This is a genomic window from Caulobacter radicis (assembly GCF_003094615.1).
GTDB classification, from domain to species: domain Bacteria; phylum Pseudomonadota; class Alphaproteobacteria; order Caulobacterales; family Caulobacteraceae; genus Caulobacter; species Caulobacter radicis.
On the sequence record NZ_QDKO01000003.1, the window covers coordinates 53941 to 109802 of the forward strand.

Below are 55862 nucleotides of genomic sequence, written 5' to 3' on the forward strand. Positions count from 1 at the left end.
AAGAACCTCCTCGGAGGCAAGGGCGCCAATCTCGCCGAGATGTCGTCGCTGGGTCTGCCGGTTCCGCCCGGCTTTACGATCACCACCGAGGCTTGCGTCCACTACTACGCCAACGGCAAGCAGTACCCCGCCGAGCTGGCCGGGCAGGTCGCCGCCGGTCTCGCCAAGATCGAGGCCATCACCGGCAAGCGCTTCGGCGATGTCGCCAACCCGCTGCTGGTGTCGGTGCGCTCGGGCGCCCGCGCCTCGATGCCGGGCATGATGGACACCGTCCTGAATCTCGGCCTCAACGACGAGACCGTCGAGGGCCTGGCCGTCCTGTCTGGCGACCGCCGCTTCGCCTACGACAGCTACCGCCGCTTCATCCAGATGTATTCGAACGTCGTGCTCGACCTGGAGCACCACATGTTCGAGGAGATCCTCGACGATCATAAAGACCGTCTAGACGTCCACGTCGACACCGGCCTCACCGCCGACGACTGGGCCGGGGTCATCAAGGACTACAAGGCCGCCGTGCTCAACGAGCTGGGCAAGCCGTTCCCGCAGGACGCCCAGGAGCAACTGTGGGGCGCCGTCGGGGCCGTGTTCGCCAGCTGGATGAACGACCGCGCCAAGTTCTATCGCCGCATGCACGACATCCCCGAAAGCTGGGGCACCGCCGTCAACATCCAGTCGATGGTGTTCGGCAACATGGGCGACACCTCGGCCACCGGCGTGGCCTTCACGCGCAACCCGTCGAACGGCGACAACCGCCTGTACGGCGAGTTCCTGATCAACGCCCAGGGCGAGGACGTCGTCGCCGGCATCCGCACGCCGCAGTCGCTGACCAAGGCCGCCCGCGAAGAGATGGGCGACACTTCGCCGTCGATGGAAGAGGCGATGCCGGAGGTGTTCGGCCAGTTCAAGACCGTGGTCGAGACGCTGGAACGCCACTACCGCGACATGCAGGACATCGAGTTCACGGTGGAGCAGGGCGTGCTCTACATGCTGCAGACCCGCAACGGCAAGCGCACCGCCAAGGCCGCGCTGAAGATCGCCGTCGACATGGCCGCCGAGGGCGTGATCAGCAAGGAGGAGGGCGTCTCGCGCGTCGAGCCGGCCTCGCTGGACCAACTGCTGCACCCGACCATCGACCCGACCGCCCATCGTGACGTCGTCACCGTCGGCCTGCCGGCTTCGCCGGGCGCGGCCACCGGCAAGATCGTCTTCGACAGCGACGAGGCCGAGAAGGCCGCCGCCAACGGCGAGGCCGTGATCCTGGTGCGCGAGGAGACCTCGCCCGAGGACATCCACGGCATGCACGCCGCCCGCGGCATCATCACCGCCCGCGGCGGCATGACCAGCCACGCCGCCGTCGTGGCGCGCGGCATGGGCCGTCCCTGCGTCTCGGGCGCCGGCGACGTGTCGATCTTCGCCAAGGAAGGCCTGTTCCGGGCCAAGGGCCGCGAGTTCAAGGCCGGCGAGGTGATCACCATCGACGGCTCCACCGGCGAGATCCTGGCTGGTGCGCCCAAGATGATCGAGCCGGAGCTGACCGGCGACTTCGCCACCCTGATGGGCTGGGCCGACCAGGTCCGTCGCCTGAAGGTGCGGGCCAACGCCGAGACCCCGCTCGACGCCAAGACCGCCCGCCAGTTCGGCGCCGAAGGCATCGGCCTGTGCCGCACCGAGCACATGTTCTTCGACGACACCCGCATCGCCGCGGTGCGCGAGATGATCCTGGCCGACGACGAGGCCGGCCGTCGCACGGCCCTGGCCAAGATCGCGCCCTTCCAGAAGGCCGACTTCGTCGAGCTCTTCACGATCATGGAAGGCCTGCCAGTCACCATCCGTCTGCTCGACCCGCCGCTGCACGAGTTCCTTCCGCATACGGAAGAAGACGTGCAGGCCGTGGCCGTGGCCACCGGCCTCGACGCCGCCAAGCTGCTGCGCCGAGCCAAGGAGCTGCACGAGACCAACCCCATGCTCGGCCACCGCGGCTGCCGCTTGGGCGTCTCTTATCCCGAGATCTACGAGATGCAGGTCCGGGCCATCCTCGAGGCGGCGTGCGAGATCGCCAAGTCGGGCAAGGCCGCGCCGGTGCCTGAGATCATGCACCCGCTGGTCGCCAAGGGCGAGGAGATGAAGTACCTGCGCGACCTGACCGACCGCGTCGCCAAGGCGGTGCTGGCCGAGCAGGGCGTTGATCTGAAATACACCGTCGGCACCATGGTCGAGCTGCCCCGCGCCGCCCTGCGCGCCGGCGACCTGGCGGCCAACGCCGAGTTCTTCAGCTTCGGCACCAACGACCTGACCCAGACGACGTTCGGCATCAGCCGCGACGACGCCGGCAAGTTCCTGGGCGCCTATATCGACAAGGGCATCTTCGAGAAGGACCCCTTCGTCAGCCTCGACCAGGACGGCGTGGGCGACCTGATCCGCATCGCCGCCGAGCGGGGCAGGGCGGCGCGTCCCGACGTCAAGCTCGGCATCTGCGGCGAGCACGGCGGTGACCCGGCCTCGATCGCGTTCTGCGAGAAGGTCGGCCTCGACTACGTCTCCTGCTCGCCCTACCGCGTGCCGATCGCCCGCCTCGCCGCGGCGCAGGCGGCCCTGGCCGGGAAGTAGGCCAAGATCCTCCCCCTGAAGGGGGAGGTGGCCCGAAAGGCCGGAGGGGGAAGTTCCTCCCGAAACCGACGAACGGCCCCGCTCCCGCGAGCGGGGCCGTTTTTCTTTTCGCGCCGGCTTGCATCGATATCGATAGGAAGCTATCTAAATGGATAGCAAGCTACCTATCGTTCTTCGAGCATCGTTACATGACGTCCCGCATTCCCAGCGAACGCACCTTCACCGGCGCGGTGCTGCGCCTGGCGCGCATCTACCGCCGCGAGGTCAATCGCGCCCTGGCCGAGCACGGCCTTTCCGACGCCCGCGCCTTGCCGGTGCTGCACATCGCCCGCGCCGGCGGCGGCATGAGGCAAGGCGTGCTGGCCGAGGAGCTGGGCGTCGAAGGTCCGTCCCTGGTCCGCGTGCTCGACCAGCTGTGCGCCGCCGGCCTGGTGGAGCGCCGCGACGACCCCGCCGACGGCCGCGCCAAGACCCTGCACCTGACCAGCGACGGCGCGGCCCTGGCCGTGATCGCCGAGGACACCGTCCAGGCCGTCCGCTCGCGCCTGCTGGTCGGTGTCAGCGACGAGGACCTGGCCGCGACCTTGCGCACCTTCGCCGCCTTCGAAGCGGCCCTGGAAGCGGCCAACGGGCAGGGGGCGTAAGGCTTCCATGCCCAAGTTCGACCGGTGGACGCTGCTGTTCTCGCTGAACAGCTTCGTCGCCGCCATGCTCGCCCTGTGGATCGGTTTCGCCGTCGGCCTGCCGCGTCCGTACTGGGCCATGACCACGGCCTATATCGTCAGCCAGCCCCTGGCCGGCGCCGTGCGCTCCAAGGCGCTGTACCGCGTGCTCGGCACCGTGCTGGGCGGCGCGGCCGCCGTGGCCATGGTGCCCAACCTCGTCAACGCGCCCGTGCTGCTGTGCCTGGCGCTGGCGCTGTGGGTCGGCGCCTGCCTGACCATCTCGCTGCTCGACCGCACGCCGCGCAGCTATGTCCTGATGCTGGCCGGCTACACCGCCGCCATCATCGGCTTCCCGGCCGTCAGCCAGCCCGGCGCCATCTTCGACCTGGCCGTCTGGCGCGTGGTCGAGATCGGCCTTGGCATCATCTGCGCCACCCTGGTCCACAGCCTCGTCTTCCCGCGCCCCGTCGGGACCGTCCTGCGCGCCCGCCTGGGCGCCTGGCTGGGCGAGGCCGACCGCTGGGCGCTGGACGTGCTGAAGGGCGCCGACGAGCAGGCCTTCGCCCGCGATCGCCAGCATCTGGCCGCCGCCGCCAGCGAGATCCAGATGCTGGCCACGCACCTGCCGTTCGACACCACCCGCCTGCGCGAAACCACCGGTGTGGTGCGGGCCCTGCACGAGCGCCTGCTGATCCTCATCCCGCTACTGTCGGGGCTTGCCGACCGCATGCTGGCGCTCAAGGACGTCCAGGACCCCGCCGCCCGTCGGGCGCTGGACGCCGTCATCGCCTGGATCGAGGCCGGCGCCGACCGCGGCCCCGGTCTCGAGCTGATCGACCACCTCAAGGCCGAGGCCGCCACGCGGCGCGGCGGCGACTGGAACGCCCTGCTGGTCGAGAGCCTGCTGGTGCGCCTGGCCGAGACCGTCCAGGCCCTGGGCGAGGGCCATGCGCTCATGACCCGCCTTGCGAACCCCGACGCCCCGCTGTCGCCGAACCTTGCGGCCGCCACCGCCAACGCCGCCCGCCGCCGCATGCACAGCGACCTGCCGCTGGCCCTGCTTTCGGGCGCGGCCGCCGCGATCGCGGTGCTGCTGTCCTGCGGCATCTGGATCGTGTCCGGCTGGGGCGACGGCGCCTCGGCGCCGGTCATGGCGGCGGTGTTCTGCTGCTTCTTCGCGGCCATGGACGACCCCGTTCCGGCCATCCGCAGCTTCGGGATCTTCACCCTGGTCTCGCTGCCGCTGTCGGCGCTCTACATGTTCGCCGTGCTGCCGGCCATCGACGGCTATCCGCTGCTGGTCCTGACCCTGGCCCCGCCGCTGCTGTTCATCGGCCTGTTCATTCCCAATCCCAAGACCATGGGGGCGGCTCTGGCCACGCTGATGGGGTTCTGCAACGCCCTGGCTTTGCAGGAGACCTTCAGCGCCGACTTCGCCAGCTTCCTGAACGTCAATCTGGGCCAGTTCGTCGGCCTGGGGGCGGCGATCTTCGTCACCGCCGCCATGCGCTCGATGAGCATCGACGCCGGCGCCCGGCGCCTGCTGTCGCGCACCTGGAAGAACCTGGCCCGCCTGGCCCGGTCCAGCCGCGCGCCCGAGCCGGCCGCCTTCGCCGCCGCCCTGGTCGACCGCCTGGGCCTGCTGACGCCCAAGCTCGCCGCCGTGGGGCCGCGCCACGACCTCGTCGGCGTCGACGTGCTGCGCGACCTGCGGGTGGGCATGAACCTGGTCACCGTCCAGACCGCTCGCGGCGATCTGTCGGGACCGGCCCGCGCCAGCCTCGACGCCGTGCTCGACGGGGTGGGCGACCACTACGCGGCCCTGTCGGCCGGGCGCCGCGCCCCGCCGCACGCCGAGCTGCTGGCAAAGGTCGATCAGGCCCTTAGCCGCCTTGGCGAGACCGCCTTCGTTCCCAATGGCGCACTGGGCGGCGTCACCGGCCTCGTCGGCCTGCGCCGCAACCTCTTCCCCGACGCCCCCGCCTTCAATCCGGAGCCCGCCGCATGACCGGCGAATACAATATCGACGGCGTCTTCCTGTCGTCCGTCCTCGTCTCGGCCGTCGCGGCCCTCGTCGCCGCCTTCGTGCTCCGGCGCGTGCTGTCCTGGGCCGGCGCCTACCGCTTCGTCTGGCACCCGGCGCTGTTCGACACCGCGCTCTTCGTCATCCTCTGGGCCGCCGTCGTGGCCTTCGTCCGTCCGTAAGAAAAACATGCCCCAGCTGAAAACTCTCCTCCCGCAAGCCGGCCGCGTCGCGGTCACCCTGGCCGTCGTCGCCGTCGCCGTGGTCGGGGGCAAGCGCCTCTGGGACCACTACCAGGTCGATCCCTGGACCCGTGACGGCCGCGTCCGCGCCGACATCGTCCAGGTCGCCCCGGACGTCTCGGGCCTGGTCACCGCCGTCCAGGTGGTCAACGACCAGACGGTCAAGGCCGGCCAGCCGCTGTTCTATGTCGACCGCGACCGCTACGCCCTGGCGCTGCGGCAGGCCGACGCCGCCGTCGCCGCCCAGAAGGCCCAGCTGGCCCAGGCGCGGCGCGAACTGGCGCGCAACCGCGTGCTGGGCGACCTCGTGGCCGGCGAGATCACCGAGCAGAGCCTGGCCAAGGTCGAGCAGGGCCAGGCCGCCCTGGCCCAGGCCGTCGCCGCCCGCGACCTGGCCGCGCTGAACCTCGAGCGCACCCTGGTCGTCGCCCCCACCGACGGCTTCCTGTCGGACCTGACGCTGCGCACCGGCGACTACGTCACCGCCGGCAAGCCGGTGCTGGCCTTGATCGACAGCCGCTCCTACCGGGTCGAAGGCTATTTCGAGGAAACCAAGCTCAAGGGCCTGCACGTCGGCCAGAAGGTCAGCGTTACGGTGATGGGCGAGGACAGGCCGCTGCATGGCCACATCCAGTCGATCGCCGCCGGCATCGAGGATCGCGACCGCGCCGCCGGCGCCAGCCTGCTGCCCAACGTCAACCCCACCTTCAGCTGGGTGCGCCTGGCCCAGCGCGTGCCCGTCCGCGTCGCCCTGGACGAGACGCCCAAGGACCTGCGCCTGATCGCCGGCCGCACGGCCACGGTCGCGGTGTTGGGGCAGGGGACGGCCAAGGTCGCCGGCAAGGGGGCCGTCTCGTGAGTACGATCCGCACCCTGGCGGCCGCCGGCTCGCTGCTGGCGCTGGCCGCCTGCACCACCGTCGGTCCGAATTACAAGCGGCCCGACGTCGCCAAGATCAACGAGCCCGCAGCGCAGGCCCCGTTCATGGGCGCGGCCAGCGCCGTCGTCAGCCAGGACCCGGTCCCCGACGGCTGGTGGAAGCTCTATGACGACGAGACTCTGAACGGTCTCGTCCAGGAGGCTCTGAGCGCCAATACCGACCTGCGGGTCGCCGCCGCCAACCTGGCCCGCGCCCGCGCCGTGGCCGGCGAGGCCGACGACGCTGGCGGCTTCTCGGTCGGCGCGTCGGGGGCCGCCATGCATGCCCGCGAGTCCGGCGAGCAGTACCTGATGACCGAGCCGCTGCCGGTCGAGAATCTGGCCGATGCAGGTGTGAAGGTCTCCTACCAGGTCGACCTGGTGGGCCGCCTCAAGCGCGCCGCCGAGGCCGCCCATGCCGACGCCGACGCCAGCCAGGCCGCGCTGGATCTCGCCCGTGTCAGCGTCGCCGCCGACGTCGCGCGGGCCTATGTCGAGGCCTGCTCGGCCGGTCACGAGATCCATGTCGCCGAGCACAGCCTGGAGCTCCAGCAGAAGAGCCTGGAGGTCACCAATCGGTTGATCGCCGCCGGCCGCGGCACGGCGCTGGACGCCACCCGGGCCCGGGCTCAGGTGGATTTGCAGCGCGCGGCGATCCCCAGCTTCGAGGCCCATCGCAAGGCCGCGCTCTACAAGCTGGCGGTGCTGACCGGCAAGCCGCCGGCCCAGTTTCCCGGGGCCGTCGAGGACTGCGCCGCGCCGCCGAAGCTGTCGCAGCCCCTGCCGGTCGGCGACGGCGCGGCCCTGCTCAAGCGCCGTCCCGATGTTCGGCAGGCCGAGCGTACCCTGGCCGGCGCCACGGCCCGCATCGGCGTGGCGCGTGGCGCGCTCTATCCGAACATCAGCTTCGGCATGGGCGCGGGCTCGACGGGCCTGCTCGCCGACATCGGACAGCCCGCCGCCAACCGCTGGAGCCTGTCGGGCCTGGTCTCCTGGACCCTGCCGGGCGAGGGCGAGCGCGCCCGCATTCGCGGGGCCGAGGCCGGCGCCGACGGAGCCTTGGCCCGCTTCGACGGCGTGGTGCTGAACGCCCTGCGCGAGACCGAGACCAGCCTGACCGCCTACGCCCACGAACTGGACCGCAACGCCGCCCTGCGCGCCGCCCGGGACGAGGCCGTCAAGGCCGAGCGCCAGGCCGCCACGCTCTACAAGGCCGGCCGCGCGCCGTACCTTCAGGGCCTGGACGCCCAGCGCACCCTGGCCGGCGCCGAAGCCTCCCTCGCGGCCTCGGACGCGGCCGTGGCAGCCGACCAGGTCAACCTCTTCCTGGCGCTGGGCGGCGGCTGGGAAACCGCGCCGGCGGTGAAGACGATCCAGGCCCAACGGTAGGCGCCAAAAGATCCTCCCCCTCTGGGGGAGGTGGCCCAAAGGGCCGGAGGGGGGCCGTTTTCAGCTTGCGCTGTGTTTACTCAGTACCCCACCCGTCCAATCCCCGCGAAAGCGGGGACCCAGGCTTTTTCTGAAACGCGGGGCGCTCGACGATAAAACACCTGGGTCCCCGCTTTCGCGGGGATTGGACGGATTTGTGGGCCGGACGGGGATAGACCCAGCTCCATCCCCGGTGAGTTCGCCAAAGAACCGAACGAACTCAATCCCTTGCAACTTTCTCACTCAAACTTATCAGACGCGCCCAAACCCGCCGCATAATCAAACCCGTCCCCGCCATGGGGAGGGCTCTTGGTACCGGCCCAAGCGTGGCGAGGACCGCATCGAGCGGGGCCGCTCGGAGCGTCGTGGGAAAAGGCGGGTTTGCAGGAGCGCTCACAAGGCGTGAATGGGCCGCCAAGCCGTCCATGGCGTAACGAGCGGGTCGACAGGGTCGGGATCGTTCAAACCGGCCTAACAGGATCAGCCGAGGCCGCCGCCGGATTACCGCGGGGCTATTGGTCCTGCCCGTCCGTGGGACAGCCGGGTCCAGGGTTGAAACAGCACCCGCGCCTCCGGCCCTTCGGAATAACGACGCGGCGGAGCGGTCGACGAAGCCGAAACGCTAAACAAACCCACGGTCCCCGGGCTCCGCCCGGCCGCTCCGCGCCTCCCCGACCTCACGCGTGCAAACGCGGGAGCTAGCGAAGCCGTGTCTTGAGGAACCTCCCCCCGTGGGGGAGGTGATCGCGCAGCGATCGGTGGGGGGAGTGACTACGAACTCACCCACCACCCCGAAAGCTGAAACCGCCCCCCCACCGGCCTTCGGCCGCCTCCCCCAGAGGGGGAGGTTCCTCGCCAAAGATCCTCCCCCTGAAGGGGGAGGTGGCCCGGAGGGCCGGAGGGGGAAGGTCCTGATGAGGTCAGCACATCCCCAACGTCAGCACTCCCTTCCCCCTCAGTCGGCGGAGTTTATCCTCGGGCCGGCCTTTGGCCGGACCCGGGGGCGACAGCTCCCCCTTCAGGGGGAGCATCTATCCCGGCGCCCGCTCGCTCCAGAGGTCGAGATCCGGCTCATGCCCGATCAGGGCCAGGCCCGAGGCGATCGACTCGAATTCGCCGCCGCTCTCGATCCGTTCGGCGCCGAAGCGGCGCAGGAAGATGTCGCGCACGGCCGGCACGAACGAGGAGCCGCCCGTCAGGAACACCCGGTCCACGCCCTCGGCGGCCAGGCCCGAGCGCTCCAGCGCCTGGTCCACGGCCGTCTCGATGGCCTTCAGTTCCGGCGCGATCCAGCCTTCGAATTCGCTACGCGCCACGTCGCGCTCGATGACCACGGAGCCGGCCTTGAATGAGAACAGCGCGCTTTCCTGGCTCGACAGCGCCTCCTTCAGGCCCGAGACCGAGCGGTAGAGGGCGTAGCCGTGGTTGTCGTCGAGCACCTCGATCAGGCGGGCGATCTTCTCCGGCTCGACCGCCGTGCGCTCCAGGGCGCGGATGTCGCGCATGTCCTTGGACGCGCGCAGCATGGCCAGCTGGTCCCAGCGGGCGAAGGCGGTGTAGTAGCGCTGCGGGATCGGCAGGCGGCTGGACATGGCCTTGTAGAGGCTGCCCTTGCCCAGTTCCGGCGAGACGACGTTGTCGATGATCCGATAGTCGAAGGCGTCGCCGGCCACGCCGACGCCCGAGCGGGCCAGCGGAACCGAGCGCAGCTGGCCGCCGTGGCGCTCGAACCGCACGATCGAGAAGTCGCTGGTGCCGCCGCCGAAGTCGGCCACCAGCACCGTGGCGTCCTCCTTCAGCTGGCGGGCGAAGAAGAAGGCCGCCCCGACCGGCTCGTGGGCGTAGCGGATATCCGAGAAGCCCAGGCGCTCGAACGCGGCCTCGTAGCGCCTCAGGGCAAGGCTCTCGTCGGGATTGCCGCCGGCGAAGGTCACCGGGCGGCCGACGATCACCCGCGGCGGCAGGTTGGCCATCTGGCCGCCGGCATGGTCGCGCAGCTTGAACAGGAAGGCCGCCAGCAGGTCCTCGAACAGGTAGCGCCTGTCGAGGATCTTGGTCTCGGTGAAGGCCGCGCTCGCCGCGAAGGTCTTGAACGACTGGACGAAGCGCGTTTCCAGCGGATCCTCGACATAGGCCTCGATGGCCCAGGGGCCGGCCTCGATGACGCGCTCGGTCGGACGGCCGTCCGGGCCGGCCATCGAGTGGAAGCTCAGCGCCGAGCGGAAAGCGAAGATGTCCTTCTCGCCGACGGGAAAGCGCACCAGGCGCGCGGGACCGGATCCGTCGGCGATGGCGACGACGGTGTTGGTGGTGCCGAAATCGATGCCGATCGTCGGCTGGACGGCGGACGTCATGAAACTAGCTCGGGCCGGGGAGGGGCCGTGCGTCCTACAGCCATGAGCGCGGGGGTCAAGCGACTTAACGGGGTTTTTACGCCGCAACCGAAAAACTGCGTTCGACTACCGCGATCCGGCGCGGAAAAGACAAGCATCCGGGGGGAAACGAACATGAAGCTCGACGATCTGAAGATCGCGTCGAAGGTCGCCCTGCCGGCCGTGGTGCTGGGCGCGGCCGTGCTCGCCTGCACGGGCCTGGGCGTCTGGCAGCAGAAGAGCCTGGACGCCGCCACCAGCCGCCTCGTCGAGCATCGGGCCCCCGCCGAGGTGCAGTCGGCCCGCTTCAGCCGCCGCCTGGCCATGATGGGCCATGCCGCCCACCGCACCGTCACCTACGACGCCGCTTCGTCGGAAGCCCAGGCCGCCTCCAAGGAGCTCGACAAGGTCTATGCCGAGGGCAAGGACAGCCTCGACAAGATGACCGGCTTCGATCCGGCGATCGCCGAGCGGGCCGAGGGCTTCCGCGCCCGGATCGACGCGCTCTACGCCGAGGCGCGCGGCGCGGCGGACAAAGGTTTGGCCAATGATGACACCGGTGCCATGGTGCATCTGGCCGTCATGGATCCCGCGATCGACGGCCTCGCCAAGGACGTGAAGGCCTGGGGCGACGACTATCACGAGGAGACCGACGCCATGGTCACGGCGGCCCGCGCCGAGGCCGGGCGGGGCGTGCTGCTGACCCTGCTGTTCGGCGTGGCCGCGGCCCTGGGCGGCGTGGCCTTCGCCCTCTGGATCGGCGCGGTGAAGATCTCGCGGCCGGTGGCCGGGCTGTCGCGCGCCATGAACGATCTGGCCGAGGGCCGCCTGGAGACGGCCGTGACCGGCGCCGGTCGCCGCGACGAGGTCGGGCTGATGGCCAAGGCCGTGCAGGTCTTCAAGGACAACGCCCTGGCCCTGAAGAGCGCCCAGGCCGAACAGGCCCGCTCCCGCGCCGCCGGCGACGAGGAACGAGGCCGTAACGAAGCCGCGCGCGAGGCCGCCGCGCGCGAGCAGGCCTTCGTCATGGAGGCGATCGCGCAGGGCCTGTCGCGCTTGTCTCGCGGCGACCTGACCGTGCGGGTCACCGAGGCCTTCCCTGACGGCTATCGCCAGCTGCGCGACGACTTCAACGCCGCCATGGGCCACCTGGACGAGGCCATGGGCCAGATCCTGGCCGCCGTCGACGGCATCGGCCGGGGCTCGGACGAGATCGCGGCCGCCGCCGACCAGACCGCCCGCCGCAGCGAGCAGCAGGCCGCCGGCCTGGAAGAGACCGCCGCCGCCCTCGACGAGATCACCGCCACCGTCCGGCGGGCGTCGCACGGCGCCGGCGAGGCCGCCCGCGTGGTCGGCTCGGCCCGCGGCGACGCCGAGCGCTCCGGCCAGGTGGTGCGCGGCGCCGTCGAGGCCATGACCGGCATCGAAAGCTCCTCGCGCCAGATCGGCCAGATCATCGGCGTCATCGACGAGATCGCCTTCCAGACCAACCTCTTGGCCCTCAACGCCGGTGTTGAGGCCGCCCGGGCTGGAGACGCGGGACGCGGCTTCGCCGTCGTCGCCCAGGAGGTCCGCGCCCTGGCCCAACGTTCGGCTGATGCGGCCAAGGAGATCAAGACCCTGATCTCGACCTCGGCCCGCCAGGTCGACGAGGGGGTCAAGCTGGTCGGCCAGACCGGCGAGGCGCTGGAAGGCATCGTCTTCAAGGTGGGCGAGATCGACGCCCTGGTGCGCGAACTGGCCGCCTCGGCCGGCGAGCAGGCCGTCAGCCTCAACGAGGTCAATTCGGCCGTGAACCAGATGGACCAGGGCGTGCAGCAGAACGCCGCCATGGTCGAGGAAGCCAACGCCGTCGCCCACGCCCTCAAGAGCGAGATCGTCGGCCTTGTGGAGATGACGGGCCGCTTCCGCGTGTCGGCCGCGAGGGAGGCGCGGGGCTACCGGATGGCGGGGTAGGGCTCAGCGCTCGCTGGCGTGCTTGATCCGGGTCACGGCGACGTCGAGAGCTCGGATGCGATACCGGATGACGTATCCGGAGGGCGTCAACGTGCGGTTCGCATTGACATTTCCGCCGCGCACCCGTCCTTGGCGCGCTCAATTGAAAGGGCCGGGTCTTGGAACAGTTCGACGTCGTGGTGCTGGGAGCTGGCGCGGCCGGCATGATGTGCGCCATCGAGGCCGGCAAGCGCGGTCGCAAGGTGCTGATCGTCGACCACGCCAAGGCGGCCGGCGAGAAGATCCGCATCAGCGGCGGCGGCCGCTGCAACTTCACCAATGTCGGCGCCGCGCCGGCCAACTTCCTGTCGGCCAATCCGAAGTTCTGCGTCTCGGCCCTGCGCCGCTATCGCCCGGCCAACTTCATCGATCTGGTGAAGAAGCACGGCATCGCCTTCCACGAGAAGACGCTGGGCCAGCTGTTCTGCGACGGCTCCTCCAAGGAGATCATCGCCATGCTGCTGGACGAGATGGCCGACGCCGGCGTCGTGCTGCGCCTGGAAACGGCCATCCAGGGCGTCGACAAGTCCGGCGAGGGTTTCGTCGTCGAGCTGTCGAGCGGCCCCGTGGCCTGCGCCTCGCTGGTCGTCGCCACCGGCGGCAAGTCGATCCCGAAGATGGGTGCGACCGGCGTCGGCTACGACGTCGCCCGCCAGTTCGGCCTGGCTATCATCGAACCGCGCCCGGCCCTGGTGCCCCTGACCTTCGAGGCCCGCACCCTGGAGCGCCTGTCGCCGCTGTCGGGCGTGTCGGTCGACGCCGTCGTGGCCAGCGGCAAGACCAAGTTTCGTGAAGGCATGCTCTTCACCCATCGGGGCCTGTCGGGACCGTCGATCCTGCAGATCTCGTCCTACTGGCGCGAGGGAGGCGAGATCACCGTCGACATGGCGCCGGGCGTCGACGTGTTCGCGACCCTGAAGGCCGAGCGCGCCGCCAACGGCCGCCGCGCGCTGCACACGGTGCTCGGCGAGATCGTGCCCAAGCGGCTGGCGCAGAAGATCGTCGAGGACGAGGCCATCACCGGCAATATCGCCGACTGTTCGGACAAGGTGCTGGCCCGCGTGGCCAGCGTCGTCAACGCCTGGACCTTCAAGCCGGTCGGCTCGGAGGGCTATCGCACGGCCGAGGTGACGCTGGGCGGGGTCGATACCGACGGCCTGGATTCGCGCTCGATGGAGACCAAGACCGTGCCTGGCCTCTACTTTATCGGCGAGGTCGTTGACGTCACCGGCTGGCTCGGCGGCTACAATTTCCAGTGGGCCTGGGCGTCGGGCTGGTGCGCGGGGCAGGCTGTCTAGGAGGACCCGCTCCCTTTGGGAGAGGTGTCGCCGAAGGCATCGAATCGAGGATTGCCCGCCCCAATAAACGTTGGGCCGCCTCTCGGAGGAGAGGCGGCCCACGCGCTTACTTCTTCTTGAACGGCTTGCCGCCGAACTCGCCCTTGGCCTTGAAGGGCTTGGGGCCCTTGAACGGCTTGTCGCCGAAGGCTGGCTTGCCCTTGAAGGGCTTGGCCGGGGCGTCGCCGAACGCCTTGGGCGCACGCGGCTTGTATCCGCGCGGACCGTCGGCGTTGTCGCGGTTTTCGGCGCGGGGCTTGTAGGCCCGCTTCGGAGCGCCGTCGTTGTCGACCGGCGAATACGGACGCGGGGCCTCGTCGCGATCGCGGGGCTTGAAGTCGCGCGGCTTGGCGTCGCGAGGCGGACGGGCCTTGTAGTCGCCCTTCGGCTCCTCGCCGCGTCCGTACGGCTTGGCGCCGCTCACGCCGTCGCGGTCGTAGCCGCCCGGACGCGGGGTGTGATCGCGCGAGCCCGGGGCGTTGGCGCGCGGACCGCGCGGCGCGTCGTCGTAGCTGCGGGGCGGACGCGGCGCGCGCGGACCGTCGCCGCGCGGAGCCGGAGCCGTGGTCGGGGTGATCGAGACGTCCTCGCGCACGGTAGCCTGCACCGCCGCGCCGAACTTCACCGCCGCTTCGGCCGAGATCTCGAACTTCGTGTCGTAGTCGAAGATCCGGATCGAGCCGATGTCCTTCTTGGTGATGTGGCCTTGGCGGCAGATCAGCGGGATCAGCCACTTGGGATCGGCGTTGCCGCGACGGCCGACGCTGATGCGGAACCACTCCGAGCCGTCCATGCTGACGCGCGGTTCGCGCTCGGGACGGTCGCCGAAGTCACGCGGGGCGAAGTCGCGGTCGCCGCGCGGCTCGCGCGAGCGCGGACCCGGATCGGCGCCGTGGCGCGGGTCGTCGTAGATTTCTTCCGGAGCCGGCAGCTTGGCGCGACGGGTGCGGATCAGGGCGGCGGCGATCTCGGTCGGGGTGCGCTTGGCCAGCATGGCTTCGGCCAGGGCCAGGTCTTCCTCGTTCGAGGCCTCGGCGAAGATCGGATCGTCGAGCAGGCGCTCGGTGTCCTTGGCGCGGATCTCGTCGGCGCTCGGGGCGCCGCCCCAGACGCCTTCGACGCCGGCGGCGAACAGCAGCTGTTCGGCCTTGCGGCGGCGGGTATAGGGCACGACGAGCGCCGAGACGCCCTTCTTGCCGGCCCGGCCGGTGCGGCCCGAACGGTGCAGCAGGGTCGCCTTGTTGACCGGCAGTTCGGCGTGGATGACCAGGCCAAGGTCCGGCAGGTCGAGACCGCGGGCGGCGACGTCGGTGGCGACGCAGACGCGGGCGTGACCGTCGCGCAGGGCTTGCAGCGCGTCGGCGCGCTCGCGCTGGCTCAGTTCGCCGGAAAGGCCGACGACGTCGAAGCCGCGCTCGCGCAGCTTGCTGTGCAGAGAGCGGACGCTTTCGCGGGTGTTGGCGAACACCAGGGCGCCCGGGCTTTCGAAGTAGCGCAGCAGGTTGACGACCGCATGCTCGGTCTCGTTCGGCGCCACGCGCACGGCGCGGTACTCGATGTCGCGGTGCGGCTCGTTGCGGTCGATGGTGTCGATGCGCAGGGCGTCGTTCTGATAGTTCTTGGCCAGGGCGATGATGTCGCGCGCCAGGGTGGCCGAGAACAGCAGCGTGCGGCGATCGGCCGGGGCGGCGTCGAGAATGAATTCGAGATCTTCGCGGAAGCCCATGTCGAGCATCTCGTCGGCCTCGTCGAGAACGGCGACCTTCAGCTCGGAGAGGTCGAGGTGGCCGCGCTCGATGTGGTCGCGCAGGCGGCCCGGGGTGCCGACCACGATGTGGGCGCCGAAGTTCAGCGCGCGCTGCTCGCGGCGGGCGTCCATGCCGCCGACACAGTTGACGACCGTAGCGCCGGCTTGGGCGTAGAGCCACTCCAGTTCGCGATTGACCTGCATGGCCAGTTCGCGGGTCGGGGCGATGACAAGGCACATCGGCAGGCCGGCCTTGGGCAGGCGCTCGGCCTCGCCCAGCAGGGTCGGGGCGGCGGCGAGGCCGAAAGCCACGGTCTTGCCCGAGCCGGTCTGGGCGCTGACCAGCAGGTCGCGGCCTTCGGCGTCGGCTTCAAGCACGGCGGCCTGGACGGGGGTGGGCTCGGCGTAACCCTGAGCAGCGAGGGCCCGCTCAAGAGCGGGGTGGGAGGCGGGGAAGGGCATCTTGGTCCAGTTCGATTCTGCAGGCGGCGCGCACACAAAAACGCCCGCGGCCTGCGCCACGACCAAATTACGACCCCGTTGTCCCGGACCCGTCTGATTGGTCACTTGTCATGAAAATAAACCTCTCCGGCCGCCAAAACGAGGCGTTTGAGCCAGCGAGGACATTTGCAAGGGCGCGTTAAGACGCCAAACCGCCGAGAAAGGCAAGGGGCGGCCGACGATTAGCGCCGACTGCGGCGCTTTGGCCGCAGGGGTTGTCAAAGGAAAACGCCCCGCCCGGAGGTCCGGACGGGGCGTCTTTCAAGGTCTTGATCGAGCTTATCAGGCCTTCGGCGGAGCCATCAGGGTCAGCTTGCCGGCGGCGGCCTTGGCGGCTTCGTGCTGGGCCGGCGGCAGCGGGATCAGGCCGCGGCCCTGGAGGTAGCCGCCGCGACCGGTCGCGGCGTCGGAGACGAACTCGCTCAGGAATTCCTTCAGGCCCGGCGTCACGCCGACCTGGCCCTTCTTCACGTAGATGAAGAGCGAGCGCGAGACGGGGTAGGTGCCGTTGGCGATCGTCTGCGGGGTGGGCTTCACGCCGTTGACGGCCGCGCCCTTGATGACGTTGGCGTTCTCTTCGAGGAACGAGAAGCCGAACACGCCCAGCGCGCCGGGGGTCTTGGTCAGGGTGCCGACGATGGCGTTGTCGTTCTCGCCGGCGTCGATCCAGGCGCCGTCCTTGCGCATCGGGTCGACCTTGGCCTTGAAGCCCTTCTCGTCGCTGTCGTGCAGCTTCTTGGCGGTCGGGAACTTCTTGGCGCCGCCTTCGATGGCCAGTTCGACCCAGGCGTCACGGGTGCCCGAGGTGGGCGGGGGGCCGTAGACCAGGATGCGGTTGGCCGGCAGGCCGGCGCCCACGTCCTTCCAGGTCTTGTAGGGGTTGTTCACGAACTGGCCGCCACGCAGGGCGTTCTGGGCCAGGCCGAGGTACAGGTGCTCGAGCTTGAAGTTGTAGTCGGGCGACTTCTTGTCCATCGCGATGACGATGCCGTCGAAGCCGATCTTGATCTCGATGATGTCCTTGACACCCTTGGCCTTGCAGGCCTCGTACTCGGACTTCTTCATCGGACGCGAGGCGTTGGCGATGTCGGGGAAGCCTTCGCCCATGCCGCCGCAGAACATCTTGATGCCGCCGCCGGTGCCGAGGCTCTCGACCTTGGGCGACTTCTTGCCGGTCTTCTTGGCGAAGTTTTCGGCGACGCGGGTGCTGAACGGGAAGACGGTCGAGGAGCCGGCGGCCCAGACGTAGTCGCGGGCGGCGTGGGCGCTGGGAGCCAGGGCCAGCAGGCCGAGCGCGGCGGCGGCTCCGAGGAAGGCTTTCATGGACGACATCCTGATGGTCGGCTTGGGGCCATTGGAATCTTGGACGTGTCGGGCGGACCCTTCGGGGGAACGGTCTCCGACCTCGTCACCGCAGATTAGCGGTGGCGAAGCCGGCTATTTGTCACAGTTCGGCGACAGATTTGCGACAGGCGACAGCTAAACGTCCGACCACGGATCAGGATGCATCCGCCGGCGGGTGGCGGTCGAGGATCTCGAGCACCTTCTCCTTGGGCCGCGCCAGCACCGCGCCCTTGGGCGTGACGACGATGGGACGCTCGACCAGGATCGGGTTCTCGACCATGGCCGTCAGGATCGCATCGTCGGTGGTCGCCGGATCGGTCAGGCCCAGTTCCTGGGCCGGCGTGCCCTTGACGCGCAGCAGGCCGCGGGCGCCGAGGCCGGTGCGGGCGGCCAGGTCCTTCAGCTGTTCCAGCGTCCAGCCTGCCTTGAGGTACTCGACGACGGTCGGCGCGTAGCCAGCGGCCTCGATGATGGCCAGGGTGTTGCGCGAGGTTCCGCACTTGGGATTGTGGAAGATGGTGACGGGAAAATCGGTCATGGCGGCCTCTCGACAGGGTGTGAGGCTGATAGCAGGCGCCGGACGGACCGGCCATGTCGCGTTCGTCGCTTCAGAATAGTAGTTGCGATTCACTCTCAACGATGCGACTGGGACGCCCCGCCCGCAGAGGAGCGCCCCCATGCGCGACGACCGGGGTCTGGACGACCCGCCCCCCACGCTCGACGAGCTGCTTTCCGAGCCGATCGTCCGTCTTCTGATGCGCCGCGACGGCGTGGAGGAGGGCGAGGTGCGCAGGCTGATCGCGCGGGTCGCCCTCCGCCGGAAGCGCTAGAGTCCTTTCAGGATCAGGTTGGGCAGGATGCTGTTGTCCCACTCGGGCGACTTGGGCGGATTGTCTCCGACCCGCAGGACGATCAGCCGCTTGGACGGCACGATGTAGACCACCTGGTTGGAGTTGCCGCAGAAGAGATAGAGGTCGTCGGCGGCGTAGGGCTCGCTGTGCAGGATCTTGGGCCAGGGCGTGTCGGGCGCGGCCCAGCCGCGGCGCTCCGCGTAGGGCGCGCCGATGTAGACGCCGAGGCCATAGTGCGGGTTCTGCTCGGTCGGGGTGCGCATCTCTCCGACATAGCCCTCGGGCAGCAGGCGCTTTCCGGCATGGACGCCGTCGTCGATCAGTAGAATGGCGAGACGCAGCCAGCTTTCGGCCGGCAACAGGATGCAGCAGCCGGAGTGGGCCAGGCCGCCCGGACGGTCGACCCAGATCTGGCCTCCCGGCGCCTCGATGGGCCTCAGCACCTCTTCGGAGATGAACTCGGCGTAGCGACGGCCGGTGGCGCGCTCGATCACCAGGGCCACCAGTTCGGAGGTGGCGTTGGCGTAGTCGTAGCGGCTGCCCGGCGTGTTCACGAGCGGGTAGTCGTTGATCAGGATGTCGTCGTGGCGCGGGTGCAGATAGGCCCGGTTCAGCACGTTGGCCGGATCGGTGCTGAAGCCCTGCGGCAGGAAGCCGGTGCGCATGTCGAGCGTATGGCGCACCAGGATGTCGGCCTTGGGCGTGCCCCTCCACTCGGTGATGAAGTCGGCGAGCGACTGGTCCAGCGACTTGATGACGCCCAGGTCGAGGGCGCGGCCGATGGCGACGGCGGTCAGTGGCTTGGCCAGCGACTTGGACGCCAGCAGGGACGGGCGGGTCGCGCCTGCGAAATAGGTCTCGCGTTCCAGCACGCCGTCGCGCCAGACCATGAAGGCCTTTGCATTGCTGTCACGGGCGTAGGCCTCGGCCGAGTCGAGGGCGGCGGCGTCGATCGTGGCCGGCGAGGCGGCGGGAATCAGCGTGCGCCCGGCCGCGCCAGGCACGGGCTCGAGCGTGTCGTAAGTCTCCTGCGGCGCATTGGCGGCGGCCTGAAAGCGCTGAAGATACAAGGACTCGTCGGCTGACGTTACGGAAGTTTCAGCGCTCATTTCGGGCTCCGACGTTATGTGAGCCTGACCGTAAATCCACGAATTGCCACTTCGTTGACCGCGTGGTCAAATATCCGCCCTGCGAAAGAGCAGGCGACGCACAAAAGACGACTCCGACCGTTGCGGGGCTTCGTTGCGCTATCCGGCGAACGGATAGTCGGGACGTGGTTTCCGCCAGACCCCCGCCGCCACGGTCTGGAGTTCGCGTGAATCTGGAGGAGGCGTTTCGATGGAAAAAGGTGTGCCGATCAGGGCCATCAGCCGCTGCATCTCGGTGCTGCAGGCGATCAACCGGCGTGGTTCGCTGTCGATGATGGAGATCGCCCAGACCTCGGGCGTTCCCTATCCGACGGCCTGCCGCATCGTGCAGACGCTGCTGCACGAGAAGCTGATCGAGCGGGAGCCGGCGCGGAAGCGCTATCGACCGACCATGCTGGTGCAGTCGCTGTCGCACGGGTTCCAGGAGAGCGATCGCCTGGTGGCCTGCGCCCGCCCGCACATCGTCGACCTGACGGCCAAGGTGACCTGGCCGGTGTCGATCGCCACGCGCGTCGGCCAGCAGATGATGATCCGCGACTCGACGCACACGATGACGTCGCTGACGCTGAACAACTACTATCCGGGCTACACCCTGCCGATCCTGGAGAGCGCCGCGGGCAAGGCCTATCTCGCCTTCGCCTCGCCGGAGGAGCAGGCGGCTATCCTGGAGGCCTATCGCTCCGGCGAGGGCCAAGTCGATCCGCTGACCCTGCAATACGCGGAGTCCGGCGGCATGTTCGCCGACATCGCCGAGGCGGGCGTGGCCACCAAGGGCCGCAACCCCTACACCGCCACCCCCGGCAAGACCTCGTCGATCGGTGCGCCGATCTTCAACAGCGAGGGCGTCTGTGGGGCGCTGGTGCTGGTGTTCTTCTCTTCGTCGATGAAGATGCCCGACGCCGTCAAGCAGTACGGCGACAAGCTGAAGATCGCCGCGGCGGCCATCAGCCGCGACCTGTCGGAGCCGCTGTCCCGCGCCGCCTGATGGCGGTGCGGTCAGGGCTTTTCCTTGGGCGTTTCCCATTGCGGATAGCGTCCCATCAGGAGGATCAGCGCGCCGCTGGCGACAAAGCCGGCGGCCGCGATCGCCAGGGCGCGGCCGTAGCCGCCGTCGTGGTCGTAGAGCGCGCCGATCCCGATCGCGCCGATCGGCACGCCCAGGGAGATCGCCACGCCGATCAGGGCGTAGACGGCGCCGTACGAGCGCATGCCGAAGTAGCGGGCGACGAAGAAGGCGGCGACGTCGACCTCGCCGCCCTGCGCCGCGCCGATCAGCAGCACGGCCAGCACCGCCAGCGGCCACTGGCCGTGCCCGATCGCCAGCAGGCCCACGCCCAGCGCCGGCAGGACCAGCGCGATGGCGGCGGGGATCGGCGCCCAGAAGCGATCGACCGCCCAGCCGACGACGATCCGCCCCAGGGCGACCGACACGGCCAGCAGGGCCACCAGCCAGCCGGCGGCCTGGGCGTCCAGGCCCTGGTCGGTGAGGATCGGCTGCAGTTGGCTGATGACGCCGGTCAGGCCCGCCGTGGCCAGCAGGATGGCCAGGGCCAGGATCCAGAAACGGCCGGTCTTCAGCGCCTGGCCGGCGGTCAGGCCGACCTGAGCCACCTGCCGGGCGGCGGCGATCTCGCCCTCGGTCGCGCCTTTCCTGGCCAGCCAGCGGGGACGCTCCCACAGGGCCAGGAACACGGTGGGCAGGGCGACGAAGATCGACAGCGCCGCCAGCGCCGCGTAGCCGCCGCGCCAGCCGTGATGGGTGATGACGAAGTTCAGCAGCGGGGCGCTCAGCGACGCGACCAGCGACACGCCAGTCAGGGTCAGGCCCAGCGACAGGCCGCGGCCCTTTTCGAACCAGGTGTTGACCGCCCGGGTGTAGCCGATCGGCCCGGTGCCGCTGCCCAGGATCACCAGCAGGGCGAAGAGGCCGTAGAAGGCGCCCAGCGACGGCGGCATGGCCGCGAGCATGGCGTAGACGGCGGCCAGCAGGGCGATGGAGACCATCGCCACCGGCCGCACGCCCACCTTGTCGATCAGCCAGCCCAGCACCGGGGCGACGAACAGGGCCGCCAGGGCCGCGCCCTGGGCCTGGGCGATCTGGCCGCGCGTCCAGCCGAGATCGGCCTGCAAGGCCTTCACGAACAGCGAGCCGACATACTGCTGCAGGCTGATGCCGCAGCCCACCCCGACCCCGGCCGCCAGCACCACGCGCCAGCCCCTGCGGAATTCGTCCCGAACCTCGCTCACGCGTCACATCCCCCGGGCCGTCTGGCCCCTATGTCCCCAGTCGAGCATCCGACGGCCCGCGCGCGGCGCGCCATCGTTTCGCGCGGGCTGATCGACAGGCGGGGAGGGCGCGCGCGAAGGCGGCGTCCGATGCGCCCCGGCTTCACAACAGACCTCAGTTTCTTCCCACGGAGTTTCCCATGGCGGACGCCAGCGACGCAGCGATCTTCGGCCCCTCGAAGGCGGCTTTGGCTTTCCTTGGCGAGGCCCATGGCCAGCTGATCGGCGAGACTTTCGTCGAGGGGCGGGGCGAGACCCTGATCGAGGTCGAGGATCCGGCGAGCGAGCAGGTGATCGCCAAGGTGCGTGCGACCTCGGTCGAGGACCTGGACCTGGCCGTGGCCGCCGCCCGCAAGGCCTTCAAGGGCTGGAGCCGGACCTCCGGCGCCGATCGCGCCCGGATCATGCTGCGCTTCGCCGACCTCCTGGAGCGCGACGCCGACCAACTGGCCGAGATCGAGACGCTGGAGAACGGCATGCCGATCGCGCTGTCGGGGGCGACCATCAAGGGATTCTGCGCCGACTACGTGCGCTACTACGCGGGCCTGGCCACCAAGCTGGAGGGCTCGACCATCCCGGCGCGGGCCAACGGCCGCGAGGCGCTGGACCTCCTCGTCTACACCGTGCGCGAGCCGGTGGGCGTGGTCGGGGCGATCGTGCCGTGGAACGTGCCGGTGTCGATGATCATCCTCAAGCTGGCGCCGGCCCTGGCCTCGGGCTGCACGCTCGTCTTGAAGAGCGCCGAGCTGACGCCGCTGACCTCGATCCTGGTGGCGCGGCTGTGGCTGGAGGCCGGCGGCCCGCCCGGCGTGTTCAACCTGATCCACGGCCTGGGCCACGAGATCGGCGCGGCGCTGGTTTCCCATCCGGGCGTCGACAAGATCACCTTCACCGGCTCGACGGCCGTGGGCAAGGAGATCGTCCGCGCCGTCAGCCATGATCTCAAGCGCGTCACCCTGGAGCTGGGCGGCAAGTCGCCGTTCGTGATCTTCCCCGACGCCGACCTGGCCGACGCCATCCCGTCGGCGGCTATGGCCTGCTTCTTCCTGTCGGGCCAGAACTGCATGGCCGGTACGCGCCTCTTCGTGCACGAGAAGGTGCTGGAGCCGGTGCTGGAGGGCCTGGCCCAGACGGCGGCCTGGCTGAAGGTCGGGCCCGGCCTTGATCCGACGACGATGATCGGCCCGCTGGTCTCGGCCCGGCAGAAGGGCAGGGTGCTTGAGCATGTCGAGGCCGCGGCGGCCGAGGGCGCGCGCCTGGCCTATGCCGGCGGCGTGCCGGCCGGTCCGGGGCACTATGTGGCCCCGACCGTCTATGCGGACGTCACCCCCGACATGCGCCTGGCGCGGGAAGAGGTGTTCGGGCCGGTGCTGGGCGTGCAGAGCTTCGGCGACGATGACGAGGCCCTGCTGTCGGCGATCAACGCCACGACCTACGGCCTGTCGGGCTCGGTCTGGACCAAGGACCTGTCGCGCGCCCACCGCATGGCCCGCGCCATCGACAGCGGCCAGGTGGGCGTCAACATCCACGCGGCGCTGAGCCCCGAGACCCCGTTCGGCGGCAACCGCCAGTCGGGCTGGGGCCGCGAGTTCGGGCGCGAGGGCATCGACTCGTACCTAAAGACCAAGGCGGTGAGCGTGAACCTCGGGGTGATCCCGGGGTGAGGTTTGGGAACCTCCCCCTGTGGGGGAGGCGATCGCGTTAGCGATCGGTGGGGGGGGGTGACTTCCGGCTCCTCGCAAGCTGAAAACGGCCCCCCTCCGGCCCTTCGGGCCACCTCCCCCAGAGGGGGAGGATCTTGGGGCGCGACCTCGCTGCCTCTCGCGCGAAAGCGCAGAGTTAGTGGAGAGGGCGCGGGGCGTCCGGGCCTCGCCCGGATGTGTGTGTTTCAAATACCGTTTCGACGAGACAGAACGCCCCGCGCGATCGTTGTTCCTCAGGCCGGGACGCGCGGGCCTCTTCCGCCCTTTGTCCCTTCCCCATGCAATGCGCCCCCGTTTCTTGCGGCCAGGCGTGCATGCGGCGCGGACCCTCGGACGGGCGGGAGCCTATTTGGGTAAGCTCCCGATGGCTGGGTTTACGTCCCCCATCCTCATTTGAGCTTTCAGGCCCGGCTCGCGCCGCTCCTTCAGCCCCGCTCGATCGCATCCACGTCGCACGCTTCGGGCCGGATCCTCGCGCCCTCTCCCTGCGACGGGACCCGATGATTATGGCCCGGGTTTCAGTGCGTCTGATTGAGACGTATGAGGAAGTTGCAAGCGGTTGGATTTACTCAGGAGTTTTTGCGGAACGCCGGGGATGGACGCGGCTCTATCCCCGTCCGCCTTCCTGATCCCTCTCCCTCTGGGAGAGGGTTTATTCCAGTCCCTCGACGATCAGGTTGGGCAGCACGGCGTCGTCGAAGTCGAGCCTGGGCCGGCCGATGCGGACGATCACGAGGTCGCGCGAGGGCGAGACGTAGACGCGCTGGCCGCCGAAGCCGTCGAAATAGACCAGATCGTCGGCCAGGAACGGCGCGCCGTGCGGGGCGGCGTAGGCGGTTGAGGGGCCGTAGGTGCGCTTGCCGTTCTCGATCGGCGCGGCGCGCCAGACCAGCAGGCCGTAGGCGGGATTGAGCGGGTTCTCGGCCGTGATGGTCGCGATCCAGTCGGCCGGCAGCACCTGGCGGCCGTCGATGGCGCCGGCGCCGGCGACCAGGCGACCCAGTTGCAGCCAGTCCCGGGCCCGGGCCTGCAGGCCGGCGAAGAAGCGCGGCTCGCCGTCCTCGCGCTCGACCCACAACCGGGCGTCGGACCCGCCCATCGGGCTCCAGAGGGCCTTGGAGAGATAGGTTGCGGCGTCGCCCAGACCCTTGGCCGCGACGGCGCGCGACAAAGCCAGGCCCGCCACCTGGGCGGCGACGTTGTAGTAGTCGAAGACCTCGCCGGAGGGGCGCTGGGCCTGCACCGACAGGGCCGTCTCGCTGATCCTGTCGCCAAGCATCAGGGCCAGGGCGACGGGATCGCCCTTGTCGAGGCTGTGCACCGTCAGGCCCGAGCTCATGCCCAAGAGGTGGCGCAGCGGGATCGCTCCGCGCGGGTCGTCGCGCCATTCGGAAATGTAGAGGCCGACCGGATCGTCGATCGAGGCGATCGCGCCGTCGCGGATGGCCGCGCCGTAGAGCAGGCCCAGGGCCGACTTGTGCATCGAGAAGGTCTCGAACAGGCTCTCGGCGGTGACGTGCGGCGCGTAGGCCTCGTGACGCAGGGCGCCCCCGGACCAGACCAGCAGAGCCAGGCCGTCATGGGCGTCGGAGAAGGCCTGGGCGGCGTCGAGAGAGCCTTGCGAGACCCCGCCCGGAACGACCGGCGAGGCGTCGGGCGCGGCCGCGCCGGCCACCGGGCGCAGAGGGGCGTAGCCGTGGATCTCGTCCACGCCGCGTCCGTTCATCGTCGTCATCCCAAGCCCCTGAAAAGCATCCGTTACGAGCCTTGAATCTAGGCTCTAGCGCGGTTCGCAAACGCCTGCGCGCAAAGGCGCCCGCACAGCGGATAGGCCGTCCGCGACCCCTGTGAATCGAGGATGTGGGGATTAGCGTCGAGGCTGGAATTCCAGCGTCCCGGGGAGTGCGCCATGACCTTCGTCGTCCGTTCGGTCGAACCTCAGACGGAGGGGGCGAAAGCCTTCCTCGCCAAGCGTCGCAAGCAGCTGTTCATCGGCGGCGCCTGGGTCGATGCGGCCGGCGGCGACACCTTCGCGACCAAGGACCCGGCCACCGGCGTGGTGCTGTCCGAGATCGCCAAGGGCGGGGCGGCCGATGTCGACGCTGCCGTGGCGGCCGCCCGCAAGGCCTTCGACGGCGGCGAGTGGCCGTCGCTGACGCCCATGCAGCGCTCGCGCCTGCTGTGGACCCTGGCCGACCTGATCGAGGCCAATATCGACGAGCTGGCCGAGCTGGAGACCCTCGACCAGGGCAAGCCGCTGTACGTCGGCCGCTGGGCCGAGATCCCCGGCGCGGTGAACCAGTTTCGCTACTATGCGGGCCTGGCGACGGCCATCGAGGGGCGAACGATCGACAGCTCGATCAACTACCAGCCGGCCGGCAAGCAGGTGGCCAGCTGGACCCTGCGCGAGCCGGTGGGCGTGGTCGCCGCCATCGTGCCGTGGAACTCGCCGCTGGTGCTGACGGCCATGAAGCTGGCGCCGGCCCTGGCCGCCGGCTGCACCGTGGTGCTGAAGCCTGCCGAGGACACCTCGCTGACCGCCGTGCGGCTTGCCGAGCTGGTGCAGCAGGCCGGCTTCCCGGCGGGGGTGCTGAACCTGGTCACGGGCCTGGGCGGCGAGGCCGGCGCGGCGCTGGCGGCGCACCAGGACGTCGACAAGGTGGCCTTCACCGGCTCGACCCCGACGGGCCGGGCGATCCTCGACGCGGCCAAGGGCAACCTCAAGAAGGTCAGCCTGGAACTGGGCGGCAAGTCGCCGGTGGTGATCCTGCCGGACGCCGACCTGGACCTGGCCATCCCCGGCGCGGCCAACGCCATCTTCTTCAACGCCGGCCAGGTCTGCGTGGCCGGCTCGCGCCTCTACGCCCATCGCTCGATCTACGACCGGGTGGTCGAGGGCGTGGCGGGGCAGGCCAAGGGGCTGCAACTGGGGCACGGCCTGGATCCGGCCACCCACATGGGCCCCTTGGTGTCGCGCAAGCAGGCCGACCGCGTGGCCGGCTTCGTGGCCGGTGCGGCCGCGGCCGGGGCCGAGGTGCTGACCGGCGGCGTCCAGGGCGGCGACGAGGGGACCTTCGTGACGCCGGCCGTGGTCGCCCGCGTGACTCCCGACATGGCCATCGTCCGCGAGGAGGTGTTCGGCCCCGTGGTGGTCGTGCAGGCCTATGACGAGATCGACGAGGTGGTGGCCGCCGCCAACGACAGCGAGTTCGGCCTGGCCGCCAGCATCTGGACCGAGAGCCTGTCGCACGCCCATCGCCTGTCGCGCCGCATCAAGGCCGGCACCGTCTGGATCAACTGCCACTCGATGTACGACAACGCCCTGCCGATCGGCGGGGTCAAGGCCTCGGGCTGGGGGCGCGACAGCGGCCAGGTCGCCCTCGACGGCTACCTGGAATGGAAGACGGTCTGCGCGGTCGTCTGATGAGCCTGGACACTGTCGAGATCGCGATCGGCGATCGCTCCATCGGGCTGGTCGTGGCGCGGCCCGCGGGGGCGCCCAAGGCGGCCATTTCCTTTTCGCACGGGGCCTTTTCGGCGCCGGGCAAGTACGCGGCTCTGCTGGACGGCTGGGCCGCGGCGGGCCTGCTGGTCGCAGCGCCCCTGCACGTGGACAGCACCGACCACCCGCAACGAGAGGTCTACGACCAGGCCGCCGTCTGGCGCACGCGCCTGGAGGACCAGGCCGCGACCCTGGACTGGCTGGCCGAGCAGGGGGCTTTCGGCCTCGCCGCCGCCGGCCACTCGTTCGGCGCCTTGCTTGCCCTGGCGGCCGGCGGAGCCGGCGTGCTGGCGCCGCCCGGCGCGCCGACGCTGGATCCGCGCGTCAAGGCCGTGGTCGCCCTGTCGCCGCCGCCGGCCACGCCGCCGCTGATCGGACCCGAGGGCTTTGCAAGCACCGCCGCGCCGCTGCTGGTGCAGACCGGCGACGCCGACGTGCTGCCGGGCTTCGTCGACGACTGGCGCATGCGCCTGATCGCCTACGAGGCGCCGCCGGCGGGAAACCGCCACGCGCTCGTGCTGCCGGGCGTGGACCACTATTTCGGCGGGCTGATCTGCCGGCCCGAACTGCCCGGTCCGGCCCAGGCGGAGGGCTTCGCACAGGCCCTGGCGGCTTCGGCGGATCTGGTCCTGGCCCATGCCGCCGGCGAGGCTTCGGCGGCCGCCCGCATCGCCGCCCGGTCGAGCGATGCAAGCTTCACCACCCGCTGACCGTTGTGCGGATAGCGGGTCCGACACGCCTTTCAGCCAGGCGCGCCGGGGTTAAAGTCCCTCATCGAAACAAGGTTTTAGAGGTGCCTCATGGACGCTCCGGCCCTGGCCCAACGCGGGCGCGCGTCGCTCGATTTCCAGGCGGGCATATCGAAGGCGACCTTCGGCCTGCACTTCGCCTCCGAGGCGGAACTGGCCATGAAGGGCGTCAACGCCCAGACCATGCCCGACGACATGGATGAACGCCACGCCCTGGTCGTCGAGACCCTCGCCGACTCCAAGATCTTCAAGATCCGCGAGCTGTTCGGCGAATGGGCCTCGCGCACCCACGGCGCCCATTGCGACGAAGCCTTCGAGGAGCGTCGCGCGGTCATCGAGCCCTACCTCAAGAGCCTCGACGAAGGCCCGGCGACGCTGGACTACGGCGACGGCGAGACCCCGCCCAGCTACTGGAGCAAGGTCTGGTTCCACCGCACCACCGGCGGCTGGGACCACATCGACCACACCGGCTACGTCCACGGCGAACTGGTGCACAAACAGCTGGTGGCGCGCGGTTACGGCGGCGACATCTTCGGCCAGCGGCGGGCGGCCGCCCAGCAGGCTCCGCGCCGCGACTACAAGGAGATCCTCGATATCGGCTGCGGCTCGGGCCACTTCACCCAGGCCCTGCAGGAGACCTTCCCGGAAGCCCAGATCACCGGCATCGACTGGTCGGCCCGCATGCTCGAACAGGCCCGCCGCGTGGCCAACGAGAAGGGCTGGAACTGGAAGCTGATGGTCAAGGGCGGCGAGAACTCAGGTTTCGCCGACGAGAGCTTCGATCTCGTGACCACCTTCATCCTGTTCCACGAGGCCCCGCCGCGGATCATCAAGGCGGTGCTGGAAGAGGCGTTCCGGATGCTGAAGCCGGGCGGCGACATCATCATGGCCGATGTGCCGCGCTACGCCGAGATCGATAAGATGGCCTCGTGGCGATACGACTACCTGGCCAAGTGGGGCGGCGAGCCCTACTGGCGCGCCTCGGCCAGCATGGACCTGATCCAGACCTGCAAGGACATCGGCTTCGTCGACGTCGAGGGCGCGACCCAGGCTCCGACCCACTCGTACTACGTGCTGCGCGCTCACAAGCCCGCCTGATCCTTCCGACAACGAGCGAGCGACATGAACGCGATGAACCAGAAGACCTTCGAGCGCCCGATCTCCGAACCGGTGAACCGCCGGATGCTGACCGCCGACCAGATCGACGACCTGGGCGAGGCGATCCTGTCGCTGACCCGCGAGGTCTGGGTGCTGACCGACCGCATCCATGTGCTGGAAGCGGTGCTGGAAAGCCACGGCGTGCTGGCCAATGCGGAGGTCGACGCCTTCCAGCCGGGCCCGGAACTGCAGGCCCAGCTGAACGCCAAGCGCGACGCGATCGTGCAGAACCTGATGCGCGCCCTGCGCGTGGCTCCCGAAGCCCGGAGCTGACGAGGTCCCCGCTGCAACTGCGCAGCGTGTAGCCTGGCGCGGTCCGAAAGGACCGCGCCTTTTTTATTGCAACGGCAGGAACCTCCCCCTGTGGGGGAGGCGATCGCGTAGCGATCGGTGGGGGGAGTGCTTTGGATAATGGATCGGCGCTTCGGAAGCTGAAAACGTCCCCCCACCGGCCTGCGGCCGCCTCCCCCACAGGGGGAGGTTCCTTTGGAACGGCCTCGCTAAGCGCCCTTAAAGCCCCAGCGCCCCGGGGTTCATCACCCCCTTCGGATCCACGGCGGCCTTGACCCCACGCACCAGATCCAGCGCCGGCGCCTCCAGCACATCCGCGTAGGGATACAGCTTGCCGAGTTGGAAGTGCACGGCGCCGTGCTGGGTGTAGAGCGCGATGATCTGGGCCTTGAGCCGGTGCACGAAGGCCGTGGTCTCCGGATCGTCGGCGTACTGGGGCAGGCTGGCCAGGTGCTCGGCCGGCAGGACGCCGGCGTGGTAGGCGGTCTGGGCGCCGGGCCAGTAGAGGGCGACCTCGTAGAGGAAGCCGGACGGGCGCAGCACCTCGAACATGCCGCCGCGCCAGACGCCGCGGGCGGTCATCTCGTCGGCGTGGCTGGCGTAGAGGGCTTCGAGCGCGGTGTGGAAGGCGGCGACCTGGCTGTGCGGCAGGATGCCGTTCAGCGGGGCCCAGCGCTCGCCCTTGGGGCCGAGCACGTTGTAGAGCGGGGCGAACGGCATGCCGCGCACGATGGTCGGCATGGTGTTGGGGATCTCGACCCCCTCGGCCGTCATCAGGGTGCGCAGGCGGTCCAGCCGCGCCTTGGCCTCGCGGTCGTCGACGCCCTCGAGGATGTAGTGGACCATGTACTGCGCCTTGCGCAGGGCGCGGTCGCCGGCCAGGGCCATCTTGCCAAGCTGCTTGAGGCCCGCGACCAGCGACGGCGAGCTCTTCAGCACGGTGAGCGCCATCTGCACGACGGCGGCGTTGTCCTGGCGGGCGATCTGGCCCTGGGCCAGGGGCGCGTCGATGGCGAAGTGCTCGTCGTCGAGCGCCTCGATCGACGCCGCCCGCATGGCGCGGGCCAGGCTGGGCAGGTCGGCGAAGGCGAAGGACGCGCACTGGAAGGCGGGTCGCTTGGCGATCAGCGGCAGGGTGATGCGCGCCTTGATCCCCAGCGCGCCGCAGTCGCCCAGGAACAGGCCGCACAGATCGGGTCCGTACCAGCGGGCGAAGGGCGAGGCGCCGCGGGCGGCCGAGCCGGTGCGCAGCAAGCTCCCGTCGGCGATGACGACATCGACCGACACCGCCGATTCCGCCGAGCTGCCGTAGAGGCCCGAGCCGTGGCTGATGGCGTGCTGCGACATCGACCCGCCGATGGTGGCGGCCAGGCCCGAGAACGGGCCGAAGAACGGCGTGCGCAGGCTTAAGGGATCGAGCGCGTCCTTCAGCTGGGCCCAGGTGACGCCGGCCTCGACGGTGACATAGGCGTCGGTCTGGTTGATCTCGACGATGCGGGACAGGGCCCCGGTGTCGATCAGCACCGTGTCGGCGCGGGTCGCCAGGTAGCCGTCTGTATAGGACGCGCCGCCGCCGCGCGGGACGATGGCGACGCCGTCGGCGGCGGCCTCGCGCACCACGGCCTGAAGCTGCTCCACGTCGGCCGGGCGGACCACGGCCAGCGGCGTTTCCAGCCGGCGGTAGACGTCGGTGGCGAAGGGCAGGGCGGCCTCGCCCGTCAGGACGCCGCCGGCGCCGACGATCGCCTCCAGGCGGGACAGGAGGCCAGCGGTGGCTGGGGCGGTACGCGTCTTGCCGGGCATCAGCTTACTCGATGAGGTCTTGGGATCAGGTCTTGGCGATGTCTTCGATGGTGGCGCGGAAGCGCTCGGCCGTGTCGGCCGCGGCGGCTTCCGAGGCGTCCTTGCGGGCCAGGTAGAAGAGCCTTCCGAGGAAGTCCTGGCGCCAGGCCTCGCGGGCCTCCAGGGCGGCCTGGTCGAGCTGCAGGGCCTCGATCTCGGCGGCCAGGTCCAGGCCCTTGGCGGCGTGGACGCGTTCGGCGGAGTCGAGACGGTCGTGCAGCACGGCCAGTTCGTTGGCCAGGACCATGATCATCGACATGGCCTGGTCGAGGCCGGGGGCCTCGTAGAATTGGGGGCGTTTGCCCTTGGCGTCGCGGATGACGTGCGGGCGCTCGGCCTGCGGAGCGTGGGCGTTCATCGTACTGTTTCCTTGAACTTTGCTCAGGCCTTGCGGGCGATCAGGACTTCCCAGCCGCCGCCGGGGGCGTATTCGCCGGCGGCGAACTCGCGGTCGGAAACCGCCGCGCTGGCGTCCTGGCTGTAGCCGGCGGCCTGCTGGGCGACGAACTCCATGATCGCCATCGGGGCGGTGTCGAACTTGACGCTTTCGGGCGGGAAGCCGGCGGCCTTGGCCAGGGCGACCTGATCGGTCTCGCGCATGGCGCCCCAGAACGGCTCGTTGTTGTACCAGGTCTCGTTGTCCAGGATGAACTGGGTGAACGGGTCCATGTTGTCGAACGGCGGCAGGTCGGCGTGGATCATGTAGCCGCCGGGCGCCAGCAGGCGGTGGCACTCGTTGAAGATGCGCGGCATGGCCTTGCCCGACGTCTCGTGCAGCAGGATGTGGCTGACGATGAGGTCGAACGAGCCGTCCTCGAAGCGGGTCTCCTCGGCGTTCATTTGGGCGAAGTTGACTTCGAGGCCCAGGCCGGCGGCGCGGGCATGCGCGTAGCGCACCTGCGGGGCGGCGACGTCGACGCCCCAGACCTCCGCCTCGGGGAACAGCTCCTTGTAGGGCAGGGTCGAGTGGCCGACCGTGCAGCCCAGGTCCAGGATCCGCTTGGGCTTGAAGCCGTCGAGGCGGCGGTTGACGTAGTTGCAGACCGAGCGGCCCATGTCGTCGTTGAACGGGCCCATGTAGCCCATGGCGTAGAGATAGACGCCGCGGTCGTAGAGGGCGCCCGTCGAGATGTCGTCCGGGGCCACCGCGCCGGCATAGCCGCCAGGCATGCAGTGGATGTCGATCGAGGTGACGTAACGCGGGGTGTCGAATTCCTCCGGCAGATCGAGCTTGCCCTTGGCCGAGGCCGACAGGCCGCGGGCCTTCTCGATCAGCTCGGGCAGTTCACGGTCGATCGTGACGTTGGTCGATTCCCAGAGCAGCTCCTGGGCGATGCGGTTGGCCGCCGCGTAGTGCTGGAAATAGAGGTCCTTGACCATGGCCGAGCGGATGTCGCGGCGGTCGGAAGGGCTGCGGCCATGCTCACGCTCGAAGGCCTTGGCGGCGCGGACGCCGAACACGGGACCCAGGCCCGGCAGCAGACCCTGCTGGATGAACTGCTTGAAGCTCTTGGTGAATTCCTGTCGCGACGCCTCGTCGTGGGTCGGCTTGGGCAGGATCGGGTGATCGACCTGCTGAAAGGTGTTGAGCATCTCGGCGGACATGGCGGCCTCCAAACAGCCGGCCCGGAAGGGCGGCGCGAACTGAGGCTAATCTGAAGGGGACCGATCAGTCAAAATATTGCGTTCAGCGGATGCTCCGCTAGGCGGACAGCCTGGGCGGTAGGCAGGCGGGTAGCGTTCGGAGGCACCCGGAAAATCCCTCTCTCTGAGAGAGAGGGAGGGGCCCGCCGCCGGAGGCGGTGGGAGGGTGAGAGGTTTCACCTTTGGCAGGAAAGACCTGATCCCCTCGTCAGGGGCGGCGACGCAAAAGTCTTCGTCAGCCGGTGAAGCCAGGCGGCGCTTCGTTCGGAGAGTTTGTTACCTCTCACCCTCCCACCGCTGCGCGGCGGGCCCCTCCCTCTCTCAAAGAGAGAGGGACAGAAACTCTAAACCTCCACCACGCCCGCGTCGTAGGCGAAGAGGCCCAGCGTCTCTTCGTTCTTGATCTCGGTCATGCCGTAGAGGTGGGCCTCGTCGCCTTCCAGGCGGTCGGCGTTGAGGTTCGACTCGACCTGGATGAAGCCGCAGCGTTCCTTGCGGGCGGCCTCGTAGCGGGCCAGGGCTTCGGGAACGTCCGACGCGGCTTCGAAGGCGCGGGCCAGGACGAGGGCGTCCTCGATGGCGGCGGCGGCGCCTTGGCCCAGGAACGGGGTCATGGCGTGGGCCGCGTCGCCCAGCAGGGCCACACGGCCGCCGCGCACCCAGGTCTTCAGTGGCTGGCGGGCGAAGACGGCCCACTTGTAGAGCGCCGACGGATCGACGGCGTCCAGCAGGGCCTGGACGTCGCTGCTCCAGCCTTCGAAGGTCTTGCGCAGGTCGGCGAGGTCGGCGCGGATCGTCCAGCCTTCCTCGGCCCAGCCCTCCTGGCGGGCGAAGAAGACCAGATTCAGCAGGGTCGAGTTACGCAGCGGATAGCGCACGGCCATGCGGCCCGGGCCGATATGGATGCCGGGGAAGTGGGCCATGTCGGTCAGCAGGTCGCCCTCGACCGGCACGATGGCGCGCCAGACGACATGGCCGGTGAAGTGCGGCTCGCCGGGGTCGAAGCCCTTGCGGACGCCCGATTTTACGCCGTCGGCGCCGATCACCGCATCGCCCTTGATCTCGGTTCCGCCGGCCAGCACGGCGATCGCGCCGTCCTCGGTCGGCCGGGCCGCGACGCAAGGCGAGGACAGGCGCACGCTGGCGCGCCCGGTGGCTTCCAGCGCCTCGACCAGGATGGCGTGCAGGTCGGCGCGGTGGATGTAGACGTAAGGGGCGCCGTAGAGGTCGCGCACCTTCTGGCCGCGCTCGAAGGCCACGAGGTCGCGGCCGTCGGCCCAGTGCTGCACGCGCTGGCGCTGGGGCTCGACGCCGGCGGCGGTGATCGCCTCGGCCAGGCCCAGGTGGTGGTAGACGCGCATGGCGTTGGGAGCCAGCGTGACGCCGGCGCCGATTTCGCCGAGCGCGGGGGCCTGCTCCAGCACCTCGACGGTGTGGCCGGCGCGGGCCAGGGCGATGGCCGCGGTCAGGCCGCCGATGCCGGCGCCGGCGACGATCAGGTGCTGGGGACGCATGGGTAGTCTCCGTACTCAGGCATAGGTCGCCGCGTCGGCCAGCAGGGCGTCGAGCCCGGCGACCGCGTTGAGGCGAGGAAGATCGAGAATGTCGAGGCCGTCGGTGGTGCCCTCGCTGCGCAGCTGGGCCAGCCATTCGGGTGCGTAGCGGGCCAGGCCGTGCAGCAGCAGCATCGGGTGCAGGGCGATGGCGAAGCCAAGTTCCTGCAGTTCCGCGCCGGTGCGCACGGCGGTGATCCCGCCCTCGACCAGGTTGTGGATTAGGGGAACGCGGGCGGCCAGGCGCTCGGCGACGGCCTTGGTCTCTTCGAGCGTGCGGGGACCCTCGACGAAGACGATGTCGGCGCCGGCCTCGAGATAGGCCTCGGCGCGGTCGAGCGCGGCTTGCGGTCCCTCGACGCCCAGCGCGTCGGTGCGGCCGATGATCAGGGTCTCTGACCGGGCGTCGACCGCGGCGCGGACCTTGCCGACCATCTCGGCGACCGGGATCACGCCCTTGCCGCGGATGTGGCCGCAGCGCTTGGGAAAGGTCTGGTCTTCCAGCTGCACCGCGGCGGCGCCGGCCCGTTCGAGCACCTTGACCGTCCGCTGGGTGTTCAGCGCGTTGCCAAAGCCCGTGTCGATGTCGACGATCAGCGGGATGTCGACGCGGTCGGCGATGGCCCGCACCGCGTCGGCCAGCTCGCCGACGCCGACGAGGCCGACGTCGGGACGGCCCAGGCGGGCCAGCGACAGGGCCGCGCCCGATAGGAAGGCGGCTTCGAAGCCGGCCTGTTCGACCAGCAGGGCCGAGAAGCCGTCGTAGCAGCCCGGCGCGGCCAGCAGCCGGCGGCGGCCGTCGGGGGCGGCCGCCAGCCGCTGTCGCAGGCGCGTGGCGGCGCTGGTCACTCGGCGGCCTTGGAGCTGGCGCCCGTCGGGATGTGGCTCTCGTGATTGGCCAGATACCAGTCGGCGATCTCCTCGCGGGTGGCGAACCACACGCCCGGCAGGCTCTTGGCGTGCTGGATGAACTCGCGCAGGGCCCGAATCCGGTAGGCTCGGCCCGAGACGTGCGGGTGGATGCCCACGTTCATGATCCGGCCCGAGGTCGCGCCTTCCTTGTAGAGGACGTTCAACTCCTCGATCATCACGTCGCGGTACTCGTCGGTGGTGTGGCCGCGACGGGTGAGCAGGGTGAAGTCGTTGATCTCGTTGGAATAGGGCGTCGAGACGATCGGGCCGTTGGGCGTGCGCAGCAGGTAGGGCTGATCGTCGTTGAGCAGGTCGCAATAGAAGGTGCAGCCGTGCTCGGCCAGGATGTCGGCGGTCTGCAGCGTGCCGCGCAGGGACGACGACAGCCAGCCCTTGGCGCGCTTGCCGACGAACTTCTCGTACTGCTCCAGCGAGCGCAGGACGATGTCGCGTTCCTTGGCCGGTTCATGGGCGAAGTCGGTCAGCAGCTCGCCCTGTTCCCAGTTGTGGGCCAGAAGCTCCCAGCCGCGCTCCAGGCAGGCGTCGGTCATTGCCTTGCGACGCTCGAAGGTCACCGCGTTGGTGGTGCAGCTGGCCTTGACGCCCAGCTCGTCGAAGAGGTCGAACAAGCGCCAGATGCCCACCCGCTGGCCGTATTCGCGCCAGGTGTAGTTGGGGAAGTCGGGCGTATCGCCGGCCAGCACGTCGGGCAGCACGGCCGGACCGCCGGCGTAGTACTTCTCCTTGGTCGGCTTGGTGAGGTCCCAGGTCTCCAGATTGAAGGTCATGACCAGGGCCACGCGCGCGCCGTTCGGCCAGATCAGCGGCTTGCGGTGCGGAAGCGGAACGTAATCGTATTCCATACTGATACCCCGTGATCCCTAGTGCTCGAGCAGGAGCGAGCCGAAGCCGTCGATCTTGTCCGCCACGCCCATGCTCCGGAGAGCGTGCCAGTAGGTGGCGGTGTTGATGGCCACGACCGGCTTTTCCAGCCAGAACTCGGCCATGGCGGCGACCTTGGCGAAGGCCAGGTTCGTGCCGCACTGGACGACGGCGTCGGCGCCTTCGGAGACCTCTTCGGCCGCGCGCTTGAGCGTCTGCGGGGTCTCGTGGGCGATCAGCATCGGGGAGGGCGATTTGAGGCCCTTTACCTGGGTCACTTCGTAGCCCAGGTCCTCGAAGAACTTGCGCACCTGGTTGTCGCCGACCGGCATGTAGGGGGTGATGACCCCGATCTTCTTGATGCCGCCGTAGGCCTTCAGCGCCGCGTCGACGGCGGTGGAGCCCATCACCACCGGCACGCCGTTGGTGCGCTCCAGCATGCGCTGGGTCAGGCGCTCGGCGCCGTCGGCGCCGTCCCAGAAGGTTTCGGCCGACATGCCCATGACCACGCAGGCCGGGTCCATGGTCATGGCGACGTCGACGCTGTCCATGGTCGCGTCGCGGATGTTCTGCAGCATCACCATGAACGACTCGTCGTCGGTGACCTTGGTGTCGGGAATGGCGATGCGCTGGAAGTGGTTGGTGACGCCGCGCGGGCGCATGTCGTCGTATTCCGGCTGCACGCTGGTGTTGGTCGACGGCGCGATGACCGCATACTTCAGGCGGTGTCCCAATGAATCCGGCATGACGCTTCCTCGACGTTTCGATGGTCGAGGAATGGCAAAGCCGAAGCGGCCGCGCCGCACCCCAGGAGCCGATATCCGCCCGGCGGATAGGAAAAGGCGCCGCCAGAGCGGGAAGAACGGGCGTCGCTAGGGTCGTCGTTGAACCACAACGGAAATTCCTCCGGGGGACGAGACCATGCCCGCCTTCATCATCGCCACGACCGTCATCACGGACCCGCCGCGCTTCTTCGAATATGTGAAGGCCATTTCGGGCCTGGCCGAGCGCTTCGGCGGCGAGACCTATGTCCGCGGTCCGGTGACCGAAGTGCTGGAGGGCGAGGTCCCCGAAGGCGAGCGCGTGATCGTCACCCGCTATCCCGACGCCGCCGCCGCCAAGGCCTATCTGTATTCGGACGAATACCAGGCCGCCAAGCTCCTGCGGAAGGACGCGGGCAGCGTCGTGGTCCGCATGGTCGTCGTCGACTGATCAAAGCGCGTGAGCCGGGGCGCGTGGGGGAAACCGCGCCCGCAACGCCGATCCAAAACTAGCGAGGTTCCGTGGAACGATTCCAAGTCGTCGTCGCCGGCGCTGGGCCCGTGGGCTCAGTCGCGGCCTATCGGCTGGCCCAGATGGGCGTCGAGGTGCTGCTGCTGGAGGCCGCGCCCCGCTGCCCAGAGGACCTGCGCGCCTCGACCATGCATCCGCCGACGCTCGACATGATGAAAGAGCTTGGCGTGCTCGACGAGCTGGAGGCCCAGGGTCTTCGCGCGCCGATCTATCACTATCGCAACCGCCTGACGGGCGAGGTGATGGCCTTCGACATGGGCGAGCTGGGCGACATCTCAGAGCACCCGTATCGCCTGCAGTGCGAGCAGTTCAAGCTGGCGCGCCTGCTGACCGCCAAGCTGGCGGACCATCCGAAGGGGCAGGTGCGGTTCTCGCACCGGCTGGCCCACTTCACCCAGGACGACCAGGGCGTCACCGCCTTCGTCGAGGCGCCGTTCGGCATCGAGCAGGTGCGCTGCGACTATCTGATCGGCGCCGACGGGGCCAATTCGATCGTCCGCAAGTGGCTGGACATCGAGTTCGAGGGCTTCACCTATCCGGAGAAGTTCCTGACCCTGTCGACCGACTGGCCGCTGGAGGAGCACTTCCCGGGGCTGGCCCACGTCAACTACGTGGCCGATCCCAAGGAGTGGTGCGTGCTGCTGCGGGTGCCGTCGCTGTGGCGGATCCTGGTGCCGGCCAACGGCGACGAGAGCGACGAGGCGCTGCTGTCGGACGCCAAGAAGGAGGCCGTGTTCGGCGGCCTGCTGGGCGAGGGCGCGTCGGTGAAGACCGCGCACCGCACGCTCTACAAGGTGCACCAGCGGGTGGCCAAGACCTACCATGTGGGCCGGGTGCTGCTGGCGGGCGACGCGGCCCACCTCAACAATCCGCTGGGCGGGTTCGGCATGAACTCGGGCATCCACGACGTGTGGAACCTGACGGAGAAGCTGGTCGATATCCTGCAGAACAAGGGCGACGCCGAGACGCTGCTGCCGCTCTATGACCGGCAGCGGCGGGCGGTGATGCACAAGTTCATCCAGACCCAGACCATCGCCAACAAGGCGGCGATGGAGGCCGGCACCGCCGAGGCCTATGCCGAGCGCGAGGCCAAGATGCGCAAGATCCTGGCCGACCCGGAGCAGCGCCGCGAATACCTGCTGCTGCAGTCGATGTACAAGAGCCTCGAGCTCGAAGCGGCGACGGCGTGAGGGTGGGACGATGATCCAGTTTCACACCGTCCCGACCGCCAACGGCCAGAAGGTGCGGATCGTGCTGGAGGAGACGGGGCTGGCCTATGCGCTGGCCCCGGTCGACCTCTATGCCGGCGAGCACAAGAAGCCCGGCTACAAGGCCGCGCTGAGCCCGTTCGGCAAGGCGCCGGCGATCGTCGATCCCGACGGTCCCGGCGGCGCGCCGCTGGTGCTGTCGGAAACCCTGGCCATCGCCTGGTACCTGGCCGAGAAGGCCGCCAGCGACATGCTGCCCAAGGGGCCGGGCGAACGGGCCGAGTTCCTGATGTGGGCGTCCGCGGTGTCGTCGCAGCTGGCGGGCGCCTTCACCAACCAGTTCGTGGCCACGGTCATGGCGCCCGAGAAGACGCCGTGGGCGATCGAGCGGTCGCTGGCGGACTGCCACGAGCAACTGGCGGCGTTCGAGGCCCGGCTGGCGACCCGCATCTACATGCTGGGCGAGCGGTTCACGATCCTGGACGCCCTGTTCTTCCCGATGGTGGCGAGCTCCGCCAAGCGCCTGGAGGGCGGGCTGGAGCGCTATCCGAACCTGGCCCGCTACGAGGCCTTCATCGCCCAGCGGCCAGCCGTGCAGCGCGGCATGGCCAACGGCTAGAGGGGACGAGCGCCAAGGTCTTGCAACCTTGGCGCCGTACCCGACGCGAAAACCTTGTGAGACTGTTCCTCGCACGGTTAACGCGAGGCGAGGCCGCATGGAGCGCAGCTGGATCAAGGGGCGGGTGTTCGTCGTCGACGACGACCCGGTGCTGCTGGCCTTCCTGGAAGGCGCCCTGGCCAAGTCCGGCTACATCGTCCAGGCCTTCGAGTCCGCCCGCAGCGCGCTGCACGCGGCGGGCCTGGACAAGCCGGCGATCTGGCTGATCGACATCCGCATGCCCGATATGGACGGCATGGAGCTGCTGAAACTGCTGCGGGGCGGCGACGAACACCGCGAGACGCCGGTGGTCATGCTGACCGGCGAGGGGCGCCTCGACCGCATCGCTTCGGCGATGGGGGCGGGGGCGACGACCTATCTGCTCAAGCCGTTCTCGCCGCAGCAGGTGGTCGAGAAGGTCTATGCGGCGCTGAGGTTGGGGTAGAGTTTTCACGCCCTCCAACCTTGTACGTCATCCCGGCTGGAGCGAAGCGGAGAGCCGGGACCCAGGAGCCGCCGCACTGCCGCTCGCCCCTGGGTCCCGGATCGCGCCTTCGGCGCGTCCGGGATGACGATTGGAGGGTTCAGGCGGCTTGGATCTTCACCAAGCCACCTCGGCGCCCGCCAGATCCAGGAACTTGCCGGTATCGTCCAGGCTCAGCCCGGCGATGACCTTCTGCTGGCCTTCGACGCTTTCCTCGACCGAGTAGGGGGCGTCGGGGCCGCCCAGGGCGGTGCGGGTCCAGCCCGGGGCCATGGCGATAACGGTGACGCCGTCGCCCTTCAGCTCCACCGCCAGGCCCTTGGCCAGCATGTTCAGCGCGGCCTTGGACGAGCGGTAGGCGTGCGAGCCGCCGTAGATGTTGGTGCCGATCGAGGCCAGGCCGCTGGACATCATGACGATGGTTTTCTTGTCGCCGGCCTTGATGTTGTCGATCAGGGCCGCGGTGATGCGGAACGGCGAGACGACGTTGGTGGCCAGGATGTCGGCCCAGATGTCGTAGTCCATGCCGGCCAGGGTCTGGTGGGCCATGCCCTCGGGCAGCGGGATGGGACCGTAGGTGCCGGCGTTGTTGATCAGCACGTCGATGGCGACGCCCTTCAGGCGCTCGGCGAAGGCGGCGACGGACGCCGCGTCGTTCACCGACAGGGCCTCGATGCGGACCTTGCCCGGATGGGCGTCGGCGATGGCTTGCAACTCGGCGGCCGAGGCCGGGTCGCGGCAGGTCGCGATGACCTGGGCGCCGGCGGCGGCGTACTGGCGGACGTGCTCCAGGCCGATGCCGCGATTGGCGCCGGTGATCAGGACCGTGGTCATGGCGTGCTCTCTTTCTTGATTGTCGGCGCCGACTTGAACCGGGCTTGAAGGCGAGGGCGGGGCGGCGGCGATCTTCGCCGCTGTGCGGATAACGGCCCCGCCACGGGCGAGGTGGCGAGGGGGCGGCGCTAGGACCGAGGCTCGAAGATTCCGCTGGAGCCCCCGTGACGCTCATTCGCCAAGCCCCGATCATGAAGGCTTACGCCGATACGCCCGCCGGCCAGGTGCACCTGCGCCGGGTGGACGGTCCTGGCGACCCGATCGTGCTGCTGCACCGCACCCCGGTCAGCTCGGCCTGTTTCGACGGCGTGCTGGCCCGCCTGGCCGGCCGCCGCGCGGCGATCGCGCTGGACACGCCCGGCTTTGGCCAGTCGTTCCGTCCCGATGGCCTGCCCTCGACGGTGGACTATGGCGCCTGGCTGCTGGCGGCCCTGGACGCCCTGGGCGTCGAGCGCTTCCACTTGGCCGGCCACCATACCGGCACCCACATCGGCGCCGAGATCGCCGTGGCCGCGCCGGGCCGCGTGCGCTCGCTGCTGCTGAACGGCGTGCTGTTCGCCAGCGCCGAGGAACGCGAGATGTTCCGCGCCCAGGTCGGCCAGTCCGCGCCGATCGACGCGCACGGCGCCTATCTGATCCAGTCCTGGGGCGTGATGAAGGGGCTGCTGCCCCGCTTCGACGCCCAGCTGGTGCAGACCGAGTTCCTGGGCGCGATCGGCGCGCCGGACGGCCGCAACCAGGCTTTCGGGGCGATCTTCGACCAGGACTTCGCCAGCGTCTTCGCGGGGGTGACCTGCCCGGTGACCGTGCTGCAGGCGGCCGACGACCCGCTGGCCGGCTTCGTCGGCCGCATCCGCAAGGCTCGTCCGGGCGTGGTGGTGACCACCCAGGGCAAGACCGGCGTCGCCGCGCCCGAGCTGGAACCCGAAATCTTCGCCGAGACCCTGCTGGCCTTCGCGGCCGGTGTCGAAACCACGCCTCCGAACAGCCCCCTTCAGTGGACCCCGCCCATGACCAATCGCCGTTTCTCCCTCGTCCGCGCCGGCCAGGGCTTCGAGCTGGCCGAGTCCATCGTGCCGGTCCCGACGCCGGGGCCGGGCGAGGTGCTGGTGCGCGTGCGCGCCGTCGCCCTGAACCGCCGCGACGTGATGATCCGCCAGGGCTGGTATCCCGTGGGCGAGGCCGACGGCTTCACCCCGCTGTCGGACGCCGCCGGCGAGATCGTGGCGCTGGGTGAAGGCGTCGAGGGCCTGGCCGTCGGCGACCGCGTGGCCTCGACCTTCTTCCAGGCCTGGCCGGAAGGCCGCATCACCTTCCCGGCGGTGATCTCGTCGCTGGGCGCGGGCGGGCCGGGCGTGCTGGCCGAGCACGTGGTGCTGTCGGCCGGCGGCGTGGTGAAGCTGCCCGAGGGGCTCGACTTCGTGCAGGGCGCGACCCTGACCTGCTCGGGCGTCACGGCCTGGTCGTCGCTGGTGACCCATGGCGGTTTGCAGGCGGGCGACTGGGTGGTGACCCTGGGCACCGGCGGCGTCTCGCTGTGGGGCCTGCAGATCGCCAAGGCCTTCGGGGCCAAGGTGGCCGTGGTCGGCGGCGACGACGCCAAGCTGGCCCGCGCCAAGGAACTGGGCGCGGACCTGACCGTCAACTATCGCACCACGCCCGACTGGGAGGTCCCGGTGAAGGAGGCCTCGTTCGGCGGCGTGCAGCACGCCCTGGAACTGGGCGGGGCCGGCACCCTGGCCAAGTCGCAAGGCGCCCTCGGCGTCGGCGGCCACGTGGCCGTCATCGGCGCCCTGGACGGCTTCGGCGGCGCGCTGGACGCGGCGGCGATGGTCATGGCCGCCCAGCGCGCCACGGCGATCTCGGTCGGCTCGCGCGCCGACCACCAGGCGCTGTCGGACTTCGTGGCGGCCAAGGGGATCGTGCCGGTGGTCGACAGCGTGTTCGGCCTCGACGCCATCGAAGGCGCCTACGCTCGCGCCGACAAGGGCGCGTTCGGCAAGGTGGTGGTGACGCTCTGATCATTGCGTCCCTCTCTCTTTGAGAGAGGGAGGGGCCCGCCGCCGAAAGGCGGTGGGAGGGTGAGAGGTTACAATCTCACGGAAAAAGGCGCGGTCGGTTCGGCCGCGCCTTTCTTTTTTTGGATCGAGTTGTGCCGCCGCCGCTGTGGGTGGAGAGGTGAGGGATTGGCCGGCTGGCGGTGAAACCTCTCACCCTCCCACCGCTGCGCGGCGGGCCCCTCCCTCTCTCCATGAGAGAGGGTTCTGGAGTTCCACCACCTCGACCAGGGCCCCGCCGGGCGCGCGCAGCACGCCGGCGCGCTTGCCGGCGTAGACGGCGCCGTCGCGCACGGTGGGGGCCACGATCCAGTCGCCCTGGACGCTGTCGAAGTCGGGGTGCTTGAGCGTGCAGATGGCGACGCCCGGGGGCAGGGCGCCGGGGTGGCCGGGGCGCACGGTGGCCGCCTCCGGATACTGGTCGAACTCCAGGAAGACGTCCTTCTGATAGGTCGCCGTCGCCAGGGCGTGGCGGCTGTCCCTGGGCAGGTCGAAGGCGTCGTTGATCATGTTGTAGACGATGGTCATCGGCGCGCCGACGTCCAGGCCCAGCGTCTGGCTAAACCAGGCGCCGCTGGCCGCCATGTCGTCGCTGGCGAGAACCAGGATGAACAGCTTGTCGATCAGGCTGCCCGGGTGGGGCAGGCCGTTGCCGGGCGAGACGATCTCGGTGAGGTAGACGATCTCGCCGTCGGGACCCTTCACCTGCATCGGGTGGATGGTGGGCAGGCCGTCGATGCGCTTGGGCGGGCCGATGATCTCGAACGGCGCGTCCTGCATGCGGGCGTTGACGGCCATGACGTCCTGGCAGCAGATCTCGATCGCCGCCCAGCCGTAGGTGCGCAAGGGACGGTATTCCGGCACCGGGTCTCCCTCGACGAAGCGCAGGAAGACGTCGGCGCCGCTGGCCGGCTGCAAGACGGCGTAGGGCCGGCCGGCGCTGGCCGGGGCGCCCCAGCTGGCGGCGAGGTCAGCCGGAACTTCACCCTGTTCGACCACGGTGTAGTCCAGCCATTGGGCGTAGCGCTGCGCGGCCTGGGCGACGTTCGGCGTCACCAGGGTTGCGGCCCTGAGAAGGTTCATCGGTATGTCCTTGAAATCGTGCGGGCTTCAGTCGCGCAGTTCGACCGCGACGTCTTCCGAAGCGACGTCGCCCGTGGCGGTGGCGGCTTCCGCCTCCTGCTGGACGATGCGCAGCACGCGGGAGAGATATTCCTGAAGCCACAGGCCGCGCTCGGCGGCGGCTTGCGCGCTGGGCTCGAAGCGCTCGATCTCGGCGCGATCGAGGCCGCCGCGGGCCTCGATCACCCGTTCCAGCGTGTCGAGGCGGGCGCGGGTCACGGCCAGTTCCTGGACCACGGCCATGGTGATGGCCAGGACGCGTTCGACCTCGGGATTGGCGAAGAAATAGGGGCGCTTGCCGGCGGGCTTGGCGCCGGCGTCGGCGAGGGCGTCTGCGATGCTCATTGGGCTTCCTTGGTGGCCTTCCGGGCTCCGATCACGCGCCAGGCGGCCTTGCGCCCATAGTCTTCGCTGTCGTCGTCGGCGGCGTCGGGGAAGACCTGGCGGTCGACCACGGCGGTGACGCCGTCATGGATCAACTCCTCGGCGCCAAAGCCGGCCTCGACCATGCGGGCATCGAGGTCGATCTCGTGCAGCGTGCTCCAGAAGGGCTCGTTGTTGTAGAAGGCGTCCCAGTCGCGCATCGCCTGCTCGAACAGCGGCATGGTCGGCGCGTACTGCGGCTGTTCGACGTGCAGCACCACGCCGCCCGGAGCCAGCACGCGGCGGCTCTCGGCGAAGATGGCCTTCATCGAGGCCAAGGAGAGTTCGTGCAGGAACATGGTGGTCTGCACCCAGTCGAAGCTCTCGTCTTCGAAACGCGACAGGTCGGCGCCGTCGGCCTGGACGAAGCGGATGTTCGTGACGCCCAGCGAGGCGGCGCGGGCGGCGGCGTAGCGCAGCATGGGGCTGCCGACGTCTATGGCCACGACCTCGGCGTCGGGAAAGGCCTGGGCGATCGGCAGGGCGCTGTGGCCGACGGTGGCGCCGATGTCGAGGATACGCTTGGGCTTGAAGTCGGGCAGGCGGCGCTGGACCCAGCGCACCACGGCCTGGCCGCCGCCGTCGGAGAAGCGGCCCAGCAGGCCGCCGGTGGTGGCGAAGCCGCCGTGGTCGTAGTTGGCGCCGCCCGAGACGTCGCCCTCGAAGCGCTCGACGTGGTAGCTGCCGGGCATGCAGTGGTGGTCCACGGCGCTGACGTAGCGCGGGATCGGCAGGGTCGGATCCAGCTCCAGCCGGTCGTGGCCGGCGTTCAGCGCGGCGGCCTTGGCGGCCAGTTCTTCGGCCTGGCGCAGGGTGGTCCAGCGGCCGGCCTGCTGGCGCTGCTCCATGGTCAGGCGGCGAAGGGCCGACCAGGTCTGGAAGGCGGAGTCCTTCAACAGCGCCTTGCGGACCTCGTGGCGATCTTTAGGCGCGCGATCGTTGGCCTTCTCGAAGGCCGGCAGGGCGCGTGTCTCCCAGGCCTGCTTCACGCCGGGGATGACGCGGGTGGAGAGGTGGCGGTTGAGCTGGGCCAGGACGTTCAGCCGCTCGATCTCGTCGTGCGACATGTCGGGGAACACCCCGTGGCGGCCGACCTTGCGATAGTCGGGCGGGCCGTCATAGGCCTGGATCGGCCCCTCGTTGACGCGACCTGACATGGCTGACTCCTACTCGAATTGACGCGAGCTTGCGCTCGTCCGGCGGAGGATGGGCAGGCGACGGCGCGAAAATCCGCCTGTCAGGAATCTGGAGTCACGCGCCGGGCACGGCCGCGCGCTCGCCGGCGGCGGCCTCGATGCGCTGGTCCTCGACGGCATGCTCGGAAGCGAAGCGGTAGCGGCCCAGCGGTAGCAGGAAGAGGCCGCCCAGCACCAGGAGACCCGTAGCGACCAGCAGGGAGAACTGGTAGCCGCCGGTGGCGTCGAAATCGGCTCCGAAGGCCACTGGGCCCAGGCCCGAGCCGGCGGCGTAGGACAGGTAGAGGCAGCCGTAGAGCGTCGAATAGGACCGCGCCCCGAAGTAGCGGGCGATCAGGAAGGCCAGGAGGTCGAACTCCATGCCCGCCGCCATGCCGACCAGGGCGATGGCCAGAAGAGCGCCGGTAAAGCCCGGGTCCTGGCCGTGCAGGATCAGGCAGCCGACGGCCGGCAGGCACAGCAGCACCAGCGCCACGCCCGGGGCCCAGAAGCGGTCGACGAGCCAGCCGCCGGCCACGCGGCCGACGATCACCGAAAGCCCCACGACGGGCGCCAGACTGACGATTTCGGCCTTCGTGAAGCCCTTCAGCTTCAGCAGGTTCTCCAGGTTGGGAAGCGGCCCGGCGATGGCGAACGAGAACAGCAGGAAGCCGCCGGCGATCAGCCAGAACTTCGTGTCGCGCAGCGCTTGCGGAAGCGTCAGGCCGGGCAGGGGCGCGTCCTGCGTGTGGACGCGGCGGGCGCCGGGGTCCTTGAAGGCCAGCAGCGCCACGGGCAGGGCGATGACCAGGGGCAGGGCGCCGGTGACGAGGTAGGCCGCGCGCCAGCCGTGGGCCTCGATCATCCACATCAGGAACGGCTTGATCAGAAAGCCGAACACGCCGGTGCCCATCAGGGCGACGCCCAGGGCCAGGCCTTTATTCAGCTCGAAGCCGTTGTTGATCGCCCGGGTCCAGGTGGTGGGCAGGGTGCCGGCGCCGACCGCGCCCATGATCGCCCAATTCAGGTAGAACAGCGGCAGCGAGCCCTTGGTCAGGGCAAAGCCCATGAAGGCGAAGGCGAACAGCACCAGCGACGTTATGGCCACGGGCCGCACGCCGATCCTGTCGCCCAGCCAGCCGATGATCGGTCCGACGATCATCACCGCCACGGTGGCCACCGGCAGGCCCAGCATGATCGAGGCGAAGCTCCAGCCGAACTCCTTGGCCAGCTGCGGGGCCAGCATGCCGATGCTGTAGAAGGGCAGGGGCGAAAGGCCCAGGCCCACGCCCAGCACGACGCTGAGCAGCAGAGGCCAGCCGCGCCGGAATTCGCCCGTCTGGTTTTCGGATAGTTTCGCCATCGCCGTTTGCCCCGCCGCGATCACATCGGTAGGCGAGGCAGCCTGGGGCGCTGAACGGCGCCCGCAACAGGAATATCCGGAGCAGTCGCCTTGCGATCAGACATCCGACCCGGCGCGGCCCTTGCGGGGGTCAAGGTGCTCGATCTTTCCCGCGTGCTGGCCGGCCCCTGGGCGACCCAGGCCCTGGCCGACATGGGCGCCGAGGTCGTCAAGGTCGAACGGCCGGGAGCCGGCGACGACACGCGGGCCTGGGGGCCTCCGTTCTTCGAGACGCTGGAAGGGGCAAGGGGCGACGCCGCCTACTTCACCTGCGCCAATCGCAACAAGCGCTCGGTGACCATCGACATGGCCGACCCGCGCGGCGCCGAGCTGATCCGCGCGATGGCCGCCGAGGCCGACGTGGTGGTCGAGAACTTCAAGGTCGGGGGCTTGTCGAAGTACGGCCTCGACTATGCGAGCCTGGCGGCGATCAATCCGCGGCTGGTCTACTGCTCGATCACGGGGTTCGGACAGACGGGTCCTTATGCGGCGAGGGCCGGCTACGACTACATGATCCAGGCCATGGGCGGGCTGATGTCGATCACCGGCCAGCCGGACGGCGTAGACGGCGCCGAGCCCATGAAGGTGGGCGTGGCCGTGGTCGACCTGTTCACCGGCCTCTATGCGGCCAACGCCATCCTCTGCGGCCTGCTGCACGCCCGCGCGACCGGGGAGGGGCAGCACATGGACATCGCCCTGTTCGACGTGCAGGCGGCCGTGCTGGCCAACCAGGCCAGCAACTACTTCGCCACCGGCAGGGCGCCCGAGCGCCTGGGCAACGCCCACCCCAATCTCGCGCCCTACCAGGTGTTCGCCACGGCCGACGGGGCGATGGTGCTGGCGGTGGGCAATGACGGCCAGTTCCGCGCCTTCGCCAAGGCGGCCGACGCGCCGGGGCTGGCCGAGGATCCCCGCTTTACGACCAACGCCCAGCGGGTGGCGGCGCGGGGCGAGCTCGCCCAGGCCATGGCCCCGATCCTGGCGACGCGCACGACGCGGGACTGGATCGCGCTGCTGGAGGCGGCCGGGGTGCCGTGCGGGCCGATCAACACGATCGACCAGGTGTTCGAGGAGCCGCAGGCGGTGCATCGCGGTCTGGTGGTCGAGCAGGCGCGGGACGACTTGGCGTCACCGATCCGCACCGTCGCTTCGCCGATCAGGGCGTCGCGCACGCCGGTCGTGGTGGAGCGCCCGCCGCCGGCCCTCGGGGCGGATACGGCGGCGGTGCTGGCCGGGCTGGGCAAGACCGAGGCGGAGATTGCGGCGCTGAAGGCGGCGGGGGTTATCTAGAACCCGCCTCCGACAAAGCTCGTCATCCCGGGCGGAGCGAAGCGAAGACCCGGGACCCAGGGGCCGCCGCAAAGCATCGGCGGTCACCGGGGGCTTGATCCATCAACCGAGCCCAGTCTCTCTGGGTCCCGGATAACGGCTTCGCCGTTTCCGGGATGACGTCTGTGTGGGTTGCGAAAGAAATCCCCTACCGCGCCGCCCGCGCCGCGCCTTCGGGCATGGCCCCGGCGAAGTCGATGACGCACATGGCGCCGTAGGAGCGATGGCCGCCGCAGGCGACGCCGGCGCTGCTGTAGCCGGCCGACAGGATGTTGCGGCGGTGGCCGCGGCCCGGCACGCGGCTGTCGACCACCAGCTGGCGCACCACGTCGCGGGGGTCTTCGTAGCCGTAAGAGATGTTCTCGGCCGACATGCCGGCATAGACGCCGTATTTGCGCAGGCGCTGGCCCAGGCTGCCGGTCGCGCCGTGGCCGACCGTGCCGCGCGCGCCCTGGGCGCTGGCGTGGTCGCGGGCGGCGTCGTCGATGCGGCCGTCGGCGGTGAGCGGAGCCAGGGGGCGCTGGCGCTGCAGCTCGGCGATCGCCTCATGCAGCGCGTCGGGATCCTCGCCGTAGTGGGGCTCGGAGCGGCGCAGCTCGTCGGCATAGGCCCGGGGATTGGCGCGGACGTAGTTGATCTCGTCGAGCACCGCTTGCGCCTGGCTCTGGGCGGCGGCGATTTGCGGGAAGGCGAGCAGCAGCAGTCCGGCGAGCGCCAGGCTTGAGCGACGGTAAGAACGCATACGAACCTACGATACGGAAAAAGCCCCTCGATGCGTGCTGTAGCACGCTTGTTTGGATTCGCCTGTGTCCGCAGCGTCGCACCCCGGGCCTTGCTATCCGCGAGGCGAGAAAACCGGCGACGGCGCGCCAAGGCGCCTTTCGAGGCGGCATCAAGACGGCCTGACAACCGCCGGATTCTGCGATGCTTCTCGCCCTGATCACGCTGCTGCACGTGCTGGTCTTCGTCTACTGGCTGGGCGGGGACCTTGGGGCCTTCTACACCTCGCGCTACGCCGCCGATCCGGCCCGCACGGTCAAGGAGCGGGGGCTGGCGCTGAAGGTGCTGGCCGATATCGACATGGCCCCGCGCACCTGCCTGATCCTGGCCCTGCCCACCGGCCTGACCCTGGCCAAGCTGAAGGGCTGGTGGGATGTCGCGCCCGAGGGGGTGGCCGCCGTCTGGGCCCTGTGCCTGTTCTGGCTGGTCATGGCCTGGGCGATCCACATTCATCATAGTCCGCCCAAGGCCGGTGTGCGCCGCATCGACATCGCCATCCGCTGGGGCGTGCTGGTCGCGCTGGCCGGCTTCGGCGGCGCCAGCCTCGTTGGCCTGACGACCGCGCCGCTGTTCCTGGCCCTGAAGATGCTGATCCTGGCGATCGCCATCAGCTGCGGCCTGTTCATCCGCAAGCTGCTGGCCCCGCTGGGCCCGCCGGTCGTGGCCATGATGACGACCGGACCCACTCCGGAGGGCGACGCGATCATCGCCGACGTGCTGGCCAAGAGCCGTCCCGTGGTCGTCAGCCTGTGGATCCTGCTGATCCTCGCCGCGCTGCTCGGCCTCTGGACCCCATCTTAAGGAGCCCCGCCATGATCCTGCGCTTCGAACCGACCATGGTCCGCGAGGACAAGACCGCGCGCGAACTCTACGAGGCGGTGAAGGCCAATCCGGCCCGCGCCCGCTTCGGCTTCGGGTCCAAGGCGGCGGTGGTCAATATCGACTTCCAGCAGGCCTATACGCGGCCCGACCTGTTCCCCAAGAGCGCCTATGTCACCGATCCTGACCAGATCGCGCATGTGAACCGCATCTCGGCCCTGGCGCGGGCGCGCGGCATGCCGGTGATCTGGACGCGGGTGATGTACAAACCCGACGGCGGCGACGCCGGCGTCTGGGGCACGCGCACCGACACCCCCGACAGCCTGCAGAACATCAAGCAGGACAGCGAGCGCCACGCCTTCGACCCCCGGGTCGAGATCGACGCGGCCGTCGACCTCGTCTTCGACAAGCGCATGCCCAGCGCCTTCTTCGAGAGCCCGCTGCAGAGCTATCTCGTCTGGCACAAGGTCGACACGGTGATCCTCACCGGCGGCTCGACCAGCGGCTGCGTGCGCGCCAGCGCGGTCGAGAGCCTGTCGCGCGGCTATCGCACCATCGTTCCCGAGCAGTGCGTGGCCGACAAGCACGAGAGCTACCACTTCGCCAACCTGACGGACCTGCAGCTGAAGTACGCGGACGTGGTGGACGTTGAGGAAGCGGCGGCCTGGTTGCGGGGGTGAGGCGGTAAGCGTCGCCGATGTTCACTGCGGCGGCTTCACCCTCAGGTCCATGCCGAGCGTCGGGCCGATGCCGTCGGGGTGTTCGCCGAAGGGGTTGAGACGACGGCGATGGGCGATGGCCTCAAGCCGCGTTCGCAGATCGTCGTCGATGACGATGGCCTGCTCGACTCCGTCTTCGTTGTCCAGACCGCCTTGGGAGGCGACGAGAACCGCGTTCAGGGCCGTCAGAAAGGCTTCGTCATCGGGCGTTCCCTCGGCCGGCGGACAGTCGAGGTGTCTGAGGACCACTTCCAGCGCGTCTTCGAAGGTCGGTGACATGGCGGGCCCTTTCGAAATCCCGAGCCGGGGAGAGCGCCAGCGAAAGCCGCTTCAGTAGAACGTTCAAGCGCCGCCATGGTTCGGGCTCTTGCTGCGCGGTCTCGTCGCTGGGGTCGGGCGCTGAGGCCGGACCAGATTTGTGGTAGAACTACAGCTTCGGCGCCGCGTTGAGAGTCCGGCGCAAGCGCCGATCTCTCGCCCGGGAACGGCTTTCGTTTCGAGAGCCTTCGGGTCGCGGATTCCCATATGCTCGATGAGGCTCGCCCCGTTCCGTCGCCCATCGACGCCTTGGCCCAGGCCCTGGTGGTCTCGTCGGATGCGCCCATACTTCTGCTCGATGGCCACTTCAGGATCGTCGCGGCGAGCGAGTCCTTCGCCGAAGCCTTTCGCATCGACGTTGAGAATGTGGTCGGCCTGTCGGCGTTCGCCCTCGGCGAAGGCGAATGGAACGCGCCGTCGTTGCGCGACTTGCTCACCGCCGCGCTGAGCGGGGGCGGCGCCGTCGAGGCCGGTGAGATGGATCTGGTCCGAGCTGGCGAGGACGCCAGGCGGCTGGTGATCAGGGCGCGCCGGCTCGACTACGGCGATCCTTCCAACCCGCTCCTGCTCCTGACCATCTTCGACGTGACGGACGCGCGCCTCGCCGACCGCGTCAAGGACGACCTAGTGCGCGAGAAGGCCGTGCTGTTCGACGAACTGCAGCACAGGATCGCCAACAGCCTGCAGATCATCGCCAGCATCCTGATGCAGTCGGCTCGCAAGGCGCCATCCGCCGAGATCCGCGCCCATGTCGCCGACGCCCACAGCCGCGTGATGTCGGTCGCCGCCCTCCAGCGCCAACTTGTGGAGTCGGGCGCTGGGGAAGTGGAGCTGAAGGCCTATTTCAGGGCGCTGTGCGACGGCATCGCCGCCTCGATGGTCTCCAACCCCGAGAAGTTGACCCTCTCCGTCGTCAGCGACGAGCACTGGGTGCCCGCGGAGGTTTCGGTAAGCATGGGGCTGATCGTCACCGAGTTGGTCATCAACGCCCTCAAGCACGCATTTCCAGGGCGCGAGGGCGGGCATATCTGGGTGGAGTACAGCGCTCCTGAGGACGGCTGGCTGCTGTCGGTCGCCGACGATGGCGTGGGCATGCCGATCGGACCCGGACCAGCGAGGGTCGGCCTTGGCTCGAGCATCATTCAGGCGCTGGCCAAGCAGTTGAGGGCGGAAGTCGTGATGGATGGCTCGGGGCCTGGCGCTCGCGTCGCCATTGTCCACCTGCAGCAACCACGAGGCGCGTCGAAACCATGACGTCCGCCTTACGGGCGAGACTCCGGTTCCGCTAGTCGCGCATGCCGCCAGGCGAGATGCGCGGCGTCTCGCGAAGGCCTGATCCCGCCAAAAGAAAAGGCCACCAGCTCGGGGGAGCCGGCGGCCTTCAGTCATGTGGAATTCCGGGGAGGAAATCCGCCTGGAGAAACCTAGTCTACGACCTGGTAGCGGCCCGAGGCGTCGGGGCAGACGCGGACGAAGCGCTTCTGGGTGCGGCCGTCCGGCAGGTAGATCGGGCTTTCGGCCAGGGTGCAGCCGTTGGCGTCGGCGCGGCCTTCGGTCACGCGGTAGGAGCGTTCCGACTCGTAGGTGTAGCCGTTACCGCCACGACGATCGTAGTAGGCGTCGTCATAGCCGCCGTTGTCGTAGCCGCGGTCATAGTCGTTGTAGGCGCGGGGCGGGGGAGGCGGCGGGGGAACCGCGCCCGGGGCGCAGGCGGCCGAGCTCTTGCCGATGTTGCCGCCGACGACCGCGCCGAGCAGGCCGCCCAGCACCGCGCCTTCGGTCTTGGCGCCGCGACCCGCGACGCTGCCGCCGATCGCCGCGCCGATGCCGGCGCCGGCCAGGCCGCCGCCGGTGGCGCGGTTGGTCGTGCTGCGACGGCAGGGGTCGTAGTAGTAGCCGTTACGGTCGTAGGCGCCGCCCTGGTACGAACCTTGGCCGTAGCCATAGGCCTGGGCCGAAGCGACGGTCGGAGCCGCGGCGCCGACGAGGGCCGCGCCGGCGACGAGGGCGCTGATGGCGGTCCGGATCATCATCGAAAAACTCTCCCTGAAGGCGGGCGTGACGATCGGGGGACCGTCCGTTGTCCGCACCATGCCAAGCCGTTCCTGAACGGCCGTTGACCGGACCGTTCATCTTCGTTCACGCACCAGTTCGTTCACGCATGAAGGCGCCGAATGAGGTATGGACGCGCTCGAACTGGCTTCTTCGGCGTCGAACTGGGCGCTGGCGAGGCGAAAATGGGGCCACGCCTGCGGCGAGGCTTGAACGGATCGGAACCGGTCAAGGTTCCCGAAGGCGACTCTGGAATGCGTGAACTGAAAATCGACGCCGTCGGCGGCCAGGGCGACGGCGTCGCCGCCGGCCCAGCCTTCGTGCCCCTGACCCTGCCGGGCGAGCGGATCACCGCCCGCATGGAAGGCCAGCGCGGCGAGCTGGTCGATGTCCTGGAGGCCAGCCCCGATCGCGTCGCCCCGCCGTGCAAGCACTTCGGCCACTGCGGCGGCTGCGCCCTGCAGCACTGGGACATCGCGCCCTATCTCGACTGGAAGCGCGAGCAGGTGCGGTTCGAGTTGAAGCGCGAGCGGATCGAGACCGAGATCCTGCCGACCATCGCCTCGCCACCGGCCTCGCGCCGCCGGGTGGCGCTGCATGCGCGCGGCGGCAAGGGCGGGGTGCGCCTGGGCTTCAAGGAGCGCCGCTCCTGGAACCTGGTGAAGATCGAGGAATGCCCGGTCACGCATCCGAAGATCGTCGCCGCCCTGCCGGGCCTGGCGCGCCTGGCCCAGCCGTTCCTGGAGCATCCCAAGTCGGCCCCGACCCTGCACGTCACCCTGACCGGTACGGGTCTGGACATCGACGTCACGGGCGTCGAGCGCAAGAGCGGCGGGCTGTCGGCCGACGCCCGCGTGCAGGCGGCGATGGTGGCCGCCGAGTTCGACTTCGCCCGCGTCACCCTGGCCGGCGAGGTGCTGTACATGGCCCGCCAGCCGCTGGTGAAGCTGGGTCCGGCCATCGTGCCGCTGCCGGCCGGTTCGTTCCTGCAGGCCGTGCCGGCCGCCGAGAAGGCCATGGCCGACTTCGCCGTGCAGCACGTGGCGGGCGCGGCGAGGGTCGCCGACCTGTTCAGCGGCGTGGGCACCTTCACCTTCCGCCTGGCCCAGGAGTCGGGGGTCTATGCCGCCGACTTCGCCGAGCCGGCGATCGCGGCGCTGAAGGCGGCCGTGGGGTCGGCCCCGGGCCTGAAGGCGATCGTCGCCGAGGCGCGCGACCTGACCCGCCGGCCGGTGCTGTCGAGCGAGCTCAACAAGATGGACGCGGTGGTCTTCGACCCGCCGCGCGCCGGGGCGCTGGAGCAGACGCGAGAGATCGCCATCTCCAAGGTCTCGCGCGTGGTCGGGGTGTCGTGCAATCCGGCCACCTTCGCTCGCGACGCCGGCATCCTGATCGACGCCGGCTTCAAGCTGGAGAAGGTGCTGCCGGTGGACCAGTTCCTCTGGTCGCCGCATATTGAGCTGGTCGGAGTGTTTTCGCGATGAGGCGAGGATGGGCCAGGCCAGCGGCCGGAACGATAGACTAGGGGCGGATCGGCGCGGGGCGTTCGCCCTCGACGCCGCCGCCCAGCGGGGCAAGGCCGCCGCCAAGGCGGCCTGGTGGACGGCGGCCGGCGGATTGGCCAAGTTCATCACCCGCCCGACCGAGGGCAAGGCCGCGCCGCGCTTTTCCTCCGACGCCCCGCCGGTGTCGCAGGGACGCCTGCGCCGGGCCTATCTGTCCGCCTTCGAGAAGGACGCCGCCGACGTGGCCGCCGGCCTCTATCCGCCGATGGAGGACGCGCCGTCCCACCCGGCCGCCTCGATCCTCAAGGCCTGGGATTTCCTGGCCGACGCCCGCGAGGTCGACCAGCGTCGCCGCCGGGGCGACGGCGTCGAGGTGCGCGACGATCCCAAGAGCCAGGGCTACCCGGCCTATTACCGGCAGAACTTCCACTACCAGTCGGGCGGCTGGTTCACCGCCGATAGCGCCCGCCGCTACGACGCCCAGGTCGAGGCGCTGTTCTCGGGGGCGGCCGGGGCGATGCGCCGCCGGGCGCTCGGCCTGCTGGCCCGGCATTGGCGGGGGCGCGACCAGCGCGACCTGCGGGCCGTGGACGTGGCCTGCGGCTCGGGCGCGTTCCTGCGCGATCTGGCGCAGGCCTTTCCGCGCGCCGCCCTGGCGGGCCTGGACCTGTCGCCAGCCTATCTGAACGAGGCGCGCACCCGGTCGGGACGGGGCATGGTGCAGGCCAACGCCGAGCGCCTGCCGCTGGCCGACGGCAGCCTCGACGCCGTGACCTGCGTCTACCTGTTCCACGAGCTGCCGCCGCGCGTGCGCCCGATTGTCGCCGCGGAGCTCGCCCGGGTGCTGAAGCCCGGCGGCGTGCTGGCCTTCGCCGACTCCGTGCAGCCGGCGGACGAGCCGGACCTGGCGCGGATGCTCGAGGCCTTCCCGGCCTATTTCCACGAGCCGTTCTACGGCAGTTACGCCGAGACAGACCTGGAGGCGCTGTTCGCGGCGGCGGGCCTGCGGGTGGTGGGACGCGACAAGGCGTTTTTGACCAAGGCGCTGCTGCTGGAGAAGGCTCAGTAATGCTCCCCCTGAAGGGGGAGCTGTCGCGGAGCGACTGAGGGGGAAGGGATCGCGGCGTTGGAGCGCGCCCTTAACTCAGCAGAAGCTTCCCCCTCCGGCCCTTCGGGCCACCTCCCCCTTCAGGGGGAGGATCTTATTCCGCCGTGCTGACCACCGCGAAGCCGGCTCCTTGCGGGTCGGTTCCCATGTAGATCCAGCTGCCGCCGGGCACCTGGTGGACGTCCATCATGGTGGTTCCGCCGGCCGCCACGGCGCGGTCGCGGGCCGCCGAGGCGCTGTCGACCTGGGCGTAGTAGTTCCAGAACGACACCGGCATGTCGGGCAGGCTGGTCATCATGCCGCCGACGTCGGGTCCGCCGGCCTCATAGGCGAACAGCTGGTAGGTTCCCATGGGGCCCATGTCGATCGCCTGTGTCTTCACCCACCCGAACAGGCCCGAATAGAAGGCGAAGGCGCCGTCCAGGTCGCCGGCCATCAGTTCGCGCCAGCCGAACGTGCCGGGCGCGCCATCGGCCGGCTGCGGCGGGATCTCGTCGCGGGGGAACGGCTTGAACAGGGTGAAGACCGCGCCGTACGGATCGGCGACGACCGAGAAGCGGCCAACGCCGGGGATGTCGTCGGCGGGCATGAACACCGAGCCGCCAGCCTCGACCACCTTGCCGACATAGGCGTCGACGTCGTCGACGAAGATGTAGCCTATCCAGCCGGGACGGGCGCCGTCCGGGCAGCCGCCCTCGGGCGTGAAGACCCCGCCGACCCCGACCTCGCCGACATTGAGGATCATGTATGGGGCGGGCCCCGGCATGCCGGAATCCGTCGGGGTCCAGCCCACGACCTTGGCGTAGAAGGCGCACGCGGCGTCCACGTCGGTGGTCATCAGTTCGTACCAGCCGAACCGTCCGTTGGTTTCCGACA

The 55862-nt window shown here is 69.7% G+C and carries 49 protein-coding genes (2 of these 49 only partly in view); 26 read left to right on the top strand and 23 right to left on the bottom strand.

All coding sequences use genetic code 11. The features are described 5' to 3' along the window. The 6 genes from ppdK to DDF62_RS00335 form a co-directional block, all read left to right on the top strand. On the top strand, positions 1–2607 hold the 3' portion of the coding sequence (gene ppdK / locus DDF62_RS00310) for a pyruvate, phosphate dikinase (protein ID WP_116487245.1). The gene continues 78 nt to the left of window position 1, outside the view; the window shows 2607 of its 2685 coding nt (coding positions 79–2685); its start codon lies off the left edge, out of view; its stop codon occupies positions 2605–2607. A gap of 275 nt (positions 2608–2882) precedes the next feature. After that, positions 2883–3251 carry a MarR family winged helix-turn-helix transcriptional regulator gene (locus DDF62_RS00315; RefSeq protein ID WP_425266989.1) on the top strand — a complete coding sequence of 123 codons (369 nt, stop codon included), beginning with the start codon at positions 2883–2885 and terminating at the stop codon, positions 3249–3251. A 7-nt stretch (positions 3252–3258) separates the two neighbouring features. Further along, positions 3259–5280, top strand: coding sequence for an FUSC family protein (locus tag DDF62_RS00320; protein ID WP_116487247.1), 2022 nt, complete (start codon positions 3259–3261; stop codon positions 5278–5280). Further along, positions 5277–5477 (top strand): DUF1656 domain-containing protein, encoded by a 201-nt coding sequence (locus tag DDF62_RS00325; protein ID WP_116487248.1) that lies wholly within the window; start codon positions 5277–5279, stop codon positions 5475–5477. The genes DDF62_RS00320 and DDF62_RS00325 overlap by 4 nt, the downstream gene beginning before the upstream one ends. A gap of 7 nt (positions 5478–5484) precedes the next feature. Further along, positions 5485–6396, top strand: a complete 912-nt coding sequence (locus DDF62_RS00330) for an efflux RND transporter periplasmic adaptor subunit (RefSeq protein ID WP_116487249.1) — start codon at positions 5485–5487, stop codon at positions 6394–6396. After that, complete coding sequence (locus DDF62_RS00335; RefSeq protein WP_116487250.1) at positions 6393–7844, top strand: efflux transporter outer membrane subunit; 1452 nt, start codon at positions 6393–6395, stop codon at positions 7842–7844. The genes DDF62_RS00330 and DDF62_RS00335 overlap by 4 nt, the downstream gene beginning before the upstream one ends. Before the next feature lie 1070 nt (positions 7845–8914). Here DDF62_RS00335 and DDF62_RS00340 read toward each other — a convergent pair. Further along, positions 8915–10237 carry an Hsp70 family protein gene (locus tag DDF62_RS00340; protein WP_116487251.1) on the bottom strand — a complete coding sequence of 441 codons (1323 nt, stop codon included), beginning with the start codon at positions 10235–10237 and terminating at the stop codon, positions 8915–8917. 153 nt (positions 10238–10390) lie between these two features. Here DDF62_RS00340 and DDF62_RS00345 point away from each other — a divergent pair, with 153 nt between their 5' ends. Together DDF62_RS00345 and DDF62_RS00350 are read left to right on the top strand one after the other, a co-directional pair. Next, positions 10391–12211, top strand: coding sequence for a methyl-accepting chemotaxis protein (locus DDF62_RS00345; protein WP_116487252.1), 1821 nt, complete (start codon positions 10391–10393; stop codon positions 12209–12211). A gap of 158 nt (positions 12212–12369) precedes the next feature. Further along, a complete protein-coding gene (locus DDF62_RS00350; RefSeq protein ID WP_116487253.1) occupies positions 12370–13548 on the top strand; it encodes a BaiN/RdsA family NAD(P)/FAD-dependent oxidoreductase in 1179 nt (392 codons plus the stop codon). Positions 13549–13654: 106 nt separating this feature from the next. On the opposite strand, the gene DDF62_RS00355 is transcribed toward DDF62_RS00350, so the two are convergent. The 3 genes from DDF62_RS00355 to arsC form a co-directional block, all read right to left on the bottom strand. Further along, positions 13655–15796 (bottom strand): DEAD/DEAH box helicase, encoded by a 2142-nt coding sequence (locus DDF62_RS00355; RefSeq protein ID WP_116487254.1) that lies wholly within the window; start codon positions 15794–15796, stop codon positions 13655–13657. A gap of 321 nt (positions 15797–16117) precedes the next feature. Further along, complete coding sequence (locus DDF62_RS00360) at positions 16118–17158, bottom strand: substrate-binding domain-containing protein (protein ID WP_116487255.1); 1041 nt, start codon at positions 17156–17158, stop codon at positions 16118–16120. A 175-nt stretch (positions 17159–17333) separates the two neighbouring features. Beyond that, on the bottom strand, positions 17334–17717 hold the full coding sequence (gene arsC, locus DDF62_RS00365; protein WP_116487256.1) for an arsenate reductase (glutaredoxin): 384 nt from the start codon (positions 17715–17717) through the stop codon (positions 17334–17336). Between the two features lie 139 nt (positions 17718–17856). Between arsC and DDF62_RS25450 the strand changes: the two genes are divergently transcribed. Next, positions 17857–18009: a hypothetical protein gene (locus tag DDF62_RS25450; protein WP_165832136.1), complete on the top strand. Its 153-nt coding sequence runs from the start codon at positions 17857–17859 to the stop codon at positions 18007–18009. On the opposite strand, the gene DDF62_RS00370 is transcribed toward DDF62_RS25450, so the two are convergent. Continuing rightward, a complete protein-coding gene (locus DDF62_RS00370) occupies positions 18006–19139 on the bottom strand; it encodes a serine hydrolase domain-containing protein (protein ID WP_116487257.1) in 1134 nt (377 codons plus the stop codon). The genes DDF62_RS25450 and DDF62_RS00370 overlap by 4 nt on opposite strands. 229 nt (positions 19140–19368) lie before the next feature. On the opposite strand from DDF62_RS00370, the gene DDF62_RS00375 reads away from it, so the two are divergent. Continuing rightward, entirely contained in the window at positions 19369–20163 is a 795-nt protein-coding gene (locus tag DDF62_RS00375; RefSeq protein WP_116487258.1) for an IclR family transcriptional regulator domain-containing protein, read from the top strand. 11 nt (positions 20164–20174) lie between these two features. Here DDF62_RS00375 and DDF62_RS00380 read toward each other — a convergent pair whose 3' ends face one another. Beyond that, positions 20175–21425 (bottom strand): MFS transporter, encoded by a 1251-nt coding sequence (locus DDF62_RS00380; RefSeq protein ID WP_116487259.1) that lies wholly within the window; start codon positions 21423–21425, stop codon positions 20175–20177. Positions 21426–21604: 179 nt separating this feature from the next. Between DDF62_RS00380 and DDF62_RS00385 the strand changes: the two genes are divergently transcribed. Next, a complete protein-coding gene (locus DDF62_RS00385) occupies positions 21605–23128 on the top strand; it encodes an aldehyde dehydrogenase family protein (protein ID WP_116487260.1) in 1524 nt (507 codons plus the stop codon). Between the two features lie 691 nt (positions 23129–23819). On the opposite strand, the gene DDF62_RS00390 is transcribed toward DDF62_RS00385, so the two are convergent. Then, positions 23820–24902, bottom strand: coding sequence for a serine hydrolase domain-containing protein (locus tag DDF62_RS00390; protein WP_116487261.1), 1083 nt, complete (start codon positions 24900–24902; stop codon positions 23820–23822). Between the two features lie 174 nt (positions 24903–25076). On the opposite strand from DDF62_RS00390, the gene DDF62_RS00395 reads away from it, so the two are divergent. From DDF62_RS00395 to DDF62_RS00410, 4 genes are all read left to right on the top strand, one after another. Next, a complete protein-coding gene (locus DDF62_RS00395) occupies positions 25077–26591 on the top strand; it encodes an aldehyde dehydrogenase family protein (protein WP_116487262.1) in 1515 nt (504 codons plus the stop codon). Continuing rightward, positions 26591–27379: an alpha/beta hydrolase gene (locus tag DDF62_RS00400; protein WP_116487263.1), complete on the top strand. Its 789-nt coding sequence runs from the start codon at positions 26591–26593 to the stop codon at positions 27377–27379. Before DDF62_RS00395 ends, DDF62_RS00400 begins: the two co-directional genes overlap by 1 nt. Positions 27380–27469: 90 nt before the next feature. Further along, complete coding sequence (locus DDF62_RS00405) at positions 27470–28516, top strand: class I SAM-dependent methyltransferase (protein WP_116487264.1); 1047 nt, start codon at positions 27470–27472, stop codon at positions 28514–28516. Between the two features lie 24 nt (positions 28517–28540). After that, positions 28541–28849: a hypothetical protein gene (locus DDF62_RS00410; protein ID WP_116487265.1), complete on the top strand. Its 309-nt coding sequence runs from the start codon at positions 28541–28543 to the stop codon at positions 28847–28849. A 237-nt stretch (positions 28850–29086) separates the two neighbouring features. Here DDF62_RS00410 and DDF62_RS00415 read toward each other — a convergent pair whose 3' ends face one another. From DDF62_RS00415 to DDF62_RS00445, 7 genes are all read right to left on the bottom strand, one after another. Further along, entirely contained in the window at positions 29087–30670 is a 1584-nt protein-coding gene (locus DDF62_RS00415; RefSeq protein ID WP_116487266.1) for an FAD-binding oxidoreductase, read from the bottom strand. A 25-nt stretch (positions 30671–30695) separates the two neighbouring features. After that, positions 30696–31067, bottom strand: coding sequence for a hypothetical protein (locus DDF62_RS00420; RefSeq protein ID WP_101714787.1), 372 nt, complete (start codon positions 31065–31067; stop codon positions 30696–30698). Between the two features lie 23 nt (positions 31068–31090). Beyond that, a complete protein-coding gene (locus DDF62_RS00425) occupies positions 31091–32314 on the bottom strand; it encodes a methyltransferase domain-containing protein (protein WP_208866794.1) in 1224 nt (407 codons plus the stop codon). A 383-nt stretch (positions 32315–32697) separates the two neighbouring features. Further along, the gene (locus DDF62_RS00430; protein ID WP_116487267.1) at positions 32698–33867 is read right to left on the bottom strand and encodes an FAD-dependent monooxygenase; all 1170 of its coding nucleotides are present in this window, start codon (positions 33865–33867) and stop codon (positions 32698–32700) included. Positions 33868–33882: 15 nt separating this feature from the next. After that, entirely contained in the window at positions 33883–34755 is an 873-nt protein-coding gene (locus DDF62_RS00435) for an isocitrate lyase/PEP mutase family protein (RefSeq protein WP_244286656.1), read from the bottom strand. Continuing rightward, positions 34752–35681: a polysaccharide deacetylase family protein gene (locus DDF62_RS00440; RefSeq protein WP_116487268.1), complete on the bottom strand. Its 930-nt coding sequence runs from the start codon at positions 35679–35681 to the stop codon at positions 34752–34754. The genes DDF62_RS00435 and DDF62_RS00440 overlap by 4 nt, the downstream gene beginning before the upstream one ends. An 18-nt stretch (positions 35682–35699) precedes the next feature. Beyond that, positions 35700–36446, bottom strand: coding sequence for a maleate cis-trans isomerase family protein (locus DDF62_RS00445; RefSeq protein ID WP_116487269.1), 747 nt, complete (start codon positions 36444–36446; stop codon positions 35700–35702). Between the two features lie 175 nt (positions 36447–36621). On the opposite strand from DDF62_RS00445, the gene DDF62_RS00450 reads away from it, so the two are divergent. From DDF62_RS00450 to DDF62_RS00465, 4 genes are all read left to right on the top strand, one after another. Then, positions 36622–36912, top strand: coding sequence for a DUF1330 domain-containing protein (locus DDF62_RS00450; RefSeq protein WP_116487270.1), 291 nt, complete (start codon positions 36622–36624; stop codon positions 36910–36912). A 71-nt stretch (positions 36913–36983) separates the two neighbouring features. Next, positions 36984–38183, top strand: coding sequence for an FAD-dependent oxidoreductase (locus DDF62_RS00455; RefSeq protein WP_116487271.1), 1200 nt, complete (start codon positions 36984–36986; stop codon positions 38181–38183). 10 nt (positions 38184–38193) lie between these two features. Further along, the gene (locus tag DDF62_RS00460) at positions 38194–38820 is read left to right on the top strand and encodes a glutathione S-transferase family protein (RefSeq protein WP_165832137.1); all 627 of its coding nucleotides are present in this window, start codon (positions 38194–38196) and stop codon (positions 38818–38820) included. 97 nt (positions 38821–38917) lie between these two features. Continuing rightward, positions 38918–39304 (top strand): response regulator transcription factor, encoded by a 387-nt coding sequence (locus DDF62_RS00465; RefSeq protein WP_101718966.1) that lies wholly within the window; start codon positions 38918–38920, stop codon positions 39302–39304. Positions 39305–39460: 156 nt separating this feature from the next. Here the strand turns inward: DDF62_RS00465 and DDF62_RS00470 are convergent, their stop codons facing one another. After that, positions 39461–40177 (bottom strand): SDR family oxidoreductase, encoded by a 717-nt coding sequence (locus DDF62_RS00470; protein WP_116487273.1) that lies wholly within the window; start codon positions 40175–40177, stop codon positions 39461–39463. Positions 40178–40341: 164 nt separating this feature from the next. Here DDF62_RS00470 and DDF62_RS00475 point away from each other — a divergent pair, with 164 nt between their 5' ends. After that, entirely contained in the window at positions 40342–42198 is a 1857-nt protein-coding gene (locus tag DDF62_RS00475; RefSeq protein WP_116487274.1) for an alpha/beta fold hydrolase, read from the top strand. Between the two features lie 189 nt (positions 42199–42387). Here DDF62_RS00475 and DDF62_RS00480 read toward each other — a convergent pair whose 3' ends face one another. The 4 genes from DDF62_RS00480 to DDF62_RS00495 all read right to left on the bottom strand — a co-directional run bounded on the left by DDF62_RS00480 (position 42388) and on the right by DDF62_RS00495 (position 46317). After that, positions 42388–43317, bottom strand: a complete 930-nt coding sequence (locus tag DDF62_RS00480) for a VOC family protein (RefSeq protein ID WP_116487275.1) — start codon at positions 43315–43317, stop codon at positions 42388–42390. A gap of 27 nt (positions 43318–43344) precedes the next feature. Further along, complete coding sequence (locus DDF62_RS00485; RefSeq protein WP_116487276.1) at positions 43345–43701, bottom strand: hypothetical protein; 357 nt, start codon at positions 43699–43701, stop codon at positions 43345–43347. Continuing rightward, positions 43698–44936, bottom strand: a complete 1239-nt coding sequence (locus DDF62_RS00490; protein WP_116487277.1) for a class I SAM-dependent methyltransferase — start codon at positions 44934–44936, stop codon at positions 43698–43700. The genes DDF62_RS00485 and DDF62_RS00490 overlap by 4 nt, the downstream gene beginning before the upstream one ends. A gap of 94 nt (positions 44937–45030) precedes the next feature. Continuing rightward, positions 45031–46317, bottom strand: coding sequence for an MFS transporter (locus tag DDF62_RS00495; protein ID WP_116487278.1), 1287 nt, complete (start codon positions 46315–46317; stop codon positions 45031–45033). 90 nt (positions 46318–46407) lie between these two features. Here DDF62_RS00495 and DDF62_RS00500 point away from each other — a divergent pair, with 90 nt between their 5' ends. Continuing rightward, positions 46408–47646, top strand: a complete 1239-nt coding sequence (locus DDF62_RS00500) for a CaiB/BaiF CoA transferase family protein (RefSeq protein WP_244286657.1) — start codon at positions 46408–46410, stop codon at positions 47644–47646. Positions 47647–47833: 187 nt separating this feature from the next. Here DDF62_RS00500 and DDF62_RS00505 read toward each other — a convergent pair whose 3' ends face one another. Further along, entirely contained in the window at positions 47834–48427 is a 594-nt protein-coding gene (locus DDF62_RS00505; protein WP_116487279.1) for a CAP domain-containing protein, read from the bottom strand. Between the two features lie 182 nt (positions 48428–48609). On the opposite strand from DDF62_RS00505, the gene DDF62_RS00510 reads away from it, so the two are divergent. Together DDF62_RS00510 and DDF62_RS00515 are read left to right on the top strand one after the other, a co-directional pair. Next, a complete protein-coding gene (locus DDF62_RS00510) occupies positions 48610–49266 on the top strand; it encodes a hypothetical protein (RefSeq protein ID WP_116487280.1) in 657 nt (218 codons plus the stop codon). An 11-nt stretch (positions 49267–49277) separates the two neighbouring features. Further along, positions 49278–49964 carry an isochorismatase family protein gene (locus DDF62_RS00515; protein WP_208866795.1) on the top strand — a complete coding sequence of 229 codons (687 nt, stop codon included), beginning with the start codon at positions 49278–49280 and terminating at the stop codon, positions 49962–49964. A 21-nt stretch (positions 49965–49985) separates the two neighbouring features. Here the strand turns inward: DDF62_RS00515 and DDF62_RS00520 are convergent, their stop codons facing one another. Next, entirely contained in the window at positions 49986–50282 is a 297-nt protein-coding gene (locus DDF62_RS00520; RefSeq protein WP_116487281.1) for a hypothetical protein, read from the bottom strand. A 246-nt stretch (positions 50283–50528) separates the two neighbouring features. Here DDF62_RS00520 and DDF62_RS00525 point away from each other — a divergent pair, with 246 nt between their 5' ends. Then, positions 50529–51575, top strand: a complete 1047-nt coding sequence (locus tag DDF62_RS00525) for a sensor histidine kinase (protein WP_116487282.1) — start codon at positions 50529–50531, stop codon at positions 51573–51575. Between the two features lie 170 nt (positions 51576–51745). On the opposite strand, the gene DDF62_RS00530 is transcribed toward DDF62_RS00525, so the two are convergent. Then, the gene (locus DDF62_RS00530; RefSeq protein ID WP_116487283.1) at positions 51746–52354 is read right to left on the bottom strand and encodes a hypothetical protein; all 609 of its coding nucleotides are present in this window, start codon (positions 52352–52354) and stop codon (positions 51746–51748) included. Positions 52355–52627: 273 nt separating this feature from the next. Here DDF62_RS00530 and DDF62_RS00535 point away from each other — a divergent pair, with 273 nt between their 5' ends. Together DDF62_RS00535 and DDF62_RS00540 are read left to right on the top strand one after the other, a co-directional pair. Next, positions 52628–53857 carry a class I SAM-dependent RNA methyltransferase gene (locus DDF62_RS00535; RefSeq protein WP_116487284.1) on the top strand — a complete coding sequence of 410 codons (1230 nt, stop codon included), beginning with the start codon at positions 52628–52630 and terminating at the stop codon, positions 53855–53857. A gap of 7 nt (positions 53858–53864) precedes the next feature. Further along, positions 53865–54947 carry a class I SAM-dependent methyltransferase gene (locus DDF62_RS00540; protein WP_116487285.1) on the top strand — a complete coding sequence of 361 codons (1083 nt, stop codon included), beginning with the start codon at positions 53865–53867 and terminating at the stop codon, positions 54945–54947. 133 nt (positions 54948–55080) lie between these two features. Here DDF62_RS00540 and DDF62_RS00545 read toward each other — a convergent pair whose 3' ends face one another. Further along, on the bottom strand, positions 55081–55862 hold the 3' portion of the coding sequence (locus tag DDF62_RS00545) for a VOC family protein (RefSeq protein ID WP_116487286.1). 1 nt of this gene lie beyond the right edge of the window; the window shows 782 of its 783 coding nt (coding positions 2–783); the start codon is cut by the window's right edge — 2 of its three bases fall inside, at positions 55861–55862; it ends in the stop codon at positions 55081–55083.

What these genes read in the sequence shown, in the direction of transcription:
- DDF62_RS00320 (WP_116487247.1), top strand. Translation starts at nt 3,259, where the DNA reads ATGCCCAAGTTCGACCGGTGGACGCTGCTGTTCTCGCTGAACAGCTTC.
- DDF62_RS00325 (WP_116487248.1), top strand. Translation starts at nt 5,277, where the DNA reads ATGACCGGCGAATACAATATCGACGGCGTCTTCCTGTCGTCCGTCCTC.
- DDF62_RS00330 (WP_116487249.1), top strand. Translation starts at nt 5,485, where the DNA reads ATGCCCCAGCTGAAAACTCTCCTCCCGCAAGCCGGCCGCGTCGCGGTC.
- DDF62_RS00340 (WP_116487251.1), bottom strand. Translation starts at nt 10,237, where the DNA reads ATGACGTCCGCCGTCCAGCCGACGATCGGCATCGATTTCGGCACCACC.
- DDF62_RS00345 (WP_116487252.1), top strand. Translation starts at nt 10,391, where the DNA reads ATGAAGCTCGACGATCTGAAGATCGCGTCGAAGGTCGCCCTGCCGGCC.
- DDF62_RS00355 (WP_116487254.1), bottom strand. Translation starts at nt 15,796, where the DNA reads ATGCCCTTCCCCGCCTCCCACCCCGCTCTTGAGCGGGCCCTCGCTGCT.
- DDF62_RS00360 (WP_116487255.1), bottom strand. Translation starts at nt 17,158, where the DNA reads ATGAAAGCCTTCCTCGGAGCCGCCGCCGCGCTCGGCCTGCTGGCCCTG.
- arsC (WP_116487256.1), bottom strand. Translation starts at nt 17,717, where the DNA reads ATGACCGATTTTCCCGTCACCATCTTCCACAATCCCAAGTGCGGAACC.
- DDF62_RS25450 (WP_165832136.1), top strand. Translation starts at nt 17,857, where the DNA reads ATGCGCGACGACCGGGGTCTGGACGACCCGCCCCCCACGCTCGACGAG.
- DDF62_RS00370 (WP_116487257.1), bottom strand. Translation starts at nt 19,139, where the DNA reads ATGAGCGCTGAAACTTCCGTAACGTCAGCCGACGAGTCCTTGTATCTT.
- DDF62_RS00375 (WP_116487258.1), top strand. Translation starts at nt 19,369, where the DNA reads ATGGAAAAAGGTGTGCCGATCAGGGCCATCAGCCGCTGCATCTCGGTG.
- DDF62_RS00385 (WP_116487260.1), top strand. Translation starts at nt 21,605, where the DNA reads ATGGCGGACGCCAGCGACGCAGCGATCTTCGGCCCCTCGAAGGCGGCT.
- DDF62_RS00390 (WP_116487261.1), bottom strand. Translation starts at nt 24,902, where the DNA reads ATGACGACGATGAACGGACGCGGCGTGGACGAGATCCACGGCTACGCC.
- DDF62_RS00395 (WP_116487262.1), top strand. Translation starts at nt 25,077, where the DNA reads ATGACCTTCGTCGTCCGTTCGGTCGAACCTCAGACGGAGGGGGCGAAA.
- DDF62_RS00400 (WP_116487263.1), top strand. Translation starts at nt 26,591, where the DNA reads ATGAGCCTGGACACTGTCGAGATCGCGATCGGCGATCGCTCCATCGGG.
- DDF62_RS00405 (WP_116487264.1), top strand. Translation starts at nt 27,470, where the DNA reads ATGGACGCTCCGGCCCTGGCCCAACGCGGGCGCGCGTCGCTCGATTTC.
- DDF62_RS00410 (WP_116487265.1), top strand. Translation starts at nt 28,541, where the DNA reads ATGAACGCGATGAACCAGAAGACCTTCGAGCGCCCGATCTCCGAACCG.
- DDF62_RS00415 (WP_116487266.1), bottom strand. Translation starts at nt 30,670, where the DNA reads ATGCCCGGCAAGACGCGTACCGCCCCAGCCACCGCTGGCCTCCTGTCC.
- DDF62_RS00420 (WP_101714787.1), bottom strand. Translation starts at nt 31,067, where the DNA reads ATGAACGCCCACGCTCCGCAGGCCGAGCGCCCGCACGTCATCCGCGAC.
- DDF62_RS00425 (WP_208866794.1), bottom strand. Translation starts at nt 32,314, where the DNA reads ATGTCCGCCGAGATGCTCAACACCTTTCAGCAGGTCGATCACCCGATC.
- DDF62_RS00430 (WP_116487267.1), bottom strand. Translation starts at nt 33,867, where the DNA reads ATGCGTCCCCAGCACCTGATCGTCGCCGGCGCCGGCATCGGCGGCCTG.
- DDF62_RS00440 (WP_116487268.1), bottom strand. Translation starts at nt 35,681, where the DNA reads ATGGAATACGATTACGTTCCGCTTCCGCACCGCAAGCCGCTGATCTGG.
- DDF62_RS00445 (WP_116487269.1), bottom strand. Translation starts at nt 36,446, where the DNA reads ATGCCGGATTCATTGGGACACCGCCTGAAGTATGCGGTCATCGCGCCG.
- DDF62_RS00450 (WP_116487270.1), top strand. Translation starts at nt 36,622, where the DNA reads ATGCCCGCCTTCATCATCGCCACGACCGTCATCACGGACCCGCCGCGC.
- DDF62_RS00460 (WP_165832137.1), top strand. Translation starts at nt 38,194, where the DNA reads ATGATCCAGTTTCACACCGTCCCGACCGCCAACGGCCAGAAGGTGCGG.
- DDF62_RS00465 (WP_101718966.1), top strand. Translation starts at nt 38,918, where the DNA reads ATGGAGCGCAGCTGGATCAAGGGGCGGGTGTTCGTCGTCGACGACGAC.
- DDF62_RS00470 (WP_116487273.1), bottom strand. Translation starts at nt 40,177, where the DNA reads ATGACCACGGTCCTGATCACCGGCGCCAATCGCGGCATCGGCCTGGAG.
- DDF62_RS00480 (WP_116487275.1), bottom strand. Translation starts at nt 43,317, where the DNA reads ATGAACCTTCTCAGGGCCGCAACCCTGGTGACGCCGAACGTCGCCCAG.
- DDF62_RS00485 (WP_116487276.1), bottom strand. Translation starts at nt 43,701, where the DNA reads ATGAGCATCGCAGACGCCCTCGCCGACGCCGGCGCCAAGCCCGCCGGC.
- DDF62_RS00490 (WP_116487277.1), bottom strand. Translation starts at nt 44,936, where the DNA reads ATGTCAGGTCGCGTCAACGAGGGGCCGATCCAGGCCTATGACGGCCCG.
- DDF62_RS00495 (WP_116487278.1), bottom strand. Translation starts at nt 46,317, where the DNA reads ATGGCGAAACTATCCGAAAACCAGACGGGCGAATTCCGGCGCGGCTGG.
- DDF62_RS00505 (WP_116487279.1), bottom strand. Translation starts at nt 48,427, where the DNA reads ATGCGTTCTTACCGTCGCTCAAGCCTGGCGCTCGCCGGACTGCTGCTG.
- DDF62_RS00510 (WP_116487280.1), top strand. Translation starts at nt 48,610, where the DNA reads ATGCTTCTCGCCCTGATCACGCTGCTGCACGTGCTGGTCTTCGTCTAC.
- DDF62_RS00515 (WP_208866795.1), top strand. Translation starts at nt 49,278, where the DNA reads ATGATCCTGCGCTTCGAACCGACCATGGTCCGCGAGGACAAGACCGCG.
- DDF62_RS00520 (WP_116487281.1), bottom strand. Translation starts at nt 50,282, where the DNA reads ATGTCACCGACCTTCGAAGACGCGCTGGAAGTGGTCCTCAGACACCTC.
- DDF62_RS00525 (WP_116487282.1), top strand. Translation starts at nt 50,529, where the DNA reads ATGCTCGATGAGGCTCGCCCCGTTCCGTCGCCCATCGACGCCTTGGCC.
- DDF62_RS00530 (WP_116487283.1), bottom strand. Translation starts at nt 52,354, where the DNA reads ATGATGATCCGGACCGCCATCAGCGCCCTCGTCGCCGGCGCGGCCCTC.
- DDF62_RS00535 (WP_116487284.1), top strand. Translation starts at nt 52,628, where the DNA reads ATGCGTGAACTGAAAATCGACGCCGTCGGCGGCCAGGGCGACGGCGTC.
- DDF62_RS00540 (WP_116487285.1), top strand. Translation starts at nt 53,865, where the DNA reads ATGGGCCAGGCCAGCGGCCGGAACGATAGACTAGGGGCGGATCGGCGC.